Source organism: Psychrobacter sp., from assembly GCF_049295055.1.
GTDB lineage: Bacteria > Pseudomonadota > Gammaproteobacteria > Pseudomonadales > Moraxellaceae > Psychrobacter.
In genome coordinates, this window is sequence record NZ_JBAQQF010000076.1 from 1 (window position 1) to 57,671 (window position 57,671).

46 protein-coding genes and 1 pseudogene are annotated in these 57,671 nt (G+C 41.4%); 24 read left to right on the forward strand and 23 right to left on the reverse strand.

Annotation, left to right across the window (positions count from 1 at the left end; genetic code table 11):
• The 3 genes and pseudogenes from WAZ74_RS11070 to WAZ74_RS11080 all read left to right on the forward strand — a co-directional run.
• Positions 1 to 100: pseudogene (locus tag WAZ74_RS11070) on the forward strand (IS1 family transposase); the annotation flags it as partial.
• 265 nt (positions 101 to 365) lie between these two features.
• The gene (locus WAZ74_RS11075) at positions 366 to 2,063 is read left to right on the forward strand and encodes an AMP-binding protein (RefSeq protein ID WP_422308358.1); all 1,698 of its coding nucleotides are present in this window, start codon (positions 366 to 368) and stop codon (positions 2,061 to 2,063) included.
• Positions 2,064 to 2,715: 652 nt separating this feature from the next.
• Positions 2,716 to 4,416, forward strand: coding sequence for an AMP-binding protein (locus WAZ74_RS11080; RefSeq protein ID WP_422308359.1), 1,701 nt, complete (start codon positions 2,716 to 2,718; stop codon positions 4,414 to 4,416).
• A gap of 159 nt (positions 4,417 to 4,575) precedes the next feature.
• On the opposite strand, the gene WAZ74_RS11085 is transcribed toward WAZ74_RS11080, so the two are convergent.
• The 5 genes from WAZ74_RS11085 to sohB all read right to left on the reverse strand — a co-directional run bounded on the left by WAZ74_RS11085 (position 4,576) and on the right by sohB (position 10,436).
• Positions 4,576 to 5,445, reverse strand: a complete 870-nt coding sequence (locus WAZ74_RS11085) for an SDR family oxidoreductase (protein ID WP_422308360.1) — start codon at positions 5,443 to 5,445, stop codon at positions 4,576 to 4,578.
• Positions 5,446 to 5,636: 191 nt separating this feature from the next.
• A complete protein-coding gene (locus WAZ74_RS11090; RefSeq protein ID WP_422308361.1) occupies positions 5,637 to 6,401 on the reverse strand; it encodes a histidine phosphatase family protein in 765 nt (254 codons plus the stop codon).
• A gap of 72 nt (positions 6,402 to 6,473) precedes the next feature.
• Complete coding sequence (locus WAZ74_RS11095; RefSeq protein WP_422308362.1) at positions 6,474 to 7,769, reverse strand: phosphotransferase family protein; 1,296 nt, start codon at positions 7,767 to 7,769, stop codon at positions 6,474 to 6,476.
• A 183-nt stretch (positions 7,770 to 7,952) separates the two neighbouring features.
• Entirely contained in the window at positions 7,953 to 9,203 is a 1,251-nt protein-coding gene (locus WAZ74_RS11100; protein ID WP_422308513.1) for an acyl-CoA dehydrogenase family protein, read from the reverse strand.
• 252 nt (positions 9,204 to 9,455) lie between these two features.
• Complete coding sequence (sohB, locus tag WAZ74_RS11105) at positions 9,456 to 10,436, reverse strand: protease SohB (protein WP_422308363.1); 981 nt, start codon at positions 10,434 to 10,436, stop codon at positions 9,456 to 9,458.
• A 409-nt stretch (positions 10,437 to 10,845) separates the two neighbouring features.
• Here sohB and aspS point away from each other — a divergent pair, with 409 nt between their 5' ends.
• The 4 genes from aspS to WAZ74_RS11125 all read left to right on the forward strand — a co-directional run bounded on the left by aspS (position 10,846) and on the right by WAZ74_RS11125 (position 15,472).
• The gene (gene aspS / locus WAZ74_RS11110; protein WP_422308514.1) at positions 10,846 to 12,672 is read left to right on the forward strand and encodes an aspartate--tRNA ligase; all 1,827 of its coding nucleotides are present in this window, start codon (positions 10,846 to 10,848) and stop codon (positions 12,670 to 12,672) included.
• A gap of 67 nt (positions 12,673 to 12,739) precedes the next feature.
• Positions 12,740 to 13,666 (forward strand): lysophospholipid acyltransferase family protein, encoded by a 927-nt coding sequence (locus WAZ74_RS11115; RefSeq protein ID WP_422308364.1) that lies wholly within the window; start codon positions 12,740 to 12,742, stop codon positions 13,664 to 13,666.
• Between the two features lie 122 nt (positions 13,667 to 13,788).
• A complete protein-coding gene (locus tag WAZ74_RS11120) occupies positions 13,789 to 14,589 on the forward strand; it encodes a glycosyltransferase (RefSeq protein ID WP_422308365.1) in 801 nt (266 codons plus the stop codon).
• 37 nt (positions 14,590 to 14,626) lie between these two features.
• Positions 14,627 to 15,472: a hypothetical protein gene (locus tag WAZ74_RS11125; protein ID WP_422308366.1), complete on the forward strand. Its 846-nt coding sequence runs from the start codon at positions 14,627 to 14,629 to the stop codon at positions 15,470 to 15,472.
• Here the strand turns inward: WAZ74_RS11125 and WAZ74_RS11130 are convergent.
• Positions 15,465 to 16,586, reverse strand: a complete 1,122-nt coding sequence (locus WAZ74_RS11130; RefSeq protein ID WP_422308367.1) for a glycosyltransferase — start codon at positions 16,584 to 16,586, stop codon at positions 15,465 to 15,467. The genes WAZ74_RS11125 and WAZ74_RS11130 overlap by 8 nt on opposite strands.
• Before the next feature lie 426 nt (positions 16,587 to 17,012).
• On the opposite strand from WAZ74_RS11130, the gene WAZ74_RS11135 reads away from it, so the two are divergent.
• Together WAZ74_RS11135 and WAZ74_RS11140 are read left to right on the forward strand one after the other, a co-directional pair.
• Entirely contained in the window at positions 17,013 to 18,617 is a 1,605-nt protein-coding gene (locus WAZ74_RS11135; RefSeq protein WP_422308515.1) for a glycosyltransferase family 2 protein, read from the forward strand.
• Entirely contained in the window at positions 18,614 to 19,387 is a 774-nt protein-coding gene (locus WAZ74_RS11140) for a glycosyltransferase family 25 protein (RefSeq protein ID WP_422308368.1), read from the forward strand. Before WAZ74_RS11135 ends, WAZ74_RS11140 begins: the two co-directional genes overlap by 4 nt.
• 8 nt (positions 19,388 to 19,395) lie before the next feature.
• On the opposite strand, the gene WAZ74_RS11145 is transcribed toward WAZ74_RS11140, so the two are convergent.
• The 4 genes from WAZ74_RS11145 to glnE form a co-directional block, all read right to left on the reverse strand.
• Positions 19,396 to 20,376 (reverse strand): glycosyltransferase family 4 protein, encoded by a 981-nt coding sequence (locus WAZ74_RS11145; RefSeq protein ID WP_422308369.1) that lies wholly within the window; start codon positions 20,374 to 20,376, stop codon positions 19,396 to 19,398.
• Between the two features lie 3 nt (positions 20,377 to 20,379).
• Positions 20,380 to 21,378 carry a glycosyltransferase family 4 protein gene (locus WAZ74_RS11150; protein ID WP_422308370.1) on the reverse strand — a complete coding sequence of 333 codons (999 nt, stop codon included), beginning with the start codon at positions 21,376 to 21,378 and terminating at the stop codon, positions 20,380 to 20,382.
• A gap of 176 nt (positions 21,379 to 21,554) precedes the next feature.
• On the reverse strand, positions 21,555 to 22,484 hold the full coding sequence (locus WAZ74_RS11155) for a branched-chain amino acid transaminase (protein WP_422308371.1): 930 nt from the start codon (positions 22,482 to 22,484) through the stop codon (positions 21,555 to 21,557).
• 240 nt (positions 22,485 to 22,724) lie between these two features.
• Positions 22,725 to 25,574 (reverse strand): bifunctional [glutamate--ammonia ligase]-adenylyl-L-tyrosine phosphorylase/[glutamate--ammonia-ligase] adenylyltransferase, encoded by a 2,850-nt coding sequence (gene glnE, locus WAZ74_RS11160; protein WP_422308372.1) that lies wholly within the window; start codon positions 25,572 to 25,574, stop codon positions 22,725 to 22,727.
• 349 nt (positions 25,575 to 25,923) lie between these two features.
• On the opposite strand from glnE, the gene WAZ74_RS11165 reads away from it, so the two are divergent.
• From WAZ74_RS11165 to WAZ74_RS11185, 5 genes are all read left to right on the forward strand, one after another.
• Complete coding sequence (locus WAZ74_RS11165; RefSeq protein ID WP_422308373.1) at positions 25,924 to 26,973, forward strand: NADP-dependent oxidoreductase; 1,050 nt, start codon at positions 25,924 to 25,926, stop codon at positions 26,971 to 26,973.
• Between the two features lie 153 nt (positions 26,974 to 27,126).
• Positions 27,127 to 27,564, forward strand: a complete 438-nt coding sequence (gene tusD / locus WAZ74_RS11170) for a sulfurtransferase complex subunit TusD (RefSeq protein ID WP_422308374.1) — start codon at positions 27,127 to 27,129, stop codon at positions 27,562 to 27,564.
• 102 nt (positions 27,565 to 27,666) lie between these two features.
• Positions 27,667 to 27,990 carry a hypothetical protein gene (locus WAZ74_RS11175; protein WP_422308375.1) on the forward strand — a complete coding sequence of 108 codons (324 nt, stop codon included), beginning with the start codon at positions 27,667 to 27,669 and terminating at the stop codon, positions 27,988 to 27,990.
• A gap of 84 nt (positions 27,991 to 28,074) precedes the next feature.
• On the forward strand, positions 28,075 to 28,488 hold the full coding sequence (locus WAZ74_RS11180; RefSeq protein WP_422308376.1) for a hypothetical protein: 414 nt from the start codon (positions 28,075 to 28,077) through the stop codon (positions 28,486 to 28,488).
• Positions 28,485 to 28,841, forward strand: coding sequence for a TusE/DsrC/DsvC family sulfur relay protein (locus WAZ74_RS11185; RefSeq protein WP_422308377.1), 357 nt, complete (start codon positions 28,485 to 28,487; stop codon positions 28,839 to 28,841). Before WAZ74_RS11180 ends, WAZ74_RS11185 begins: the two co-directional genes overlap by 4 nt.
• Before the next feature lie 100 nt (positions 28,842 to 28,941).
• Here the strand turns inward: WAZ74_RS11185 and WAZ74_RS11190 are convergent, their stop codons facing one another.
• Positions 28,942 to 29,502 (reverse strand): tRNA (cytidine(34)-2'-O)-methyltransferase, encoded by a 561-nt coding sequence (locus WAZ74_RS11190; protein WP_422308378.1) that lies wholly within the window; start codon positions 29,500 to 29,502, stop codon positions 28,942 to 28,944.
• Between the two features lie 286 nt (positions 29,503 to 29,788).
• Between WAZ74_RS11190 and WAZ74_RS11195 the strand changes: the two genes are divergently transcribed.
• Positions 29,789 to 29,929: an entericidin A/B family lipoprotein gene (locus tag WAZ74_RS11195; protein WP_011280495.1), complete on the forward strand. Its 141-nt coding sequence runs from the start codon at positions 29,789 to 29,791 to the stop codon at positions 29,927 to 29,929.
• Positions 29,930 to 30,043: 114 nt separating this feature from the next.
• On the opposite strand, the gene hemW is transcribed toward WAZ74_RS11195, so the two are convergent.
• Positions 30,044 to 31,519 carry a radical SAM family heme chaperone HemW gene (gene hemW / locus WAZ74_RS11200; protein ID WP_422308379.1) on the reverse strand — a complete coding sequence of 492 codons (1,476 nt, stop codon included), beginning with the start codon at positions 31,517 to 31,519 and terminating at the stop codon, positions 30,044 to 30,046.
• Between the two features lie 252 nt (positions 31,520 to 31,771).
• Between hemW and WAZ74_RS11205 the strand changes: the two genes are divergently transcribed.
• From WAZ74_RS11205 to accC, 4 genes are all read left to right on the forward strand, one after another.
• Positions 31,772 to 32,266: an EVE domain-containing protein gene (locus tag WAZ74_RS11205; RefSeq protein ID WP_422308380.1), complete on the forward strand. Its 495-nt coding sequence runs from the start codon at positions 31,772 to 31,774 to the stop codon at positions 32,264 to 32,266.
• Between the two features lie 500 nt (positions 32,267 to 32,766).
• A complete protein-coding gene (locus WAZ74_RS11210) occupies positions 32,767 to 34,134 on the forward strand; it encodes an MATE family efflux transporter (protein WP_422308381.1) in 1,368 nt (455 codons plus the stop codon).
• Positions 34,135 to 34,417: 283 nt separating this feature from the next.
• Complete coding sequence (gene accB / locus WAZ74_RS11215; RefSeq protein WP_422308382.1) at positions 34,418 to 34,846, forward strand: acetyl-CoA carboxylase biotin carboxyl carrier protein; 429 nt, start codon at positions 34,418 to 34,420, stop codon at positions 34,844 to 34,846.
• 153 nt (positions 34,847 to 34,999) lie between these two features.
• Complete coding sequence (gene accC / locus WAZ74_RS11220) at positions 35,000 to 36,361, forward strand: acetyl-CoA carboxylase biotin carboxylase subunit (RefSeq protein ID WP_422308383.1); 1,362 nt, start codon at positions 35,000 to 35,002, stop codon at positions 36,359 to 36,361.
• 112 nt (positions 36,362 to 36,473) lie between these two features.
• Here accC and WAZ74_RS11225 read toward each other — a convergent pair whose 3' ends face one another.
• Both WAZ74_RS11225 and leuA read right to left on the reverse strand, forming a co-directional pair.
• Positions 36,474 to 37,088, reverse strand: coding sequence for a hypothetical protein (locus tag WAZ74_RS11225; protein ID WP_422308384.1), 615 nt, complete (start codon positions 37,086 to 37,088; stop codon positions 36,474 to 36,476).
• Positions 37,089 to 37,805: 717 nt separating this feature from the next.
• Positions 37,806 to 39,584 carry a 2-isopropylmalate synthase gene (gene leuA / locus WAZ74_RS11230; RefSeq protein ID WP_422308385.1) on the reverse strand — a complete coding sequence of 593 codons (1,779 nt, stop codon included), beginning with the start codon at positions 39,582 to 39,584 and terminating at the stop codon, positions 37,806 to 37,808.
• A 217-nt stretch (positions 39,585 to 39,801) separates the two neighbouring features.
• Here leuA and WAZ74_RS11235 point away from each other — a divergent pair, with 217 nt between their 5' ends.
• Complete coding sequence (locus WAZ74_RS11235) at positions 39,802 to 40,290, forward strand: Lrp/AsnC family transcriptional regulator (RefSeq protein WP_422308386.1); 489 nt, start codon at positions 39,802 to 39,804, stop codon at positions 40,288 to 40,290.
• A 5-nt stretch (positions 40,291 to 40,295) separates the two neighbouring features.
• On the opposite strand, the gene WAZ74_RS11240 is transcribed toward WAZ74_RS11235, so the two are convergent.
• The 5 genes from WAZ74_RS11240 to WAZ74_RS11260 form a co-directional block, all read right to left on the reverse strand.
• On the reverse strand, positions 40,296 to 41,552 hold the full coding sequence (locus WAZ74_RS11240) for a YbfB/YjiJ family MFS transporter (protein ID WP_422308387.1): 1,257 nt from the start codon (positions 41,550 to 41,552) through the stop codon (positions 40,296 to 40,298).
• Positions 41,553 to 41,686: 134 nt separating this feature from the next.
• A complete protein-coding gene (locus tag WAZ74_RS11245) occupies positions 41,687 to 43,042 on the reverse strand; it encodes an ABC1 kinase family protein (protein WP_422308388.1) in 1,356 nt (451 codons plus the stop codon).
• A 75-nt stretch (positions 43,043 to 43,117) separates the two neighbouring features.
• Positions 43,118 to 43,930, reverse strand: coding sequence for a HesA/MoeB/ThiF family protein (locus WAZ74_RS11250; protein ID WP_422308389.1), 813 nt, complete (start codon positions 43,928 to 43,930; stop codon positions 43,118 to 43,120).
• Positions 43,931 to 43,951: 21 nt separating this feature from the next.
• Entirely contained in the window at positions 43,952 to 44,878 is a 927-nt protein-coding gene (gene prmC / locus WAZ74_RS11255; protein WP_422308390.1) for a peptide chain release factor N(5)-glutamine methyltransferase, read from the reverse strand.
• Between the two features lie 48 nt (positions 44,879 to 44,926).
• Positions 44,927 to 46,615: an AmpG family muropeptide MFS transporter gene (locus tag WAZ74_RS11260; protein WP_422308391.1), complete on the reverse strand. Its 1,689-nt coding sequence runs from the start codon at positions 46,613 to 46,615 to the stop codon at positions 44,927 to 44,929.
• An 884-nt stretch (positions 46,616 to 47,499) separates the two neighbouring features.
• Between WAZ74_RS11260 and katG the strand changes: the two genes are divergently transcribed.
• The 4 genes from katG to WAZ74_RS11280 all read left to right on the forward strand — a co-directional run bounded on the left by katG (position 47,500) and on the right by WAZ74_RS11280 (position 52,585).
• Positions 47,500 to 49,683 carry a catalase/peroxidase HPI gene (gene katG / locus WAZ74_RS11265; protein ID WP_422308516.1) on the forward strand — a complete coding sequence of 728 codons (2,184 nt, stop codon included), beginning with the start codon at positions 47,500 to 47,502 and terminating at the stop codon, positions 49,681 to 49,683.
• A 292-nt stretch (positions 49,684 to 49,975) separates the two neighbouring features.
• Entirely contained in the window at positions 49,976 to 50,905 is a 930-nt protein-coding gene (locus WAZ74_RS11270) for a LysR substrate-binding domain-containing protein (RefSeq protein ID WP_201562611.1), read from the forward strand.
• A 483-nt stretch (positions 50,906 to 51,388) separates the two neighbouring features.
• The gene (locus tag WAZ74_RS11275; protein ID WP_422308392.1) at positions 51,389 to 52,390 is read left to right on the forward strand and encodes an LLM class flavin-dependent oxidoreductase; all 1,002 of its coding nucleotides are present in this window, start codon (positions 51,389 to 51,391) and stop codon (positions 52,388 to 52,390) included.
• Between the two features lie 48 nt (positions 52,391 to 52,438).
• Positions 52,439 to 52,585 (forward strand): hypothetical protein, encoded by a 147-nt coding sequence (locus tag WAZ74_RS11280; RefSeq protein ID WP_422308393.1) that lies wholly within the window; start codon positions 52,439 to 52,441, stop codon positions 52,583 to 52,585.
• 170 nt (positions 52,586 to 52,755) lie between these two features.
• Here WAZ74_RS11280 and WAZ74_RS11285 read toward each other — a convergent pair whose 3' ends face one another.
• From WAZ74_RS11285 to WAZ74_RS11300, 4 genes are all read right to left on the reverse strand, one after another.
• The gene (locus WAZ74_RS11285) at positions 52,756 to 53,784 is read right to left on the reverse strand and encodes an ornithine cyclodeaminase family protein (RefSeq protein ID WP_422308394.1); all 1,029 of its coding nucleotides are present in this window, start codon (positions 53,782 to 53,784) and stop codon (positions 52,756 to 52,758) included.
• Positions 53,785 to 53,857: 73 nt separating this feature from the next.
• Entirely contained in the window at positions 53,858 to 54,817 is a 960-nt protein-coding gene (locus WAZ74_RS11290) for an AEC family transporter (RefSeq protein ID WP_422308395.1), read from the reverse strand.
• Between the two features lie 60 nt (positions 54,818 to 54,877).
• On the reverse strand, positions 54,878 to 56,773 hold the full coding sequence (gene mnmG, locus WAZ74_RS11295) for a tRNA uridine-5-carboxymethylaminomethyl(34) synthesis enzyme MnmG (RefSeq protein WP_422308396.1): 1,896 nt from the start codon (positions 56,771 to 56,773) through the stop codon (positions 54,878 to 54,880).
• A gap of 285 nt (positions 56,774 to 57,058) precedes the next feature.
• Positions 57,059 to 57,610, reverse strand: a complete 552-nt coding sequence (locus WAZ74_RS11300) for a hypothetical protein (RefSeq protein ID WP_422308397.1) — start codon at positions 57,608 to 57,610, stop codon at positions 57,059 to 57,061.
• Positions 57,611 to 57,671 lie beyond the last annotated feature (61 nt).

The window sequence follows — 57,671 nt, forward strand, 5'->3', positions numbered from 1 at the left end:
ACGATCGGTTAGAAAGACTTGTTGCTTCTCAAAAAAGCTTGATAATCACTTTAAAGTATTCGATCTGGTGTTCTTTTATATCAATTATGGCTATGTCTGATGTCAGCATACTTTTTAGAACACCACCAAATGCTTTAATTCAATGTGCTGTTCTAAGATTAGTTTATTGATTCATTAGACTCTCAGCTTTTTACTATTCATCAACGCCGAATAACTGCACCGAAACTTAGTAGTCCGTCAATAGATAAGGATATTGTCAAAATCAGCGGTAATTGCTTTATGTCAGCGCTGTTTTTCTTATTGACACGGATCTGGCTACTTCACTACAAAAACCTAACTTATATTAAATTTCAAGGACGCTGACTATGACGCCAAACAAACCTTGGCTTGCAAATTATCCTAATAGTGTACCTAAAACTATTAACCCAGATAAATATAGCAGCGTAATGGAGCTGTATGAAGAGTGCTTTGATCGCTTTCGTCTGCATCCAATGAGTATTTGTATGGGCGTTAGCCATACCTATGATGACGTGGATAAAGCCTCTATTGCTATTGCTGCTTGGCTACAAGCGCAAGGACTGCCTCAAGGTAGTGTGGTTGCACTCATGATGCCAAACATTCCGCAATACTTGCCGACGATGATTGGTATTTTGCGCGCAGGCTATGTCTGTACCCCTGTTAACCCACTATATACTGGTCGCGAGCTGCGTCATCAACTAAATGATTCAGGCGCTCAGGTTATTTTTGTGGTCGACAACTTTGCCCAAGCACTTGAGCAGGTCATTGAAGAAACTAATATCAAACGTGTTGTCCTATCAAAAATGGGCGACATGATGGGTCTAAAAGGCATCTTGGTAAACACTATTATCCGTCAGGTGAAACGCTTAGTACCTAAGTATAATCTGAATGATCCTAAGTACGACGTTACCAAATTCCCTGATGTGCTTAAAAAAGGCAGAAACCTGCCATTCCAAAAGCCAAAATTATCTTTGAATCAAACCGCCTTTTTACAGTATACCGGTGGTACAACAGGGCTATCAAAAGGAACTATTTTAACTCAGCGTAATATCGCAGCTGCTGCCATGCAGTCTGAAGCGTGGTTCCGCCCTATCACCTCAGAGATTAATGAGGTGTACATCAATATGGTTATGGCATTACCGCTGTATCATATTTTTGCCTCTATGCTCAGTATGTTAGGCATGCGCTCAGGCCATACTTTTATCTTGATACCTAACCCGCGAGATATACCAGGTTTTATCAAAACTTTATCAAAACAACCGTTCAATATATTCCCTGCCGTTAATACCTTGTTTAAAGGATTGCTTGATAACCCAAACTTTAAAAACTTAGATTTTAGCTCATTACACCTCTCACAGGCAGGTGGTATGGCAGCGACTCCACAAACAGCGGCACGCTGGTTGGAAGTCACTGGTTGTCCCATGATTGAAGGTTGGGGTATGACTGAAGGTGTGGCAGTAGGTACTAATAACTTAGTAACTGACCGCCAGTTTAACGGTACTATTGGCCTACCACTTCCTAGTGTCGATGTTGTTATCATTGATGATGATGGCAATCCTGTGGGTATCGGCCAAGCTGGCGAAATGTGCGTGAATGGCCCTAACATCACTCCAGGTTATCTTAATAGAGACAGTAGTGATGAATTTACTAAAGATGGTTATTTCCGCACGGGCGATATCGTCAGCATGGATGAAAGAGGTTACATTACCTTGTTAGATCGTAAGAAAGACATGGTTTTGGTCTCAGGATTTAACGTATATCCAAATGAGATTGAGTCAGTGATGCTTGAGTGTGAGGGTGTTATTGATTGTGCAGTGATTGGTATCCCTGATGAAAATCAAGGGGAAGCCGTTAAAATTTATATCATACCTGCCGATAATAATGTCACCAAAAGTTCTATTAAAGAATTTGCGTTAGATAATATGACTGGCTATAAATGCCCGCGTCATATTGAGTTTGTTAGTGAGCTACCAAAGAGTAACGTCGGTAAAGTACTGCGTCAAAAACTCCGCGAAAAGCATATGGCAGACAACCCACAACTGTAATTAAATCAAAGCCTTGCTTAAAAAGCGCCTTACATTAGTGTAAGGCGTTTCTTTATCTCAAATACATACTTTTATTGAAAAACCACTACATTTAATTATTTAATAAATTGGTAATGACTAAGTTGAGGTCATAGCTTTACTTATATTAGATGCTGCTGATTATACAATTGATATTTTCTAGCCTTGAAAGTAGCTCATCTATTATTCTCGACCACTTATATTTTTTCTCTTGCAACATATATTTTTCAACTTATCAAGCTTAACTATAAACTATCAAGTTCTTGTATAGCAATAACGAAATCAATGGTAGTTATGTTAATGTGTTGCCACAATATGTTACGCTATTTTTTATTAATTTATATTGATAGTACGTTTAACCAAGGTTAACTTACTCAATTTTTTTAAAGAATATTTCGAAGGACCAAAAGCAATGACTAGCCATTTAAGTTACTTAGGTGTTTATTCTTTGTAGTTATATAAATTTGTAGTTGAATAAAATTTTATACAGGCAACCGTATTTTAGCAGTTTGTGAATAGATGGAATAGCACTCGACAATCCATCGCTTACCTTGCGATGAATCATATTGTTGACATGGATGTGACTACTTTTTTATAACGCCTTAACTGATCGCAAAATTTAAGGACACTAAGTATGACCACAGATAAGCCTTGGCTCGCTCAATACCCAGACAACGTACCTAAGACTATCAATCCCGATCAATATGAAAGTCTCATAGAGCTATATGAAGAGTGTTTTGACCGCTTTCGTATGCATCCTATGACTATTTGTATGGGCGTCACTCATACTTATGGTGATGTGGATAAAGCATCCCTTGCCGTTGCCGCTTGGTTACAAGCGCAAGGTATCCCTAAAGGTAGCGTAGTGGCGGTCATGATGCCAAACGTTCCGCAATACTTGCCGACGATGATTGGTATTTTGCGCGCCGGCTATGTGTGCACCCCTATCAATCCTCTCTATACTGGTCGCGAGCTGCGTCATCAATTAAATGATTCAGGCGCTCAGGTTATTTTTGTGGTCGATAACTTCGCCCAAGCACTTGAGCAAGTGATCGAAGAGACAGATATCAAACGTATTGTCCTATCAAAAATGGGCGATATGATGGGTCTAAAAGGTATTTTAGTAAACACTATTATCCGTCAGGTCAAACGCTTAGTACCTAAATATAATTTAAATGATCCTAAATACAATGTCACTAAATTTCCTGACGTGCTTAAAAAAGGTAAAAGTTTGCCTTTCCAAGCGCCAAAAACCTCACTGCAACAAAAAGCCATCTTGCAATATACGGGTGGTACGACGGGATTATCTAAAGGCGCTGTCTTAACTCAGCGTAATGTCGTAGCCGCCGCTATGCAGTCAGAAGCATGGTATCGCCCTGTCACCTCGGATATTAACGAGGTATATATCAATATGGTTATGGCGTTACCGCTATATCATATTTTCGCCTTTATGCTTAGCCTTCTCGGTATGCGCTCAGGTTATACTTTTATACTAGTACCTAACCCACGTGATATGCCTGGGTTTATCAAGACTTTATCAAAACAGCCGTTCCATATTTTCCCTGCGGTTAACACCTTATTTAAAGGATTACTTGATCAACCAACCTTTAAAAACTTAGATTTTAGCGCATTACGCATCTCGCAAGCAGGCGGCATGGCAGCAACTGAACAGACAGCGGCTCGCTGGTTAGAAGTGACTGGTTGTCCGATGGTTGAAGGTTGGGGTATGACTGAAGGCGTTGCGGCCGGTACTGCTAACGTTATTACTGATCGTAAGTTCAATGGCACCATTGGTATTCCTGTACCGAGTGTCGATGTCATCGTGGTCGATGACAATGGTGAGCATGTCGGTTTTAATCAGTCTGGCGAGATGTGCATCAAAGGACCAAATATTACTGCTGGGTACTTTAATAAAGATAATACCGATGACTTTACTAAAGATGGTTATTTCCGTACGGGCGATATTATCAGCATGGATGACAGAGGTTATATCACCTTACTTGATCGTAAAAAAGATATGATTTTGGTATCGGGATTTAACGTTTTCCCGAACGAAATAGAATCTGTTATGCTTGATTACAAAGGTATTATTGATTGCGCGGTCATTGGTATTCCTGATGATCATCAAGGTGAAGCCGTTAAAATTTATATCGTCCCTGCTGATAATAATGTCACCAAGAGCGATATTAAAGAGTTCGCTATAGAGAATTTGACCGGCTATAAATGTCCGCGTCATATTGAGTTTGTCAGTGAGCTACCAAAGAGCAATGTGGGCAAAGTATTACGCCAAAAACTGCGTGAAAAACACATGTCAGACAATCCTCAAACCCTGTAATTTCCAATGGTTTTAATTTTCAAAATTTATAATCTTTAAAAATGATAATCTACAAAAATGATTAAGAAAGCCCTCCACATTATGATGTGGAGGGCTTTTTGTTGCTTTGCTTTTGTCTTGCTTTTATCTTTATTAATACCCATCTCAAAGCAAGTGCTACTAACTTACTTTATTAACTATTTGTAATGGTAGATGCTTCATTGCCTGACCCACGATTGACCATGGTAGGCTTGGTACACAAGCTTCTTCTACTCCCGCTTCAATGGCTGCAACGATGGCTTTCGTACCCGTATCTGCATCAACCTCAAACGGTAATGGTTTAGCATTGGTATTGATTTCAGTACGGATATAACCTGGATAAATAGTAGAGACTTGAATCGGCAATTTGGTCAATAGCATATCGGCACGAATACCTTCTGCAAGATGAGCCAAGCCAGCTTTACTCGCACCGTAAGCAGTCAGGTGTTTAGGTAGTCCGCGCATCGCTGACATACTAGATATCACCACCAAATGACCACTGTTTTGTGCACGAAAGATAGCCATCGCAGCTTCACACTGCGCTAGCGCTGATATAAAGTTGATCTCAACCGTACGGCGGTTGGTGTCAAAACGCCCTTTACCAATGCGGCGACTATCACCAATACCCGCATTGACCACAACACGATCAATATGACCAAAATCAGCGGCGAAAGCATCAAATACTGCAAAAATCGAGTCATAATCGCTGACATCTAACACACGATACTCAATACGAATATCAGGATATTGTGTCATCAGCTCTGTTTGTAGACTCTCTAGACGCTCAGTACGTCGCGCACAAATCGCCAAATTATAACCAAGCTTTGCGAACAATCTTGCCATGCCCTCGCCTAATCCTGAGCTGGCACCTGTGATTAAAATCGTCTTACCGCGACCAACCTGCTGTTTATTTAACCTTTTTAAGTAATGCGCTGGCTGTATGGCACTAAATAATTGATTTTTACTTTTAGTAACCGTTTTTGCTACTAGGCTCAGTAATTTATTTTGCATGAATAGTCCCTTATCTATCAATAACGATATCAATATAGCGTGAATACTTTATTAACTGTCTAGCTAGCTGTATTTATCTTCCACAGCTAATCAGTCATTCGCCATAAATTATGATGCTTTTAAAGCCAGTCAACTATACCTTATTACAGAAGCTTTACCATTAAAAATACTTATGAGCTCTACTTACCAGCTTATCGCCATGTCACAAAGCGTTTGCCTTCAGCAAATAAGTGACTATATTCATTTAAAGACAATAGACGTGCGCCCTGATCTTTTAAAGTAATAGAAGTCACGCCGGTATTGACCAAGCTTTTATTCAACTGATAAGCGGTTTGGCTACCCTGTTGTAATAATTGCGCAGCAATTGCTGCAATCACACCACCTGAAGTAAATACCAGCACCGTACTATCACTATCTAAATTTAGGTTTGTCACTTGTAGGCGTACTTGCTCAAGTGCTTGCTTTGCCCGTTCATTAAACTGTGACCAGCTTTCGATATAATCATGATCATTATCACCCGCATGCCAGCGCTGCATGGCTTGGTCAAACAGCACAGCCAAACGCATCATCGGTACGTCTGCCTTAGCAATCTCAGCAGCAATTGCGCCTTGACTGCCAAAAGCAGGATCAGCTTTAATAAACACATCCTTATGATTGAATTCGTCAAACTGCGGCAGCACGTAGCTTTGTGGAGCATTAAGGTCAATAGCAGGTGTCACAGCCATATCATTATCATTGCTACTACCTATAGACGATTGATAGCGCTCCCAAAAATGACGAGCAGAATCTTGCTGCCTGACCAAGCTACCCGTAAAAATAGCATCAATTCGGCGCTGCGTCGTTGCATAATGCTGACCTAGCATTTGTGCCTGCACCTCACCAAGCTCTGAGAGCTGGTCGTAATTCTCTTGTCCAAATGACGCTTGACCATGGCGCGCTAACAGTATGGTTGTCATAAAATGCTGCCTTATTATTGCTTTATTAACGATACTTTTTAAAATTTTCTGCTTTAGTATACTTTTAGCTGTTTATTTTTCAGCTTTATAAGCAGTCTGACCAAAATAACTTTTTGGTAAAATGCCTTTGATAACGGATTGTATAGGACTTGGTAGTTGCTCAATCATGGCAGCATCGACACCCATATCTTGCAGATGCGGCTGTACATGGCTGGTAAATAGTGCCTCGCCTTCGTACTGAGCAATCAGTTTAAGACACTTGGCATGTAGTACATGCACGATAATCCAAAAGTTCTTAAAGGCTGGATTGGTCGTTTGTTTATGATAATAGCGGTAGTAAATCTGCTGGACGATGCCCGCCAAACGGAATAGACCAAATACTTCATAAAAAGTCCAGTTGTCTATCTCTAAACCGGTCTGTTTAAGATAATAAGCAACCACTTCATCACGCGTCATCATACCTTTTAAATGCGTAGGCTGACGACGTGACTGCTGCATAATAATATTATCATCTTCTTCAATCCAGTAAGCCAAGGCGCTGCCCAAATCCATCAAAGGATCACCAAGTGTCGCCATTTCCCAATCAAGTACGCCGATAACTTTGGTTGGATCCGCTGCATCCAAAATGACGTTGTCAAAACGCCAATCATTATGAATCACGCAGGTTTTGCTGTCAGCTGGTGTGTGCTTACCGAGCCACTGTCGAACTAAGGCAAAACTTGGTACGTTAGGCGTTTTGGCTTTGACGTAGCGTTTATCCCAGCCACTGACTTGGCGTTCGCAATAGCCATCACCGCGCCCAAGATTCACCAAATCAGGATGTTCTTTATAATCCACTTGATGCAATTCAACCAAAGCATCGATGACATTGGTACATAGCGCGCGTGTTTGCTCTGGATCTAAATCAACACCTTTTGGTAAATTAGCACGAGGAATGATACCTTCCATCCGCTCCATGACATAAAAATCAGCACCAATAACGTCTTCATCGGTACATAATGCAACCATTTTTGGCACATACGGGTAAGCGTCTTTTAAAGCTTTTTGCACGGTATATTCGCGTACCATATCGTGCGCTGACTTGGCCTTGGTGCCTTTTGGCGGACGGCGTAAAATTAAATCTTGGCTTTTACTTTCAGCGTTATCTTCACTCTCATATTGCAAGCGATAGGTCCAGTTTGAAGCACCACCTGAAAACTGAGTAACGGTAGGCTCGCCTGCTATATCAACACCTTGATCGCGCAGCCATGTGCTGACAGCGTTGGCATCTAGCTCTTCTCCTTCTCGGACAGCGCCGCCTTTATCTAGTACTTTACTAGGTGTTTGTTTATCGGTATCAGTATTTTTGGCATGATGAACAGTTGCCATGAGATAGTCCTTATCGTGTGGTCAGTTATTTTTATCAATGTTTTCAGTGATGAAAAATTCACTATTAAATCATTAATAGTGAATTTTTAGTTAGCATCATTATTAACCTAATTCTGAATACTTCTAAGCGATCATATTGTGAGTAGTCAAAGCCAGTTATAATAAAGTCAATAACAATTAAAACTATGCTTTGGTAGGTTTAGACGAACGGCTAAAACCCTGACGCTTTAACTCTAACTTAGCGATCATCGTTTTATGTACTTCATCAGGACCATCAGCTAAACGTAGCGCTCGAGCTTGGGCAAAGAAGCTTGGTAACAGCGTATCTTGGCACACACCCATACCACCATGAATCTGAATCGCCATATCGACCACTTCTTGCAGGACTGTCGGTGCGACAACTTTAATGGCAGAGATTTCAGTCAATGCTGCTTTCGTTCCTTGGGCATCCATTTTTTGCGCCGCATATAAAGTCAGCAAACGTGCTTGGTCAATCTTAATGCGCGCTTCAGCGATACGCTCAAAGTTGCCGCCTAACTGTAGCAATGGCTTACCAAAAGCGGTACGCTCCATACCACGTTTAACCGCTAGCTCTAACGACTTTTCAGCAGCACCAATACAGCGCATACAGTGATGAATACGACCTGGCCCTAAGCGACCTTGCGCAATCTCAAAGCCCATGCCCGGTCCACCAATAAAGTGACTGACTGGCACGCGTACATTATCAAAGCTAACTTCGCCATGACCGTGCGGTGCATCATAGTCACCGAATACTTTCAGCATACGCTCGATGTTTACACCCGCTGTTTTTGCTGGTACTAACACCATCGAATGCTGATGATGACGGTCTTTATTTTCATCAGGGGTGTATGCCATTACAATCAATACATCGACCGCTGGATCACCAAGACCAGACGACCACCATTTGCTACCATTGATGATAATCTCATCACCATCGACGACCGCAGTCGCCTGCATATTGGTCGCGTCACTTGATGCCACATCAGGCTCAGTCATACAAAATACCGAACGCGTCTTACCTTCTAAGATTGGCGTTAGCCATTGGTCTTGCTGCTCTTGCGAGCCGTAGCGCCATAACAACTCCATATTGCCGCTATCTGGCGCATTACAGTTGAATACATAAGGCGCCAGTAAGCTGCGACCAGTCAATTCTGCAATCGGCGCATAATCCGTAACCGAAAGTCCTGCACCCAATTCATCATCAGGTAAAAATAGATTCCATAAACCTGCTTCGCGTGCTTGCTTACGTAAGCTCTCATATTTTTCTGGCCATTGCCAGTTTTTCCAATTGCCATCAGGGTTCTGCTCATGACAATCTTGCCAAAACTGTGCTTCTATCGGCTCAATTTGCGTCTCGATAAATGCTTTGACTTTAGCATGCATGGCTTGACCATGTTCTGTCGCCGTAAACATGAGGGTATTCGACATAGATGACTTCCTTTTCAATGTTGTTTGTTGCTTATTTTTAATCAAGCTTTAAATAAATACTTGTAGTGTACGTACGTATACTATTTGACAGACACACTATTTATAACATAGCACCTATTAATAAACAGCAAAAAGGCGCGACCCGTTAGGACACTCCTTTTACAAAATACAAACAATGCATCATTTAAGGGTGGAAATCTAAAGCGCATCTAAGTATCAAAGTTTTAATACTTAAGACTATTTTAGGATATTTAAGCGATTATTTAAATCAAAGCGCGCTAGTGCGTCTGGGAGTTTATCAATCGCCATACTCAATGTTGCTTCTGCGGCTTGCGACAACCCGAGTTTTTCGGCGAGCGTTGGCTTTTGGCGTGAATGCAACGCGTATACTTCACTATCTTCCATGCGCTCCAACAGATAACTGTCTGATGTCTGTAATTTATCCACCAAGTTCAAATGTAACGCATCTTCACCGTACCAATGCTCACCTGTCGCGACTTTATCTACATCAAGCATGCCGCGATAACGATTGACGAATTGCTTAAACAACTCGTGTGTTTGCTCAAGCTCTTCTTGGTATTTGGCGCGATCTTCAGCGTCATTTTCACCAAACATAGTGACGGTACGTTTATAATCACCTGCGGTAAACATCTCAAAATCAACGTCGTGGTTTTTCAGCCATTTATGGAAATTAGGTAACTGTGATACCACGCCGATAGAACCGATAACCGCAAACGGTGCCGCCACGATATTATCTGCAACACAGGCCATCATATAGCCGCCACTAGCAGCAACCTTGTCGACGCATACAGTGAGCTTTAAACCAGCATCTTTTAGACGTGCCAATTGTGCAGCTGCCAGTCCATAGCTATGTACCAAACCACCACCTGATTCTAAGCGTACGACGACTTCATCGCCTTTATTAGCCGTACTAATCAGCGTACTAATTTCTTCACGTAAATGCTTGACCGCTGTCGCTTTGATATCGCCATCGAAATCTAATACAAAGACTTGTGGTTTATGAGCGCTTTCTTTCTTCTTATTTTTACTTTTAGCTTTTAGCGCTTGCTTGGTTTTTTTAGCCATGTTTTTTTTGAATTGCTTAAGAGCTGTTTTACCTTGGGTTGCTTCCATCAGGTCTTCGCGGCGGTGCTCTTGGCTTTTATTCAAATGTATAACACGTAACTCAACAGGGTTTTTAGAGGGATGAAAAAGCATAAGTAGAATTCCTTGAGCAAGTAAGATAAATTTAATAGCGTTTTATAAGTTAGGCTGATATGTGCATAGTGATCGATATTTTCAAGCGAGATGACAATATTTAACCCAATGCAAATGTTCTGGCATAAATACATCCGGCAGCGCAGCATGCTTATCATTAATTTGACGCCACTGATTCCTAGGCTTAAATCCTTAAGCGTTGATTAGACGCCGCTGGTTGTATAACAAAGGCAGATTAGGCATAATATGCGTCTATATCAAATTTTCTGCAGTCAACGTGATGACCATTTGTCTTAATCGCGTTGTTTGTGCTTTTTTAGCAAATAGCTTGAATCGCACAACGATGGCTGCATGATTGTATTTCGAATTGGGCTGACAACTGGATAACTATATTATGACGCAAAGCACTATGACGCATAGCGAATACCGAGACGAATATTGCGGAGCCGTAACCGAAAGCTTAATTGAGCAAACCATCAGTGTCGTAGGCTGGGTACATCGTCGTCGCGATCACGGTGGCGTGATTTTCTTAGATATGCGCGACCGCGCTGGTATCTTGCAGGTCGTTGTCGATCCTGATACCCCAGAAGCCTTTGCGACTGCTGATGCGGTACGTCCTGAATATGTGCTAAAAATTACGGGGCGTGTACGTCGCCGTTATGAAGGTACTGAAAACGCTAATATGACCAGTGGTCACATTGAACTGTTGGCTAAAGAAATTGAAATACTGGCAAAGTCTGAAACCCCGCCATTCCCATTGAATGACGAAAAAACCACCGTATCAGAAGATTTGCGTTTGAAGTATCGCTATCTTGATATGCGTCGTCCGCAAATGCAAGATCGCATGGTATTCCGCGCCAAAGCCACTTCAGCGATTCGTCGTTATCTAGACGATCATGGTTTCTTAGACGTTGAAACACCTATCTTGACTCGTGCAACGCCAGAAGGTGCGCGTGATTATCTCGTGCCGTCACGTACGCGTCCAGGTAACTTTTTTGCTTTACCGCAGTCGCCACAGCTATTTAAACAATTATTGATGGTGGCAGGCTTTGACCGTTATTATCAAATCGCTAAATGCTTCCGTGATGAAGATTTACGTGCCGATCGTCAGCCTGAATTTACCCAAGTAGATATCGAGACTTCTTTTTTAAATGAAGAAGAAATCATGAATATCAACGAAGGTCTGATCAAGCATGTATTTAAGACCATGATGGATGTTGAATTTGAGCAATTCCCACGTATGACTTACGCGGAAGCGATGCGTGACTATGCCTCAGATAAGCCTGATTTACGTATCCCATTAAAATTGGTCGATGTTGCTGATTTGATGAAAGATGTAGATTTTAAAGTATTTGCTGGTCCTGCTAACGATCCTAAAGGTCGTGTTGCTGCTCTACGCATTCCTGGTGGCGCCTCATTAAGCCGTAAGCAAATCGATGCTTATACCAAGTTCGTTGGTATCTATGGTGCACGCGGTTTGGCTTATATTAAAGTCAATGACGCAGCTAACATCAATAACGGTGTTGACAAAGAATCTGGCCTACAGTCTCCAATCATCAAAAATATGACGGATGATGTATTGGTAAGCTTAATCGAGCGTACTGGTGCGGAAAGCAACGATATTATCTTCTTTGGTGCGGATAAAGCCAGTGTGGTGAATGATGCCATCGGTGCGCTACGTCAGAAGATTGGTCTAGACTTACAGATGACAACTTGTGAATGGGCACCACTTTGGGTGACTGATTTCCCAATGTTTGAAGAGACTGACGATGGCAAATGGACGTCGATGCATCATCCATTTACTAAGCCTAAAGGTTCAGTTGAAGAGCTGAAAACCAACCCAGAAAATGCGTTATCTATCGCTTATGATATGGTATTAAACGGTACTGAAGTGGGTGGCGGTAGCTTACGTATTAATACGCTTGAAATGCAAACAGCTGTATTTGAAGCATTAGGTATTGATGATCAGGAAGCAGAAGACAAATTTGGCTTCTTGCTTGACGCGCTAAAATTTGGTGCACCGCCACATGGTGGTTTGGCCTTTGGTTTAGATCGCTTAATCATGCTAATGGTAGGCGCAAGCTCTATCCGTGACGTGATTGCCTTCCCAAAAACCAAAACTGCTGAGTGTCCATTGACGCAAGCACCTGCTGAAGTCGATAGCAAGCAGTTACGTGAGCTGGGTATCCGTGTACGTGAAAAGGTACAAGCTGATACCAATAAACCTGCTGAATAAATGGTCTGATAATGTGCAGATATTATTTACAGTGCTGGTTACGTGATTCGTCACCATGTGAATGGTTATGAATCCGTATCATATCTTTAAAATCGTGCCACTATCTGTCTTGCAAATGCTGGCACGTTTTGCTGCTTGGGTCATTTTAAGAATGCCAAGCGCTAGTATCATGCGCACGGTTAAAATCAATCTAGCGCTGATTGCACCTAAGTTATCTGATTTACAAAAGCAAGCATTAACCAAAGATATTATTTATCATCAGTGTTTAACCAGTATTGAATCTATCAAAAGCTGGGCGATGCCACCTGAGTGGAGTATCGCTCAAATTCGTAACGTCCATAATAAAGACATTTTACTTGACGGACTTGCCAGCCCTAACGGCATGCTCGCGATCGTACCACATTTGGGTACGTGGGAGATGATGAATGCTTGGCTCAATCAGTTTGGCTCGCCAACCATCATGTATAAGCCTGTTAAAGGTGATATGACCAATGATTTTGTTCTGCAAGGTCGTGCAAGGCTTAATGCCACATTAGTACCGACAGATGGTAGCGGTGTCAAGGCAGTCTTTAAAACCCTCAAGCAAGGTGGCTTTAGTATTGTATTGCCCGACCACGTACCTGACCAATCGGGTGGTGTCATCGTGCCTTTCTTCGGTATTGAGACGTTAACCAGTACCCTTGCCTCTAAGCTTGCTAGTAAAACCAAATGTGCCCTAGTCGGATTGGCATGTATACGCCGTGATGATAGACGCGGCTTTGATATTTATTGCTATCAATTGGACGATCCAGCATTATATGATCGCAATACTGAAACGGCCGCTTATGCGCTCAATCTAGCAATGCAACGTATGATTGAAGACAATTACAGTCATTATATGTGGGGCTATCGACGTTTTAAGCATATACCTACGATAGATAATCCCTATAATGCTGATGAAGCTGATTTAGCAGAATTTATACGCACTTATCACGCTAGAGTCGATAATAATTAACATCGCTACAATGAGGCTACAGTGAGACTCTTAGGCTACTAACTACTGGTATTAGCTGAATTTTATACTGTTCATCGATTTCTTAAGAATTAGTCCTTTATTTACATCAACATGAGTGCATTATGGCAACTGACGTGAATCAAAATTCATCGACAAACCAAGCGCAAACAGACAGCAAAAAGTCTGAACAGCGTTACATCATTTGTATGAAATGGGGTGATAAATACGGTGCTGAATATGTCAATCGTCTCTATAATATGGTTCGTCGCAATCTAACCTTAGATTTTCAGATGGTCTGCTTAACGGATGATAGTACTGGTATTAATCCTGCAGTCATCTGCCACCCTATTCCTGAAATGAATCTGCCAGCAGGACCTGAGCGTGGCTGGAAAAAACTCACTACTTTTAAGCCCAATCTATATGATCTCAAAGGGGTCGCGCTATTCTTAGATATCGACATCGTGATCGTTGATAATATTGATAGCTTCTTTACTTATAAAGCCAAACACAATGACAGCGTTGTTATCATTCGTGATTGGAAAAAACCGTGGCGAATGATTGGTAATAGCTCGGTATATCGCTTCAATATCGGTATGGGCACGTATCCTGATTTGCTCGCAAATTTTGAGCGTAACTTTGATACGATTCGGCAGCAAGTTCGTCATGAGCAAGCGTACCTGTCCAACTATTTACGCGAGCATCATCATCTTGAGTACTGGGATAAAGAGTGGTGTGTCAGCTTTAAATACCAGTGTATCGCGCCCATTCCTTTTAATTTCATACGCGCGCCTACTTTACCTGATGGTGCAAAAATCGTTATCTTTCATGGTGAGATTAATCCACCCGACGCCATCAATGGTGGCGGTGGTAAATGGTATCGTCACGTAAAACCGAGTCCTTGGCTAAAGAAATATTGGGTATAAATCCCAATATAGACAGCAAAAACATCCGGAGCTAAACTTGGATCTACCTCCTATCGTTGAATTTAAAATTGGCAACGAAACCATTGCTATTCATGCTTTTGATGCGCAAGAAGCCCAACAAAATCTTTACCAACAAGCGGTCAATATTATTGCCTCTGGTCCTTCTATTGCCGATTTAAAATTCACAGATTTAGTAGATGCTGCTACTATTTTTGTAAATGGCAGTATCAGCTTAACCGCTCAGCACAACTTTACCAATATAGTTGGTTATGTCATTAGTGATGCGCGTTTTATTAAGCATCAGCCCGATATGTTAAGAAAACACTACACAGGTCAGCCTTTATACGCCACTTTAGCAGTGCTTGAAGCATTAGCAGTTTCCCATCCTAGTATAATCAGCAATTATCATAACGCTATACGCATTATTTATCCTGTCGATAGACCTTGGGGTGTCAAGACAAATAAGTCTAGGTTTGGTGGACTACTATTTAAACAACGATTACTCAATAGAAAAACACCGCTATCAAACTTTGCCAATCAACCCGAATTCGTTATTGATACGCATCATAAGCCTTCCCCTATTGGATTGTCTTTAGACGTGACTCACGGATTTGTAGAGGCCGGCACAGTGGCTTATGTAGCCACGCAACTGGCTTTCTCCCGTGGTGCAGGCTCGCTGCATTTATATGGTATTGATTTGCTCAATAATGACAAGCCGCGCTTTTATGAAAACAATGAACGCAGTGCGCCCACGACTCTCAATAACGTCATGAGCAATACTATTGTGCCCTCATTTAATTTATTAGCTAAAACCTATCAGCAGCTTGGCGTGAATATTGTTAATCACTCTCCTATCTCTAAATCGCTTTTTGACTTTAATTAATATCATTTTTCATTTCTGCAGAAAAATCTAAATACTGCTTGGCTATATGGCTTGGTAATAGCGTTTGTTTCAATGGAGATTTATAGTCATTCAAATTATCTATTGCCTTATTCATTAGTACGGCTAATGCGTCGATATCACCGACAGGCACTAAGTTTTTCTTTGGCAGTAGCTCTCTTGGACCAAAGGGACAATCCGTACTGATGACAGGCACATTTAATGCTTGCGCCTCGACGATCACATAGCCAAAGCCCTCAAACTTAGAAGTCATTACCAGCAATGCTGCCGCCGCAATCAACGGATAGGGATTGGATTGAAACCCTAAAAAATGTACACAGTCATCAATACCCAGCTCAATAGCCAAATTTTTCATCTCATTTTCAAGTCTGCCCTTACCGACCAATACCAATGGTAGCTTTCGTTGGGTTTTAGCATAGGCTTGTAATAATTCTCGATGCCCTTTCATCGTATCGAATGAGGCCACATGAATAATGTACATTTTATCAATCAAGCCAAACTGCTTGATAGCTAACGATTGATCAGCGGCTTTTTTTATCTCGTTAACATCACATGGATTATAAATCGTTGTCGCTCTATTCAAGTTATCTATTAACGCCAGTAAGTCTTGGCGTGCACCTTCGCTGACACAACTGCAAGGATGAGCGCCATAGACCATTTTTAAATGAGCAATCGTTTGAGCAGGGATGGTCGCTAGCTGCTCTTGAAACTGTCTGGACAATGCGGTATGTAATACATTGACAATGTTTGGTAGTTGGCTATACGCCATTATCCAATTGACTTTGTATATGTTAGCCAAAACCAAATTAGGCGTTCCTATTTTCTTAAAGACATAGTCATCAATGCGCTCTGCAACCTTCTTATAAGCGGCGGCTTGCTTACGTTCTGTCTCAAATAGCGGTTCATTGTAGGGAACAACATGGTATTCAATGCGAGGGTCTAGTCGCATGTCATGCGACTCTTCTAAGCACAGAACATGAACATGATAGTTCATCTCAATGTAAGCACGCGCTAATGTCGTGACCATACGTTCAGCGCCGCGCCCTTCTAATGCTTTTAATATCAATAAGATAATGGGTTGATTGTTAGACGTCATAGTAAGGTATCTTTCTTATTTGTGAGACATATCTTGTTATAATCAGCGTAAATCATAGTGGTAAACCGCTTGTTTGATATTGCGGTGCTCTACCTTTGTGTGCTAGTCTCCTCTATTTTTAGATTACAATTTAGGGTGGTGTTCTAAAAAGTATGCTGGCGATAAAAGTCAATAAGAAATCTATACTAAGTTCTCTGGTTCTATAGGGTTTTCAAAGCTTCAAAAATTGTTAAAATTTTAATTAGCATACTTTTTGATACACCACCCAATTTAGCATCTATTAAAACACTTTCTTATCCATTCGCTAATACAGTCATCATTTTCTTTTTGTTTAATTAAGCTGTAGGCTTCTATCTTTTAAGATATTAGCCCTTATTTTGATGCAAATTCAAATCGTTATCAACAGGAGCCTAAGGTGTGAGTCATATAAAAAACATTAGGTCATACCGCCTATCAATAGTAATGATAGTCAAGAACGAAGCCAAAAATCTCGCTGTCACTTTGCCTTCTTTACAAGGTTTAGCAGATGAGATCATAGTACTTGATTCTGGCAGTACTGATAATAGCCGCGAACTTGTAGAGCAATATGGTGGCAAATGGTACATCAATACCGATTGGCAAGGGTTTGGCAAACAACGTCAATTGGCACAATCCTATGCGACAGGTGATTGGATTTTTGCCTTAGATGCCGATGAAGAAGTAACACCTCAGCTTAAAGAAAGCATACTAAAAACTATCTCGCAAAAACCAGAGAATAAAGTATACGGCATCAAACGTATTGATTGTATCTTTGGACATGAAATTGATCCCAGCTATTGGAGAATAAAAGCGCATTGGCGCTTATATCCAAGTCACTTTTCATATAATGATAATCTCGTTCATGAATCCGTCGTATTAAATAATACCAAAGTTGAAACTTTAGATGGTTTTCTACGTCATCATACTGCAGATAGGCCACTATTTTGGCTACAAAAACGCTTAGATTATGCCAAGGCTTGGGCTGAGGATCGTCATGCAAAAGGTAAGAAGGTTAAGTTTTATAAAGTTATCTTCAATCCAATCTGGGCATTTATTAAACAATATTTAATTGATGGTCGGTTCTTAAAAGGTAAGTATGGCTTAATATATTCGTTATTATTTACCCAATACACGTTTAATAAATACGCCATTTTATATGATCTAACACACAATCAAGCAGAGCAAGCATTTATAAATTCTCTAGAAGTAGCAAGAAACTTACAACCAATAAACTTATCAAAAAAGCAGAGCACTTTATCTTTGGTGATGATCGTAAAAAATGAAGCCAAACATTTAAAAGCATGCTTAAAAACAGTACAAGATATTGTCGATGAAATCATCATTTTGGATTCTGGTAGCACAGATAACACTGAAGCGATTGCCCAGCAGTATGGTGCTAAATGGTATGTTAATGAAGAATGGCAAGGATTTGGGAAACAGCGACAGTTGGCTCAATCTTATGCTACTTGTGATTACGTATTAGTGCTAGATGCAGATGAACGTTTAGAAGATGATTTACGTCAATCTATTGTTGATTTATTAAATAAGCCATTACAGACGGATAAAGTATTCAGTGTGGCGCGAGTCAATCAATTTTGTGGTGTTGAAGTTCAAAATCGTACTTGGTATACAGATAAACTGGCGCGATTATATGCTAATCAACAATTCAAATATTCTGATTTAGACGTTCATGAATCTTTAAATCAGAAAGGTGTACCAAGCGAAGTAGTAAAAGGTTATTTACTACATATCACCAATGATAACTTACATCATTTTTTAGTAAAAAACATTCGTTATAGTCATGATTGGGCAAGAGAAAAACATCAACACGGCAAAAAAATTGGTTTAATAGGGCTGTTATCACGCTCTTGGTTTTCTTTTATCCGAGAGTACATTATTCGTGCAGATCTATTAGGCGGTGCTTACGGCTATATTTTGGCTTTTGCCTCACTCGGCTATACGATGGATAAATATATAATGCTCTGGCAAATGAACCAGGAAAAAAGTAAATGAAAAACTATGTAATTAGTCTAAATACAGCTATTGAACGCCGCAAGCATATCACCCATGAATTTGGTAAGCAGGATATTACATTTGAATTTTTTGATGCAATAACAACCCATCAATTAGACGAAGTTTCTAAACAATTAGGTTTACTGTTATTTGAAAGCCGGCGTTTATCAGCGATAGAAAAAGCTTGTTTCTTAAGTCATATCTCCTTATGGCAAAAGATGATAGATAACAATCTCGAATATATAGCCATTTTTGAAGACGACATTTACTTAGGCAAAAATGCCAAAAGCTTCTTAACAGACTATCAATGGTTATCAAATAATCTAAACGACACAGATATCGTAAAATTAGAAACGGCATTTGAAGAAACTCATCTGAATAAAGAAGTAACTGGTTACGAAAACCGGTATTTCTCTCGCCTACAAAGCTCCCATACTGGAGCGGCTGCTTATATTATTTCGAATAAAGCAGCATCTACCCTTCTTCAATATATTCGAGCACTAAATGTAGATGATTATATTGCTATCGATCATATAATCTTTGGTAAATTACTAAGCGAGCTACACGTATACCAAATGACACCCGCTTTAAGCATACAATCAACTGTTTTGGAAGGAGATAACCCTACTTTAAAAAGCGATCTAGAAATAGAGCGTTCGAAACACAAAAAAATCGCACCTAAAGGAAGTAGAGATTTAAATCATTTTTTCAAAAAGATAAAACGTAGTATAAGCAAACGTATTTTTTATACTACCGTTCTTTTTGAATAAAAAAAATATTAGTTTTTCATTTGTAGTCTTGCCTTAATATTTGCTTTAGCTCGCGGTTTCATCATATTAAGCGCCTCACCTGCAAGCACTTTTTCATAACATTGTATATAACCTCTTGCCATCGCAAGATGACTAAAATACATTCGTGCATGGTCATGGCATGCACGTCTATCAAATTTATCAATATTTTTAGTCGCTTCAGTAAGCTCAGTATAACTATCAGATAGAACACCTATATTCTCTTGCGTAATGATGTCTGGCAAAGCACCAAACGGTGTCGCAAGTACAGGACACCCCAAATACAAGCTTTCAATGACGGCCAAACCAAAAGGCTCATGCCATAATACTGGGAAAATCAATCCTTTCGAATGACTTACCAATTGATTTTTTTGTGTGCCGCCTATCATTCCATGAAATGTTAGTTTTGAAGACATATAAAAATAAGGGTTGCGGCGAATATTAAAACGTTCACCCCCCAAAACATGCAGTGGGATATCTACTTTTCGAGCAATTTTAACTGCTCCTTGTATATTCTTAATTCGCCAAGAAGCTTTAGCTAAAAAATGGATATAATTTTTAGGATTGAAATTTGGCTCGCCATAATCACCCCAATACAAACCATTGTGCACATAACAGGTAGCATTATAGTTTTCAGCATGTTTTTTTGACAAATAAATAGTATTGACAGGATACTCCTGTTCAACTTCGCTATTACTATGTTCGGTACAAACAAACGGAGTTTCAATATCTCCTTCATAGCGAAAATGAAAATGGATAATATCTGCCCAACCTTCGACCTGACTTTCTAAAGAGAGTTGCTCATCAAAATATAAAGCATCGTCCTGTGAGCTTTTATACTTTGTTAAAAATCTGACATCATGTCCTAATTCTTTTTGTCCTTGGTACAATCCCCATAAAACTCGTTCAGTACCACCATAATCTTTTGGCGGAATACTTAATTGGGTAAGAAGAACATGCAATATTTTCATCATTTAACCTTTTAAGACAAAGTCATATGGAATGTGCTGAGTAACCTCAGGGGCTCTATCATGTAAAGCATAGCCATTTAAGACTTTTTCGTAATAATATAAATAGTTTCGACTCATCACAAGATGATTAAATGTCTCTCTTGCGTAGTCATGACAGCGTTGACGGCTAAATTGCCCAATATTTTTTAACACTTCTACCATTTCACTTTTACTATCAGTACTAATCCCAACATCTGGATTAATTAACTCTGGTAAAGAACCACATTGACTACCAATAACAGGACAGCCTAAATATAGACTCTCAATCATCGCTAAACCGAAAGCTTCATAATTTAATACGGGAAAAATCAACGCTTGCGAGTTACGAATTACCTGATTCTTTTTATCGCCGCCAAGCATACCGTAGAACGTTAAGTCATTACCTCGATAAAGATAAGGTTGGTATTTTCCATCTTTACGCCATTTTAAGCAATAACGCTTACTACCAATAATATGTAAATTTTTATTCGCTTGCCGTGCAATCTCTACACTATCTTTCAAGTTTTTATCTTTATATTTTGCATTTGCTAAAAAATGAATATAATTACTGGGCTGATTCACATTAGGCTTACCGTAGTCATCCCAATATAAGCCGTTGTAAACATACGCTTCTCCCCCACTACGCTCAGCATGAAGCCTCCCTAAAAAAATAGTGTTTTTAGGAAATACTGCAGGCGTGATTTGTTGATTATGTGTAGTACAGACAAAAGGAGTGCTTAACTCACCCCGAAATAGAAAATGGAAATGAACAACATCAGCCCATCCTTCTACTTGCGATTCAAGAGAGTGAGAGGGGTTATATAAAAGAGAATCAGGATGCTGGTTCTGATGTTTGGTTAGGAACTTAACATCATGCCCTAACTCCTTTTGCCCTTTATATAACGCCCAAACAACGCGTTCAGTACCGCCATACTTTAAGGGCGGTATAGGCATTCTAGTTAGTAGAACATGAAGGATTTTCACAGCTACCTCAACATATTATGAGTTAAAATCAGGATAATGAGTTTATTAAAAAAGGCATCATAATAGATTCTTTATACAAAGACCATTCTATATATCTACTTTAAAGGAAACTATTTACTCATAAAAAAGCTGAACGATGACGTCCAGCTTTTTAAAAATACATAACAACTCTACGACTAATCAATAAAACTTAACCAATCCATATACTGCTCGTTGCGACCATGCACCACATCAAAATACAGGGTTTGCAATTTCTTAGTCAATGGTCCACGACCACCATTGCCAATAGTACGGTCATCATATTCACGAATAGGTGTCACTTCAGCAGCGGTACCCGTCATAAATATCTCGTCCGCCAAATAAAACTCATCACGAGTGATACGACGCTCAACGACCTTGATGCCTAGATCATCGGCAAATTGAATGATGGTACGACGCGTGATGCCATCAAGTGCGCCGCCTGCTAAATCTGGCGTATGAAGCACGCCATCTTTCACTAAGAATAAGTTTTCGCCAGCGCCCTGGCAGACATAACCTTGTGGATCCATCAAGATAGCTTCGTCATAGCCATTACGAGTCACCTCTTGATTGGCCATGATGGATACTGGATAGTTGCTTGATGCCTTTGCTTTACACATGGTTGCATTGGTCATGTGATGAGTAAATGAAGAGGTCTTTACACGAATACCATTTTTGATGCCATCTTCACCAAGGTATGCGCCCCAATGCCAAGCCGCAACCATCGCATTGATACTGTTATCACGTGATGATAGACCTAGCTTTTCAGCACCCACCCAAATAAGCGGACGAATATAGGCTTCTGCTAGCTTGTTTTGCTTGACCACATCTTTGTGCGCTTGCTCAAGTGTTGCGGCATCAAAAGGCACATTCATCTGAAAAATCTTTGCGGAACCCAAGAGACGTTCTGTATGTTCTTTTAGGCGAAAGATTGCAGTACGGTTGTCAGCGGTTTGGTAAGCACGTACGCCTTCAAACACGGCCATACCATAGTGCAGGCTATGCGTAAGCACATGAACCTTGGCATCTGGCTGTTCAATCATCGTGCCATTCATCCAAAGCTTGCCTTCGTCTGTTGCCATATTCATCTAATAATCCTTATGTTAGCGCTGATGTCTAACTTTTTTGTTGAGTGTTAAGTAAATGTTTTAATTAAAATTTTATGCTGACACTAAGTGTATATTTTCAGGTGCCTATTTTAATATGAAATTTTAAAACGCAAATGATTATATCACTGGCACGCCAAGCAAATACAACATTTTAGTTTATCATTGCATGGCTTTTATTTATACACTGAGGAAGAAAACCTACATCATTTTTTAATAATATTATTCTGTCGATTCAACGCCCATCAGATGCTGCCACTGCGCTTGTACCAGTGCTCGCGTTTCTTTCCAAAGAGACTCGTCAACCAGCAACGACTGCTCGGACAATGCCAATTGATGGGTCGCAGCGCGTATCCGTAGATAAGCATCGGTTAAATCCTGACAGACCTCTGCCTCCCAAATACCCAGTGTAGCCACTTCCTCAAAGATACGTACGTTATCACTCCACTTGGTCAAAGTAGGATGTTCATGTGAATAGGCCAATACCGCAAATTGTGCCAAAAACTCAATATCCACGATGCCGCCTGCATCTTGTTTAAGATGAAACTTGCCCGCTTGTTGTTGCCATTGACTGGTTCCTAGATGCTTTTGCATTTTAATACGCATACTTGTGACTTCGATACGTACTTCTTCAATCGTGCGTGGTAATGCCAAAACAGTTCGGCGAATATCACAAAAACGTGCGGTTACGCGTTTATCACCGCAGATTGCTCTTGCTCGTACTAGAGCTTGATGTTCCCATGACCACGCTTTATCCAGCTGATACGTTTCAAAAGCATGGCAAGAAACCACCATCATACCGGCATTACCAGATGGGCGCAGACGCATATCTACTTCATAGGCACGGCCGTCACGAGTTTGGGTATTGAGATAGGTCATGAGCTTTTGCGCTAGCCGTGCCGCAAACTTCATGCCACTGACGGATACTTCTCCCGTGGTCATGCCCTGCTCTTTTATTTTATGCAGAAACACTAAGTCTAAATCGGATGAGTAGGACAATTCAAGACCGCCAAGCTTGCCATAGCCGATAATCGCAAAGCCGCAATCCGCTTCAGTAACCGGATCACCATCTTGGCCGATAGGATAACCATAGCGTTTCACAATTTCGGCAAAAGCACGCTCTAGCGCCGCTTCTAATACCACAGCTGCAATATAAGTCAGTGAGTCTGAAACCTTCATGATCGGACGCTCAGCCAACACATCACTGGCAGCGACCGCTAGTACTTGGTTCTTTTTAAACAACCGTAATACGCTAAGCAGCTCTTCTTCATCATTGGGTTCTACTCGCAATAACTGCTGACGTAATATATCCCGCAGCTCAGGCTTGTCTGGCAAATGCCGATAACGCTGCTGTAAAAAGGTATCTAACAACACCGGATAACGTGCCAATTCTTTTGCAATCCAAGGACTAGCCGACAGCATCGGAATCAGCTCAACCGTTGCGTTGGGATTTTCTGCAATCATGACCAAGTAGATAGAGCGACGGCAGATAGCTTCTAGTAATGTTATCAAGCGCGGTAACGCAACATTGGCAAGTTGCTGCTGCTCTTGATGAGCAAGTAAGGCATGCACTATCACTGGATAAGCCTCATCCAAGCGTTCGCGAGCCTCATCGCTTAAATTAGCAACCATTTTTGACTGCCAAAAATCTTGCAATTGAGCACGATTCTCTTCCGTCAATATCTGATTTAAATGGGTAACTTGTTCGTCAATATTAACAGGTTCAAGCTCGTTATCATCTTGCGCAGGTACTTGACGCTCAGTAACCATACGCTCAAACGGTACATTGACGTTATATCGATGATGATTAAGCGTATTTAGCAAGCCTTCCCAATTTTCAAACCCAAGCGTGATAGCCAGATTGTGTTGCCAATGTGCATCATGAGGTAGGCGCTGGGTTTGTTGATCATTAATTGCTTGAATACCGTGCTCAAGCCGACGTAAAAAGCGATAAGCGGCTTGTAGCTCCTGATAAGTCGTTTGCTCTAAATACTCAAGCTCACACAGTGCCTGCATAGCATCCAAGCAAGACTTAACCTGTAGCTGTGGATGCCGTCCACCATAAATTAATTGAAAAGCTTGTACGATAAACTCAATATCCCGAATACCGCCCGCGCCAAGCTTTATATTATCTAAGTCTTCGCGCTGTGCAACTTGATTTTGAATAAGAGACTTCATCTCTCTGAGTGCCGAAAAAGCACTGTAATCAACATAATAGCGAAAGACAAATGGTTTGATAAGCGCTTGGATTTCATCATAAAACGGCGGCGCTATTTGCCCAACCACGCGCGCTTTTAGCCAAGCAAATCGCTCCCATGCACGTCCATGCTGAGCAAAGTACTTTTGTAATGCCGATAAATGAATCGCCAAATCACTGCCATCGCCCCATGGCCGTAGACGCATATCAACCCGAAACACAAAACCATCGGCGGTATTATTATCGAGCAGCTTAATAATACCTTGTCCAAGTCGCGTCATAAAACGCTTATTATCGATACTGCGGGTGCCTTTTTCTTTGTCACCATCAGTTTCGCCGCGTGCCTGATGGATAAAAATAAGATCAATATCACTCGATAAATTCAGCTCATGCGCGCCAAGCTTACCCATCGCCATAATCGCCATATCATCAATTTGTACATTACCTTTTTCATTAATAAAGGTTGGTTGCCCATATTGAGTAATCAGCTGCTGATAGGTATATTCCTTAGCAAATAAAATACAGCCATCGGCAAATTCAGACAGCTCATCCGTCAATTGCTCAAGCTCAATGACTGCCAACGCATCTTGCCAAACCCAGCGCATCATCAATAGCATACGCAGATGGCGCAATCCGCTCATTACTTTGACTTCATTAGCAAGTTGATAGTTTTCGTCTAAGGTATAATCTTGAATAAGATCATCGATTTGCTGGCGCGTTAAGGTACTATTTAAAGGATAGCTACGCAGAAAGGTCTGACACGCGCCCGTTCGACTCCGCCAAACTTGATAAGCAAACTCACTTGCTGTTTGTAGCGCTTCTAGCTGCTCTGATGTAGGCTGGTAACCTTTATCATTGAATACGGTAGATAGCATAACGATGACAACTCCTTGCAGCAGGCAATTATGAAACTACATGAAATTAGGACTTAGGACTTAGCATGAATCTAAAGCCTAACTTTAAGGTTTTTCTGACTAAACACCTATAACAAATAATGATAATGCTGAGCATAAAATGACTATTAACAATGTCGATAGCATTTGATTTGAGCGGTTTTATGGTAGCATAAATAACTTAAGTATAAATGATGACTGAATTTGTACGCAGCAAGATGCGGTAAGTTATTGTAGACAGGTTCATTAATAATAAAATGTGTTCATGATAGTATGTTCCGTCCACCTTAAAGCCTTGAAAGATTCCAAGGTGTAAAATAGGTAATTCAAAATGAAAACTATAAATTCAAAAGAACAAAACCAAGAAATTATACTCGCCAATCATCCCTCAGGCGTGCCAACGACAGATACGTTTAAAATTAATGATATCGACATGCCTGCAATCAAAGAAGGCGAAGTACTGCTTAAAAGTATTTACGTATCCGTTGACCCTGGAATGCGTGGCTTTATGAATAAAGGCGATGACGATGCCGCTGGTAATAAATTTGAGCTAAACAAACCTATTACCAGTCGAACGGTTGCTCAGGTCATCGATAGCAATAATGATGATTTTATGATCGGCGATATCGTTCATGGTCGCTTTGCATGGCAGAAATATCAAAGTGTCAGCGTCGATGATATGGAAAAGGTAGATCCTACTCTTGCGCCTATTTCTACCGCCGTTAGTATGCTTGGTGTGCCCGGACTTGCCGCTTACTTTGGCATACTAAATATCGGTCAAGCAAAAAAGGGAGAGACTGTCGTTGTCTCCGGTGCAGCTGGCTCGGTGGGTAGTATTGCTGCGCAAATCGCTAGGATAAAAGGCTGTAGAGTGATCGGAATCGCAGGCTCTGCCCAAAAGATTGCTTACTTGGAAAACGACTTAGGAATAGACAAAGCTATTAATTACAAGCAAGTCAATGATATGGAAGCGGCGATAAAAGCCGCTTGCCCCAACGGCGTAGACATATTTTTTGATAATGTGGGTGGGGAGATGTTCGATGCCGTCTTTGCTAATATCAACAGACATGCCCGAATCGCTATCTGTGGTCAAATTGCGGATTATAATGAAGCTAATCCACCACAGGGGCCAAGACCGATGCATGCGCTAATTAAACAAAGTGCACGCATGGAAGGTTTTGTGGTCTACGACTTTAAAGATGAATTTGACGATGCTAAGCAACAGATAGCGGAATGGTATAATAATGGCGATATAGTATATAAAGAAAACCTCATTGAAGGTTTTGAAAATATTCCTGACGCCTTTATTGGTCTATTTTCAGGAGAAAACATTGGCAAGCAGATGATCAAGGTTGGAGAGGTAGCAGAGAATCAAAAATAAAGCATGAGTAATTTTTGAATACTCATAATCAATCATAATTACTACCTATTACTATAATGATAGCTACTAACTATCCATATTAATAATACCCATACTAACTATTTCTATTAACAAGTATCGTTAACTGAAGATACGAAGCTGATGAGCATGCTTATGACAACCACTACCCCACTTCTTCTGATTACTGCTGATCCTAGTCATCCGCTTGCGCATATAGCTCTACGCTATGCTCGTACTTATCTGCAAAGCTTATCGATGAATGATAAGGTTGATGATGATAGTCTCTCAAAAAATCAGCATATTCCATTGAATATTTTTTTCTATGCAGATGCGGCAAATACTGCCAATCGTCTACGCTGGCAGTCAGCTGATCAAATGAATATAACCCAACAATGGCAAAATCTCGCTGAGCACTATCAATTATACCTTCCTGTCTGCGTCAGCACCGCGCTCAGTCGTGGTATTTCGGATAACGACAACAGTGCACGCCACCAGTTAAATAGCGAAAATCTGGCGACAGGTTTTAGTTTAGTAGGACTAAGTGAGCTTGCCATGATGATGCAAGGCGACTGCCGTCTGATACAGTTTTAATCACTAGCTTGAAAGACATATAAGTTTAACAGTAGCTAGGTCTAACGATAAGCAGCCAGTTCAATAATAGCGGTTATAGATTAATAAGATTAGGAATAAATAATGAAACTACTCATTCGGTTGCAGACACCTACTGAAATGGCAAGTTATGAAGGCTGCGCACTCGCTTTGACGTTAGCTACCTTTGAGCATGACGTGCAGCTGTATTTAGATGCGCCCGTATTTGGGTTTTTGATGCAGTCTGACTCACGCTTGCATGGCATGATTCAATCGCTTGAGCTATATGATATGCCGCCAGCTTGGCTACCTGATGATGTATTTAGTGGTTGGATTACTGGCATGCTACCGACCGACGTCGCAACGCAATTGATCTTGATTCCAGAATTTATTAACCTACAAGATTTTGATCAGATTCTTAACTTTTAAGATGAAGGCTTTAGATAGTAGATAGTAGATAACAACCCAAACTTTTATTATGAAAACACATACAGTAAGCAATCGGACACGACTATGGCAACTTTATACCAACTACATAGCACCATGGATACACTCAGGCGCAGCACAGAGCAAATGGCGTTGACATGGCGCGCTGGCGACAGCATTCTCTTACTAGGCACGACTGTCGCTTTTATTGATTGGCTTAATGCTTATTTAGGTGATATTGAGGAAATCGAAATAGAAGATATAGCCGGTATCTACGCCCTCGCTGAGGACGTGGCTCAGCTCAATCAAAATACAACGGCAAAGCTCAATCTTAGCGCCAAATTAACTGCCATTTTGAGCGATAGTGAATGGGTCGCGATGACTCAAGACACTAATATCAATCAAGCTAACATTGATGATGCCGACATTAATGATACTAATCTTAATGATGCCAACATCAATAATATTAAGTTTGATAAAGTGATAACGATTGCCTTATGAGTATTTCTAACACCTCTACTATTTCTTCTAACATAGCAATCAACGTAGCATTAGACCCAGATGGTCATTTATGCGATCATACTATATGGACGCCTGCTATTGCACAGCAGCTAGCCAATACGTTGGATGTAGATTTAGATACTGAACATTTAGCAGTATTGCAGCAAGTACGCGCATTTTTTGCTAAATTCAATCATGCTCCCGCTACTCGTCCATTGATTAAATGGCTACAGCAGACCTTGCCTGAAGATGATATTAGCAATCAAAAACTACAGCAGCTATTTAATACTGGCTTGGTCGCCCGCCATGTTAATCGCCTTGCTGGACTACCTAAACCACCTAATTGTTTATAAAACGTTATTTTTTATAAAATGCGATTGCTTGTAAAATACGATTGATAAAACAGCATTCATTCGAACTTGCCTCTAGCAAGATCTAATATAAAAACCATTCTTACTTGGGGTCGTAGACGGTCAGCGTCTCATAGCCAATACTACGACCTTCATCACCCTTAAACCCTTGTTGTCGCCATACTTCATATAAGCATATAGCGACGCTATTGGACAGGTTTAAACTACGCGAATCAGCTAACATCGGCAGTCGCAACCAGTTATCAACGCCAATATCTGCACGAATATCGTCCGCCAGTCCTGCCGTCTCAGATCCAAAAACCAGTGCCATATGGTTTGATGCCATATGATTGTCTGATTGTTCAGTCACTTGCCCGCTAAAATCGTACTCATAGAAAGGCTTGCTCAGTTTGGTTGTTAGCGCGGTAATGATATGACAACCAGCGGCTTGCAATGCCTGCTTGGCCGTCGTCCAATCTTCATGAACCTGCAAATGAGCGTATTCATGATAATCCAATCCTGCACGGCGCAGTTTCTTATCCTCTAACTCAAACCCTAAAGGTTTGACTAAATGAAGTTGCGCTCCACTATTGGCGCATAGACGAATAATATTACCGGTATTACTGGGCATTTTTGGCGCTACCAGCACGATGTGAATGGTCATACTCTCTCCGTAAGTGCTACAAACTTTATTGTGTATGCTTATATATCAGGCGTAATCAAAAGTTACAGTTTAATGCCAATAATTACATTTTGATACTTTGCACTGATTTTAACTTTGACTATGATGGCTGTAACAGATAACAAGATAATTTAAATGTATTATCATCTTATCCTGTAACCCTTCAGTGAAACCTATGTAAAGTGCTAATTATTACTTATCTAGTTGCAAGTTATATGGCTATCACTGCTACTACTTATGACGACCTGTCTTTTTTGAGGAAAACATTATGAAAAAATTAGTTATCGCATCTTTGGCTGCTATGTTTGTACTAACTGGTTGTAACACTTTTAAAGGTCTAGGCCAAGACGTATCAAGTGCTGGTAGCGCTGTAAGTGGTACTGCACAAGAAGTACAAAACAAAATCTAAGTTTTAAACGCTTAGTTTAAACGCTTAGATTGTTTAAAAGGGCTTATCATTTATTTGGTAAGCCTTTTTTATGCCGCTACTTTTTAACGATAAATAACTAATAAAAATTTAACGTTATAAAAACTCTCTTAGTATCTGGTTAAGATATCTTTTACCTAATACTGTTGGTTGTAACTTCTCAACATTGTCCATTAGCAAGCCTTGCTGGATTAACTTATTCACTTGTGTCGCAATGCTGCCATAGCTCAGGCCTGTACGAGCCTCAAATAAAGACCAAGCCACCCCATCATGCAAGCGTAACGCATTGAGCATAAACTCACTGACCAACTCATCACTGGCAATCGCTTGCCAGCCAACCATTTTTGGTACTTCTGTCAATGCCTCTATTGGCGCCTCGTTTTGTTGGCTTATTTCGTTTTTCTGAAAGGCTGTATTCTGATTAGCGTTGTTCTGACCGGTATTGTTCTGACCGGCATTTCCCTGAATGATATCTTGGTATCCCATATAGTCTTTTGGCATACGCGATTTACTAAAGCGATAAATACCTGCTTCTTTCAGTTCTTCATTGTTAGTCAATTCATTCTTAGTCAATTCATTGGTACTAGACTTACTGACAATTTCTTTATTATCAAGCACTTCATCAGTAACTACGTCATTAGTAACGGCTTCATCAGAAAACGATTCACCAACAGTTACTTTACCGTGAGCACCCGCACCAATCGCTAAGTAATCGCCAAACTGCCAATAGTTGACGTTATGACGACAAGGCTTATCTAAAGCGCCAGACCATGCTGACACCTCATAATTGTGGTAGCCTAAATTCTGTAGTAATGTCTGACCTGATTCTTCGATATCAGCTAAGCGATCTTCGTCAGGTAATATAGGCTGACTACGATAAAAAACGGTATTAGGCTCAATGGTCAGCTGATACCAAGAGATATGGGTCGCACCAGCATCATGCGCCATTTGAATATCGTTAAGCGCCTCACTCATTGTTTGTCCTGGTAACCCATGCATCAAATCGACATTTACGCGCTCAAACCCAGCCGTACGAGCTGCTTTAATCGCAGATAACGCTTGTTTAGGATCATGAATACGCCCTAGCGTTATTAGCTGCTCAGCAGAAAAGCTCTGTACACCAATCGACAGACGATTGATGCCTACGTCTAAGTATTCAGCAAATGGCGCATGCTCAAGGGTGCCTGGGTTGGCTTCCATAGTGACTTCGATATCATTTGCAAATTTAAAAATCTCGCGTAAACGATTAAATAATCGCTGATATTGTAAAATAGGAAGTAGCGACGGTGTACCGCCACCTATAAATATTGAGCTAATTTCTCGCCCTTGGGTCAATACTAGCTGCATCGCTGCATCGCGTAATAGCGCGTCTACATACTCCTCATACATAGACAACTGACTGTCAATCGGCAGCTCATGCGAATTGAAATCACAGTAAGGACACTTTTTAACGCACCACGGAATATGGATATACAGCGCCAATGGAATGTCGCTCACCTCTATCGCATGCGCAGTAGAACGATTAGAAGTGCTCAGATTATTGGAACAGCTAACAGATTTAATATTTGGCATAATCGGTCTATCTATAAATGAAATGAGTAACAGCTATCATTAGCAGAAATTATCGCTAGGATAACGGCTAAACGCCTTAAAAAAAAGGATATCTTAAAAAAGAGTATCTTAAATAAAAATATATCAATAACAAAACCAGTAACAAACGCTCATGTTAACGGCGTTCTATTACAGGCAAAATATTGAACAACTATTACTAACGCATAAAACGATAATGAATCATTCGCCACTATTATTAAAAGGATAAAGACAATGGCCTATTGGCTTATAAAATCCAATCCAAGCTGTTTTAATATAAAGGACTTACAACGTGCGGGGATAGAGATGTGGGATGGCGTACGTAACTACCGCGCCCGTAACTTTATGCGTGATGATATGAAAGTGGGCGATAAAGCGTTTTTTTATCACTCAAGCGCCAGACCTTCTGGCGTCGCTGGTATCGTGACTATCAGTAAAGCAGGCTATCCTGACACAACCCAGTTTCATCCTGAGCATCGCCACTATGATCCCAAGGCGACTGAAGAAGAGCCGCGCTGGTATATGGTAGACGTGACTTTTGAGCAAGCGTTTACCAATATACTACCACTATCAGAACTTAAATTTTTGCCTGCGCTGGAGGATTCGTTATTACTCAGAAAAGGCTGTGAGCAATTAACTATTATTCCACTTGAACCCAAGCACTGGCACACGATTATGGATATGGCAGAAACGCTCGATTTGATACCGGATGAAACTGATTCTATTTAACTGCCAACAGGTTGTTTATATAGTCAGTTCAAGATAAAACCGATACATTAATTAATAGCTATTTGCGACTGGGATAAATTTTCCTTGCTTGCTGCTATTACAGAGGCTACGAAAAATTCATCCCAGTCGCGCTGCATCGATTTCAAAGCGAATCTACTATACATGTTAAAAACTTAGGAAAAGCTTTGAATGAAATTTATCAAATGCCTCTAAAATATTGATATCATACTCTCGCTTCTTTACCATTATCTCTACTTATGGCCTGTCAATTCATTATTTGGATTGACGGGTTATTTTTATTTTAGCGTCATTGATTTTATTTTCATATTTTGCCTGCATATTCTTCCTAAAAAGAGGCTTGCTCATAATAAACTTGCTCATATTATTTATCGGAGTATTATCGTCGCACGCCTCCCATCTTAATGTCTCGCTATTGATTTATTGATGGCAGTATTTGCTCATCAATAATAATTACCGCCAAGAATAAAAAGTTGCTTATTATGGTTTTCCCATTATCTTTTAGAGATTTTAAAAGCTATAGCCTACGCTTAGGCGTACTCGCGCTTCCTATCTTAATTACCCAGTTTTGCCAAGCGGCGCTTGGTGTCGTCGATGCCATTATGGCCGGTCAAGTCTCAGCGCTCGACTTGGCGGCAGTTGCCGTTGGCTCTGGTATTTGGCTGCCGCTGTTTTTACTAGCTACTGGTATTTTAATTGCGACCACTCCTCTTATTGGTGAGGCAATTGGTCAAAATAAACACCACCAAGTACCCCATATTACCCAACAGTCTTTATGGACGGCTGGCGTCATTGGTATTATTGGTTTTATTATTGTTAATTTAGCGCCAAATATCCTTGGTGTAATGGGTGTTCCTGAAAATATCCAACCAATAGCGACGCAGTATTTACATGGCGTGTCCTTTGGTTTCCCTGCTATGGCCGTATATGCCGTGCTACGCAGTTATTGTGAAGCGCTTGGACGTCCTGAACCTGTGACTGTGATTAGTATTATTGGTCTGCTCGCAGATATTCCGCTTAACTATATCTTTATACATGGCTTGTTTGGAATGCCTGAAATGGGCGGTGCCGGTTGCGGGGTTGCAACTGCAATTGTATTATGGATAACAGTATTACTACTAGCTGCTTATACTGCATTTACCAAACGTCAGCAATTTGCCAGTACCCGTTTTTTCTATAACTTTACCAAACCCAATCGTTTGCAAATCACTAAGCTACTCACACTTGGCATCCCTATTGGCATCTCTATCTTTTTTGAAGCCAGCTTATTTAGCTTAGGCGCGTTGGTTATTAGTCCGTTGGGAGAGTTAGCAACAGCCTCGCACCAAGTGGCGCTATCAGTGACCTCTCAGCTGTTTATGATACCGATATCGGTCGCTATGGCACTGACGATCATGATATCCAATCGCTTTGGTGAAAAAAACCTCTTAGCATTACGTCAAGTACAAGCCACGGGTCTGATATGGACAGTGATGATTGCCTTCGCTTGTATGCTCGGAGTCTGGCTATTTAGACCACAATTGGCAGCAGCTTTTACCGATAACCCAATCGTAAGAGCACAAGCCATGCACTTACTCATCTTTGCCCTAGCTTATCAGCTATTTGATGGCTGGCAAGTCAATGTGGCTGGTATATTGCGTGGTATGCAGGACACCACTGTACCGATGTGGGTGACGCTATTTTGTTATTGGATAGTCGCTCTGCCACTTGGTGTTTACTTAGTCCGCTTCACTGACCTTGGCCCGCAGGGTTTTTGGATGGCATTAATTACCGGGCTATTTTTATCTTCTATCTTGCTTACATTGCGTCTGCTCTATCAGCAGAAGCGTTTAACGGCAATGTGGGGCTAATTATTGGGAAACATTCATCTAAACCTACTATACAAACATAGTATCAGCTAAACAAACATAGTATCTGCTAATCATGACTAGCGCTACTAAGCCACATAGACTATGATAAATTATTGAGCATTTCTTACTCGAAAGAGTGCTTACGTCATAATATGTAAAAAAACTCAGTTAACAACTGTACATCGATTGCTCATTGCCGTGAATATAGGTATCATGAGCAATTATCTACATATTATTTAGTTACACTATTTTCTCGAATTTGGCACAAGGCAAAATTAAAACTATGGATATTGAAAAAATACGCACCCTAATCGCACTCATGGAAGAAAGTGAACTGGTTAATTTAGAAATCAGCTCAGAAGACGAACACATCAGTTTAACTCGTCACTATGATGCACCTGCACCAACGATGATGGCGGCTCCTACTGTTGGTGCTGCACCTATTGCAGCTGAAGCAAAAGCAGCTGTCAAAGCTGGTAGTGTTGAGACGTCGCCGATGGTTGGTGTTTATTATTCAGCCCCTAGCCCTAACGATCCGCCATTTATCAAGGTTGGGCAAAAAGTGCAAGCTGGTGATACGCTTGGGATTATTGAAGCGATGAAAATTATGAATCCGCTAGAAGCGACTCAAAGTGGTGTCATTGACGAAATATTAGTCAATAACTCTGACGTTGTGCAGTTTGGCCAGCCTATCGTACGCTATAAAGCGTAACGATATTTGCCACACTTTACTTCGTTATGATTGAGATTCGTTATCACTCATATGGCAGCGTAAATTGCGTTAGCTAAGTTTATGACAGCTTAAACTTATGATGCCAGAGATAGCGACTCTATCAACAAACGCCGCTTCGACAAGGATGACCCCATGATAAAAAAACTGCTCATCGCCAATAGAGGTGAGATTGCCTTACGTATCGTTCGAGCTTGCAAAGCCCTCGGTATTGAAACTGTAGGCGTCTACTCTACCGCTGATGCAAACTTGATGCATTTACGTTTCGTTGATGAAGCCATCTGTATTGGTAAACCTAATGCTAATCAAAGCTATCTTGATATCAGTACTATCTTAACGGCAGCTGAGATATCCGGTGCGGACGCTATTCACCCCGGTTATGGGTTTTTGGCTGAAAATGCTGAATTCGCTGAGCGCGTCGAAGAAGCAGGCTTAACCTTCGTTGGACCTAACGCTGACCATATTCGTTTAATGGGTAATAAAGTCTCTGCTATTAATGCGATGAAAAAAGCAGGAGTACCGACCGTACCCGGCTCTGTTGGTGCGGTAAATCTACACAACGCTGAAGAACAAGCGCGTAATATTGGCTTCCCATTATTAATCAAAGCAGCTTCTGGCGGTGGTGGCCGTGGTATGCGTGTGGTTGAACGCTTCGAAGAAGTCTTAGGTCAAGTACAAGCGGCAAAACAAGAAGCTGAGCTGTGGTTTGGCGATGATACTGTTTACATGGAACGTTACTTACAAAACCCGCGCCACGTTGAGGTGCAAGTACTTGGCGACGGTAACGGTAATGCTATTCATCTTTATGACCGCGATTGTTCACTACAACGTCGCCACCAAAAGGTATTAGAAGAGGCACCAGCGCCTGACATCCCTGATGATGTACGTCAGCCAATTCTGGAAGCTTGTGTGAAAGCCTGTGAATTGGTTAAGTATCGCGGTGTTGGAACCTTTGAGTTTTTATTTGAGAATAATGAATACTTCTTTATTGAAATGAACACGCGTGTGCAAGTTGAGCATCCAGTAACTGAGATGATTACAGGTATCGACGTCGTAGTTGAACAATTAAAGATTGCGGCAGGTTACGGTCTGTCCTATCGTCAAAGTGAGATTGAAATTCAGGGTCACGCTATCGAATGTCGTATCAATGCTGAAGATCCAACCACATTTATGCCATCCCCTGGTACGGTCACGCAATTATTTGCCCCAAGCGGTGCCGGCGTTCGCTTTGACTCGCATCTCTATCCTGGTTATGAGATTCCAAGCTATTATGACTCGCTGATTGGTAAGCTTATCTGTCATGGTCAAACACGCCAGCAAGCAATATCTAAAACACTACATGCCCTTGATGAATTGGTTATTGAAGGTATTAAAACCAATATCCCTATGCACCGTGATGTGATTTTAGCAGATGAAAACTTTATCGAAGAAGCACAAAATATTCATTATCTTGAAAGAGAAATGTTAACTGCTAACAAGGAAAAAGCAGACTCATAATCTGCTTAAATATCTTTATTAACACAAAAACCGCTATCTATTCGGATAGCGGTTTTTTTATGCAGACTAGTTCAGATTGTTATAAACAATACAACTTAAACAAAGCAATTTGTTAAGGTAAAATTCTCTTAAAATTCATAAAGCATTCTTTACCATCAGGGTCAGCACACCACTGCATCTGATTACCATCATGGTTTAAAAACGCTATCAAAGCCTCATCAGTCTGATCTACCTGATTGCCTGAACAATCCACCTCATTGTTATCATAAACCGTCTTGATAGCAATAATGGGCAACCCTTCTTCACGATGCGTGACTAAGTAACGACCGTAAGTCCATTCTTTTCCACTGACCGACCACATCTCATTATCCGCAGCAAAATTATAAAGCTCACGGCATTGATTAGATTTCGCTGCAGAGGCCATCAGTTTTTTATTCGTACTAGGTTGGATATTAATGATGCGCTTTTCATTTTGTGTGAGTAGACCCTCACCTGCACTACTTTTAGGCTCGTCACTTTTTATATTCTTTGTCTCTTTTGATGCTGCTTGCTTAGCTTCAGCTTCTTTGGTCATCGTAATACTACTATTTAAATCAACCTCCCACTGCCCAGCGATCGCAGGACTAATATGCGTAGTGATAGTCGGTTTACTAGAAACTTCGCCATTGACGGGCAATGATGCTAAAATAGCGGCTAATGAAAATGAAGCAAATGAGAGAGGTTCCATAATTGACCTTTTTATCGATATTAATAAACAATATGCACATTAGCGTAAGTCTTAGACACTAAAAACACAAGTAACATTATGCTATAAGTATCGAAATACAAGTGAACAAGTCATTTTATGACGTTAGCATAATAATTTAATAATGATTAATTAGTATAACAATGTTGCTTAATTATTTTTGATTGGCTATGTTACTAGGGCGTGTCCTCATTTTGAAAATGGTGATAAAAATGAGATAAATTGCAGCCAAACAAGGAAAATAGTGCAGTTAATATCGAGATATGAACCAGCTATTTGACGCAGTTTGGCAAATATTTAGCCATTTTTAGCCCATTTAAAGTTTCATGATCAGATTGAGGACACGCCCTAGTTAAACAATATTCGGGTAGGTAGTAACGTGTCTAAATTAGATAACTGTCAACACTGTGGACACCAAGTAAGTAGAAAAGCTAAAAAACGTCCTAATTGCGGTTCGAAAAAAACAACCCCGCTTATATTAAAAATTATTATAGCTATGTCCGCTGTGGTTTTTCTCATCAAGATATACGCGTACATACCTTTTAGTTCTACAGCAACAGTCGAAACACCACCGACACCCACTAAAACCTCATCAGAAAATACCAAAAAATAACGCCATGGCTCTATTTGCTAATCGCAACGAGTCATGACGTTAGAGTTATTAACTTCTATAGTTAGCGTTTATCAAGCTATCTTACTTTAAGCAGCTGTAGTCGTTGGTGCTTGAGCAAAAGCTGATAATGCGCCTTTAAGCATCGCTGACACTGTGCTGCTACAAGTACCGATGCCAGAGTAAACCTCACCATCGACATTTAACTGAATGTAGGCCGCGGCATAAGCATTGGTTTTATTGTCGCTATTGGTATCATCGTCGATGCCGTCAATGCTATTGTGCTGCGGATTAATCGCATGCTCAGCGTAGTTAATGACATGTATTGACTTACCGGTATGCTGAGCAAGTCCATCAATAAATGAAGACAACGGTCCATTACCCGTGCCGTCAATGGTGATGGTATCGCCATTCATCTGTACTTGACCATTAAAGTAGACTTCTCCACCTTTATTATTGACACTATAATCTAGGAGCTCAAAGCTACCTTGCTGCAAATAGGTGCTCTCAAAAGTTTGTAATATTTCATCATTTTGTAGTTCACGGGCAGCCGTTTCAGCTTGATGCTGTACCACACGGCTAAAGTCAATTTGCATCCAACGTGGTAAATTAAAGCCATAGTTACGCTGCAAGATATAAGCAACACCGCCCTTACCTGACTGGCTATTGATACGTACTACGTCTTGATAGCTGCGACCAATATGCGCCGGATCAATCGGTAAATAAGCGACATCCCACACATTTTCAGTCTGCTCGACATGCTTTTCATTATAGTCGAGGCATTTTTTGATAGCATCTTGATGCGAGCCACTAAAGGCGGTAAATACTAGCTCACCAATATACGGATGGCGTGGATGTACGGGTAAGTTATTACACTCGCTAACTACCTGCACAATCTCACTCATATTACTAAAATCAAGCTCTGGATCGATACCTTGACTAAATAAGTTCATGGCCATGACCATAATATCCATGTTACCGGTACGCTCGCCATTGCCTAACAGCGTCCCTTCGATACGATCAGCGCCCGCAAGTACACCAAGCTCAGCAGCAGCCACTGCACAGCCACGATCATTATGTGTATGCAAGCTAATCGTCACATGCTCACGCTTGGCAAGGTTACGACAAAAATACTCGACTTGGTCAGCAAATACGTTAGGCGTTGACGCTTCAACGGTCGCTGGCAAGTTCAAAATGACTTCTTGACCGTTCTCAGGCTTCCAAATATCACAGACAGCATCACAGACTTCGACCGCATATTCAGTCTCGGTTTGGCTAAAGCTCTCTGGTGAATACTGAAAGACCCACTCTGTTTCTGGATATTTTGCCGCATATTCCACTAATAATTTTGCACCAGTAATGGCAATCTCTTTGATCTCAGCTTTATCTTTTCCATATACTTTTTCACGTTGGATACGACACGTTGAGTTATAAACGTGAACGATGGCACGCTTCGCTCCTTTTAATGACTCAAACGTACGCGCAATCAAATGCTCACGAGCCTGCACTAAGACTTGCAAGGTCACATCATCTGGTACATGGTTTTCTTCAATCAATTGTCGGGCGAAATCAAATTCCACTTGCGCGGCTGATGGAAAACCAATCTCAATTTCTTTAAACCCTACGCCAACTAGCGTCTTAAAAAAGCGCATTTTTTGTTCAATGGTCATCGGGTCAATTAAGGCTTGGTTACCATCACGCAGATCTACACTTGCCCAGATTGGCGACTTTTCAAGCGTTTTGCTCGGCCATGTGCGATCTGGTAATGAAGGTGCAAACGCAAATGGGCGATACTTAATAAAATCGAAAGCGGCATTTTTGGGTGTAATCTTTGCAGGAACTACATTGCGTGTTGTTTGATTAGACATAATCAATCCTTAGATAAGATAAAGTTTGTATTTGTAGTGAGGCAACTAATGCCTAAATCATTCTTTATCATACGAGATAATAAAAACTTATACCATTATAATAACAAAGTTTATAAAGTGAAAAGCAGCTTTATTTTGTATAATTCACCATTATTTTAGTGATAAACGCTATAATTATAGATATAATTACTTTAATCCACTAATTAGTGAGGTTATTATGCCAAATAGCCATTCTGAGAATTTATCAACGGTTGACATTGATGAGACCGATAAGCACTTACTACGCTTATTGCAAACCCAAGCGCGCATGAGTATTACGGAGCTTGCTGAACAGGTCAATCTCTCAGCGACCCCTTGCGCCCGTCGCATTAAGCGCTTAGAAGATAGTGGCATTATCACAGGCTACCATATACAAACCAATGCACAAAAACTCGGCTATCCTTTAGCAGTATTTATCGCTATTAGCATGGATCGTCATACTGCTGATCGCTTTGAGCAGTTCGAGCGTAAAGTTCAAAGCTTTGATGAAGTGATTAGCTGTAGTATCGTCACTGGTCGCACAGAAGACTACTTAATTAAGGTACGCGTACGCGATATGGCGCATTATGAGGAATTTTTATTACATCGGTTGAATCGTATCGAAGGCGTAGCCCAAGTACATACCAGTTTTGAGCTACGTGAAGTGTTTAATCGCAGCGTCATTTGATTTATTTAAACTAATATTTTTTGTGATGCTTGCGTCTGACGCCAAAAAAGGAAGATTAAAATCAGACTTATTATTAGTCCCATAGCGGCAACCAATAATCCAGCATTAAAATTATCATTTTTCCCCGCTAGCGCTACCGTAACTAATGGACCTATGAACTGCCCTAGCGCATACGCCAACGTTGCAAGCCCCATCAATAGATTAGAATAAATCGGATTAATATTCTTCATCAAGGTAAGCGTCATCGACACCATACCAACAAAGGTTAAGCCTAAAATAATGGCATTGCCGTATAGACCAACTGCTCCATCGAACCATATAGGCAAATACATCCCAAGCGCTTGTAGCAACGTTAAGCCCATTAAAGTCTTAGTCTCACCAATTCGCTTGGCAAGTGCGCCCCAGATAGGGTTTGATAACATAGCAAAAACACCAACGACTAGCCAAATCAGTAGTCCAGCATGCGTTTGCATCGTTAAGCGCTGAGCGGCCATCACTGGTAAAAAAGTAGCGGAGGTAATATAACCAAAGCCAGCGAGCAAATAACTTGCCGACAGTAAGACAATCGGCTTGATATGACCAGCGGCTGCTTCGTATAAAGAGCGCTTAAAATTAAGATAAGTTTGGCGCATTGAGGATATTTGATTATTATTTGGCTGAGAAGCGCTAAAGTTTGTTGGACGTATGGCATAGAGCAACCATAATAGCGGTAGACTGATGATCCCTGCTACCAGCCAAATCACATCGAAATGATAGCCAAGCGTCAATAACCACCACGTCAGTATGGCAGACGCGCTAATGCCAACACCAATACCGGCGTAATGCAATGCTGAAAGTACGGAACGGCGCTCAAGACTAAAGCTTTGAATCACTAGTGATGAGCTTAAAATCATCGCCACACCGCTTGCGATACCAGAAAACAGCCGAATGGCATACCATAGATTTAATGGCATATTTGGCACAACCAATAGCATGGTCGTAACGACACTGACTATCGTCCACACCATCAACATTTGCCATGTCAAACGATGCGGCACAAACATCGCAATGAGTGCGCCAATGAAATAACCACTGTAATTGACCGATGCCATCCAGCCCGCAATGGTCGTCGATAGCGATAATTGCATCATAATATCAGGTAAGGTAGCGGTAAATAAAAACCGTCCAAATCCCATGACTACCGCCAGACAATACAGACCTATGCAAGCGATGGCCGTTTCATTGGTGATAATAAAAGCACGACTTTTGAGAGCAGTCATCATGACGGAGCCATTTTGTGGTAGTGAGCACACAATCCTTTGTGTTAAAAACAGTCAAAAGCACTAACAATCAAGTACCGTAATTACTAAATAACATACTTTCTAAATACCGTACTTGCTAGATACCGTACTTAATACTACGAGACATTCAGCGTTGGACGATTAGTTTGGTTATCTGTCTCTGCTTGTCCTAGCATCTGCACGCGCTGATCGCTAAACATATCCATATCAGGCGCAAGTGTACGCATAAAACGATCAAAATATAGCATTTGCTTAGTCAATAAAGCAAAGTCACGCGGGAAATGAATGCCATGACGTTTGCCGACATCAACAATCTCAAGCATCATTTTATTGAGCTCATCCGCCTGCTCTTTCGTGTTAAAAGGTACACCACTGGTAAAGGCTCTATCTTCTGCCATGATAGTCTTCATCATACGCTGTAAATCATTACCCAATGCCGCCACATCGACCTGATTGCCACCATGGGTCATTTCCATATCAATCATATGGCGCGCCATCGCTTGGTAGTCATTATCCTGCATTGCTTGCATCATACCCATGCAGGCACGCCAGCTCTCAGCTTTTAGTTTACCGACAATACCAAAGTCCAAAAAGCCAATACGACCATCGGTTAGCAGCATTAAATTGCCCGCATGCAAATCAGCGTGAAAACTATTGCACAGAATCAGACTGGCAAACCAAGTATTCAACGTATCTGCCATCACTTGCGCAGGATCGGCACAATACTGACGCATCAAGGTTTCATCTACCATTGAGACACCGTATAGGCGACTCATGGTCAGTACTCGTTTGGTGGTATACGCTTCATATACTTTTGGCGCCACCACGCGTGTGTTGCCTGATACCGCTAAAAACTGCTGAAAGTCGCGAATATTTTGCGCTTCAGCGATAAAGTCGGTCTCAGCAAGCATACGAAGACGAATCTCATCAATAATCGGCGCAATACTGGCAAACCTCATCGAAGGCATCAACAGCTCAACTAACTTAGTTACGCCATGTAATACGCCTAAATCTGTCTGCATGATGGTTTCAACATCAGGCTTCTGCACCTTTACTACCACCTCATCACCATTATGCAACCGTGCTGCATGGACTTGGGCAATAGAGGCTGACGCTAGCGGTTTTGTATCGATATGCGCAAATATCTCTGCAAGCGTTAACCCATCAACGGCCAATTCTTCTTTTAGCACCTGCTCAATATAAGCATAGGATAGCGGCGTGGTTTGATCCAAACAGCTCTGGAACGCTTCTACATATTCACGGGGAAACAATGACGGCGTGCTGGCAATAAACTGACCTATCTTGATATAAGTCGTACCCAATTGCTCAAAGGTTTCTTTTAGCAGCATGGCATCAGGTTTTTCGCCTTTTGCTACTCTGAGCGCTGACAAACCGGCAACGCTTGCCGTTTGGCGAACACGGTTGACGACATTAAAGGTATGCTTTAATAAATGTGGACGATGAATTTTCATAAAAGACAACTATGGTAATAAAGAAATATTTAAGAATGGACACTGATAAATGATAAACAGCTAAACAATCATAAATCAATAACTGGCGCTACAGATGGGACACTCTGTATCTTTCCGATAGCCCATCAGCCGTTGCTGCATCTGGCTACCATCCCATATTAACAGCTTATTTGTCAGTGGATTTTTGGTCAATCCTAAATATTGCAAAGCAGCATTGGCTTGTAAATTGCCCATGATAGCTGTGGTACTGGCAAGCACCCCTGAATTGGCACAAGTACGCTCATCAGCTACTGTATCGTCAGCCTCTGCATCAACTGTCACCGATCCAAACACGCAATGGTAGCACCCCGTATTCAAATGCGGCTCAAATAATGCCAATTGCCCTTGCATCGCAATCGCTGAAGCAGATAATAGCGGAATCTGATAGCGTACACTAATACGATTAATGATATCGCGAGTCGCAAAATTATCAGTACAATCCAATAGTAGATTTGGCTTACCAGAAGCCATATCTAACAACTCATAAGCGTTGTCTTCACTCAATCTCGCCACCGTACCACGCGCAATTATCAAAGGGTTAATGCGCTCTAACATTTGCGCAGCTGTCAGCGCCTTAGGCTTACCGATGTCTTCAGGTAAAAACAGCGTTTGGCGCTGTAGGTTACTGGCCTCAATCACATCATCATCAATCAGATGAACGTATCCAAGTCCTGCACGTACTAAAGTCTCAGAAGCAGGACAGCCAAGTCCGCCTGCTCCAATCATAACGATACGCGATGATTTTAAACGTAGCTGGGCATCAATATCCCAACCATCGAGTAGTATCTGCCGTGCATAACGCAGCAGCTCAGCATCTAATAACATCTCTGTGTCTATAATCTTACTCATATTTATAACCATTACTTAAGATTAAAGCGAATCTTTATTAAGCTGCCCAAGCGTCACTCTATCATTACCACCGAAATCTTGAATGGTTTGTATATGATGAAAGCCATTGTTAATAAACAACTGTCGTACCGCAGACCCTTGATCAAAACCATGCTCAATCGCTAATAAGCCGTCTACTCGTAGATATTGCGGTGCATACTTAATAATATGCTCAATATCAGCCAAGCCATGATTGGGCGCACTTAACGCACTGATGGGCTCTGCGAGCAAACCTGCTAAATGCTCATCTGCCTCATCAATATAAGGCGGATTGGAAACAATAACATCGAATAACTGTGTGTTATCAGTGGATAATTCGCTATACCAGCTGCTTTGAACAAATTCAATATTATGTACTTTATTCGCAGTAGCATTATATTTTGCAACTTCAAGAGCTTTTGCTGAGAAGTCAACAGCAACCACTTGCCAGCTTAGTAGTTTTAACTTATCAGCCAGTTTTAACTCATGCGCAATACTAATGGCAATACAGCCTGAGCCTGTGCCCAAATCTAGTAGACGCTTATTGCTAGCAGTAGCATTAGGCGCAGACTCTTTATCCTGTGCACTTATCCACTGTAGTACTTGCTCAACCAACACTTCAGTATCTGGTCTCGGTATCAAAGTATGCTTATTAACGATAAAATCAAGCGACCAGAATTCCTGCTTGCCCGTTAAATAAGCAAGTGGTGTGCCCTGCTGCATTTTAGTCACACCAGTATTAAATCGCTCATATTCTGTATCTGTAAGCTGATAATCTTCATCCGTCATTAAAAACACTGCTGGCTTATCAATGACATACAAGAGCCAATCCGTTATCCAAAATGCTGGAACGGCTAAATCTTTAGCCATTTGCACTGCTTGATTTTTAATTTCCTGTACTGTTATATCCGCTACTTTTGGCGCTGTCATAAACGACTCTTGATAGTTATATAGACTTTATCCTTTATACTCCACACATTATTCTGACGCACGCGGTGGCTCATTCGTATTTGATAAGTTAGGGTTAGCTTTAGTTAATTCAACACCTTTGTTATCTCCACTATTATCATTATCGTCATCACTATAGATATCATCGTTATCACCAATGACGATATACTTATCAACGTAATAAATCAGCGCTAAAATAGGAATACCAATTAAAAAGGTGAAAATAAAGAAGAATTGATAGTTGGTATTATCAACGATAGTGCCGGAATAACCACCTAAAACCTTAGGCAATAAAGTCATCAATGAAGAAAAAATGGCATATTGTACGGCAGTAAAACGAATTGAGGTCAATGCTGATAAAAATGCAATAAATACAGCACTAGCAAGCCCGGCTGCCAAATTATCAAGACTCACCGCCAAATACATATAAGGCAAACTACCTGGATGATAAGTCAATAGCACGAATAATAGGTTGGTCGCGCAGGCGAGGATTGCCCCAACCATCATGGCATGCATGATGCGCATTCTTTGTGCTAATAACCCGCCTAAAAAGCCACCGGCAATGGCCATAATGACCCCAAATAACTTCACCGCATTGGCAATCTCAATCTTAGTAAAGCCCATATCTAAGTAAAAAACGTTGGATATGACGCCAGCGACAATGTCAGAAACACGGTAGAGTCCAACTAATGCCAGTAATAGCAGTGCTTTTTTTCCATAACGCCGGAAGAAGTCAGCAATGGGCTCAATCCACATCTGCATCGCCATTTGTTTTTTTACCACACCCGCTTTTACCAAACCATAACCAATAATTAAAGCAACGGCTAAGCTCAATGCCAGATGTACTATCTCTAATAAGAATCCAACCACCGCACTGTCAGTTTCTGGCAGGAGCGAACCAGCGGTAATAAATGCCCAGACAAAACCAGAAACAGATAAGACAAATACTAAAAATAAACGCGCATAGTCTGACGTTTTGCGAGGGATCTGAAGCTGAGCGCCGTCTGATGAAGTAGTGAGCACCTGACTAATGGCAGGCTCACGGATAATCAAGGTAGTTATCACCCCAGCCCCCATGACCGCTGCCATGACCCAATAGGTGTTACGCCATGCCTCATAGCTATACAAAGCTTCGGTAGAGCCAAAATAGTCAGCCAAATACAATGCACCAGCGCCCGCGACAATCATACCGATACGATAGCCTGCGACATACATGGCAGACAGCACCGCCTGTAGACTTGGCGGTGCCAGCTCAATACGATACGCATCAACCACGATATCTTGAGTCGCTGATGAGAACCCAAGCAGTACTGCACCGACTGCCATCAGCGTTAAGCTATCCTCAGTAATCGGGTTGACACTCGCCATAATACAAATCGCCAGAATAATCAATAACTGTGCGACCAATATCCAAGCACGCCTGCGACCCAGCAATTTGGTCAATATCGGCAAAGGCACCGCATCAACCAAAGGTGCCCAAATAAACTTAAACGAGTAGCCGAGCGCTGCCCAACTAAACATCGTCACTACGCCACGGTCAATCCCTGCTTCACGCAGCCACAATGACAGACTAGAGAAGATCAGCATAATAGGAATGCCGGCGAAAAACCCCAAGAACAGCATGATCATCGCGCGGCGGTCAAGATAAGCTTTAGCCGCCTCACCCCATGGTTTTTTGGCAACTGGAGGATTAGGCGGTATAGATTGGACAGCAGACATAACAACTCACCGAAAATTTAGACAAAAATACGACAGCGCGCTATCTTTCATCCAAAAACCTTATCCACTGGCAGTTATGCTATCGATACTATATAACGTAGAAGCCGTCAGGATAAAAAGGGACAAAAAATTGCCTAGCTCTGTACAAAGAAAATGACATTTGCTGCAAAATTGAATTATGGTACTTGAGAACGTCTAAATTGCCTAGGCATTATGCTGATATTTTTGCATTAAATAGCTTGTAACGCGCGTTATAACCTTCTTATGTATCACAGCGGTAACGCAGCGTATTGTAAAATGTGTCATAAGCTTACTTAACTGTTAGGTTAAGCCTAATTTCATTTATCTTCGTAAGTTTTAACATTGTTATTATGCATCATCTTAATTACGCGTTACTATTAATAGCTATCGGTTAATAGCTATCAATCCTAATTTATAGTCGTCAAAAAAAATCTTAAAATATAGTGTAATCAGAATTAGAAAATAACACTTGAAGTCAGAGGCTTATAAAAAACTAATCGTTATTTATATAGCGATTAATTATTTAAAACGCATCATTCTTATTTAATAGTTTTTTAAATCACTAATAACACTATATGCTAGGTACATAAACAATAGCACTTACCAATGTTATTGACTGCTTTTTGTCCTCATTTATATTAGCAATACTTAGGAGTTATTTAATGTCCAACTCGACCCCCAATGATTCAACGCCCAGCAATTCAGGATCACAGTCTAATGGCTGCCCTGTAGACCACAACAATCCTGATAACCGTGACGATAATGTTGCTAACAGCAACACTACTTATGATCAAGGTGATGGCCAAGGTCCGACAATACATAGCGAAAACGTCGATGAGTCGCATACCCCGCAGCGTCCTAGTATGGGCGGCTGTCCAGTCATGCATCAAGCACATACTACCACTGCATCTGCTGCAACGGATTGGTGGCCAAACGCTTTAAATCTAGATATTTTGCATCAACAAGATAATAAAACCAATCCGATGGGCCCGGACTTTGATTATGCTGAAGCCTTTAAGCAATTAGATTTAGAAGCGGTCAAGCAAGATTTAAAAGACCTAATGACTGAATCACAAGAGTGGTGGCCAGCAGATTGGGGTCATTATGGCGGCCTTATGATTCGGATGGCTTGGCATTCCGCAGGCACGTATCGTAGCTCTGATGGTCGTGGCGGCTCTAACACTGGTAACCAGCGCTTTGCGCCATTAAACAGCTGGCCGGATAACGTTAACTTAGATAAAGCGCGTCGCCTACTATGGCCAATGAAGAAAAAGTACGGCAATAAGCTATCTTGGGCAGATCTGATGATTCTAGCTGGTAATATGGCCTATGAATCTATGGGCTTTAAAACTCTAGGTTTCGCTGGCGGTCGCGCTGATATTTGGCATCCAGAAAAAGACATCTACTGGGGCTCTGAGCGCGAATGGCTAGCGGCAACCAAAAATCGTTATGATAATGACGAAGAACGTGAATCATTAGAAAACCCACTAGCAGCCGTACAAATGGGCTTAATTTATGTCAACCCTGAAGGTGTTGATGGTAATCCTGATCCGATAAAAACAGCACAAGATATACGCACTACCTTTGCTCGTATGTCGATGAATGACGAAGAAACGGTTGCCTTAACTGCTGGCGGCCATACTGTTGGTAAATGTCATGGTAACGGCGATGCGACTGTTTTAGAAGATGAGCCAGAAGCCGCTGGCATTCAAGAGCAAGGTTTAGGCTGGCGCAACCCTAACGGCAGCGGCAATGCTGGCGATACCGTTTCCAGTGGTATTGAAGGCGCATGGACCACTCACCCGACCCAATGGGATTATGAGTATTTTGAGCTGCTATTAGGTCACAACTGGGAACTAACCAAAAGCCCAGCCGGTGCATGGCAGTGGGAGCCGACTGATATTGCTGAGGAAGATAAGCCAGTAGATGCGCACGATCCTAGTATCCGCCGCAATCCTATGATGACCGATGCCGATATGGCAATGATTAAAGATCCGGCTTATCGTAAAATTTCAGAAAACTTTCATAAAAATCCACAATACTTCGATGAAGTGTTTGCTAAAGCTTGGTTTAAGCTCACCCATCGTGACTTAGGACCAAAAGCGCGTTATTTAGGTGCTGATGTACCGGCAGAAGATTTTGTCTGGCAAGATATTGTTCCTGAAGGCAATGCTGACTTAACAGCTGATGATATTGCCACGCTAAAAGCGCAAATATTAGACAGTGGTCTCAGCCGTCGTGAATTAATCATCACCGCATGGGACAGCGCCCGTACTTTCCGCGCCTCTGATTATCGCGGCGGAGCTAATGGCGCACGTATTCGTCTCGCCCCGCAAAAAGACTGGGTAGGTAATGAGCCTGAGCAACTACAACGTGTGCTTGAGACTTTGACCCGTATTCAAACAGAATTTGCTAAAACTATTAGCATAGCTGATTTGATCGTTCTTGCTGGTAATAGCGCTATTGAACAAGCAGCGGCTGAAGCTGGCGTCGAGGCTAGCGTACCTTTCAATGCAGGTCGCGGCGATGCAACAGATAAAATGACCGACGCTGAATCGTTTGACGATCTTGAGCCACGTCATGACGGCTATCGTAACTGGGTAAAAAACAACTATGCGGTATCGCCTGAAGAGATGTTGCTTGATCGCACTCAATTAATGGGTCTAAGTGCACCTGAGATGGTGGTACTAATCGGTGGTATGCGCGTTCTTGATACTAACTATGCTCATAAGCAACACGGCGTCTTGACCGACCGTGCTGGTGTGCTTAGCAATGACTTCTTCGTTAATTTGACCGATATGAATCTTACTTGGCATCCAATCAATGACAATGATGATTCAGAGCATACCTCCAATCTTTATGAAGTACGCGAGCGTGCGACCGGTAATGTGAAATGGCAGGCCACTCGTGTTGACTTGGTGTTTGGCTCAAACTCTATCTTACGTGCTTATTCTGAACTATACGCTCAGGATGATAACTTAGAGAAGTTTGTCCATGACTTTATTAATGCTTGGAGCAAAGTGATGAATGCAGATCGCTTTGGCTAATCGTTAGGTATAACTGCTAATCTTAGTTTTTACTGTTATTGAGTAATAAGTAAAACAGTCACCTTAAAAAAGGTGGCTGTTTTTTATGGCGTAACATAAATTCAATAGCTTATTTTAAATCACTAAAAGCGCTTCAATAATTATCTACTTATTCCAAAATAATATAAATACATGTATATTTAGTATATACGTGAATAATAGGTTTGATTTACACTAGCTACTTATTGAATATTTGTACGTTTTTATTTTACATACAGACGAGGTTTGTATGTTTATACAATAGGGTAAAGTGATGGCAATCGACGTAGTGGTCAATCAGCGGCATCTGCAAATCCAACTCAAACAGTTGGAAACAGTGTGGCATACAGTAATCAATGGCTATAACTTAAGTCAAGCAGCAACGGTACTGCATACCAGTCAATCAAGCCTATCAAAGCATATTGCGGCGCTTGAAAATCAGCTTAAAACCGAAGTATTTGTTCGACAAGGCAAACGCTTGACTGGACTTACGACGATGGGCACCGCGCTCATGCCGCATATTGAGTCTATTTTTGCCGAAATTCGTACGATTGAAAATTTAAGCCTCGATTTTAATAATCCAAATGTTGGTACATTGACCATTGCCACGACTCATACTCAGGCACGTTATGTATTACCGGAGGTGGTAAAAGCGTTTAAAGAACGTTTTCCTAAGGTTAATCTAATTTTACAACAGGCAGATCCTGAAACTATCGCACAGATGGTGATACGCGGACAAGCCGATATTGGGATTGCCACCGAGTCTTTATTACATAATAACTATTTACGCTGTTATCGTTATTACGACTGGACGCATCGCGTTATTGTACCAAGCGACCATGAACTTGCAGGCTTAGAATCTATTGACTTACCGACTCTTGCCAGTTATCCGATCGTCACTTATCATGGCGGCTTTACGGGGCGCGGCGCGATTGATAAAACCTTTAGTGATGCAGGACTTGAGCCGGATATCGTACTGGCCGCACTTGATGCCGATGTGATTAGCACTTATGTTGGCTTAGGTTTAGGTATTGGTATTATCGCGGAGATGGCTTTTGAGCCGAGTCATTATCAAAACCTCACTGCTATACCAGTCGACCATTTCGGCCGCTTTACCAGTTGGATGGCGGTACGTGATGATGCAGAAATTCGTCAGTATGGGCGTGCATTTATGGAGCTATGTCAAAAACAGTTCAGTCAGTAAGGTTTTTAAACCTAACCGATAATGTTTACATATAGTCAGTTCAATGTAAAAACGATACAGTGGGACTAGGATGAGTTTTTTGTAGCCTCTGTCGGCGTAGGCACAGCAAGCCAGAAAAACTCATCCTAGTCTCGCGTGATAAAATAACGTATCTGTTTTATTGGGTATCAACTATAGTAAAAAATAATTAACGACGGCCTCATTATTACTAGATAGTGAGGCCGTTTTTTATCTTTTGCCTTGGAATTTATATTTATCGTTTTAGCTCTATTTTTTCTATCCTATTAAGATTTGTTATCACTTTTTATGTCGACCTTTTTATATGGATTAATTGCCCCATTATATAAGGTGTTGAGCATTTAGTATTTGCACATTTATAAGTAATTTAACAATAAAGATGCAAGCGAATGCTTTTATAACACTATGATTTTATAACAAATAATACTGTCATATCTGATATGACATCATAATAACAGGTGATTTATGAGCAATACCATTCCCTTATCCTTTCTAGATTTAGCGCCCGTTCCTACTGGCAAAACCATCGCTGAAGGCATTGCCCAAACCGTTGAGATAGCACAGCAAGCAGAAAAATCTGGCTTAAATCGCTATTGGATGGCTGAGCATCATAATATGCCGGGTATCGCTAGCGCAGCAACATCGGTACTACTATCGCACATTGGCAGTCAAACCAAGCGTATTCGTATCGGTGCAGGTGGCGTCATGCTACCCAATCATGCGCCCCTTGTCATCGCTGAACAATTTGGCACTTTGCAGGCGCTATACGGCGACCGCGTAGATTTAGGTTTAGGCCGCGCCCCTGGTACTGATGGCGCAACCTTTCAGGCGCTACGTCGGCAGATGCAAGATGCCGATCGTTTTCCACAAGATGTCCAAGAATTGATGTACTTTTTGGGGAATGGCACAGATAATAGCCCAGTACAGGCGTTTCCGGGTGCAAAATCTAATATCCCTATCTGGATATTGGGTTCTTCATTATTTGGTGCGACCTTAGCGGCGCATTTGGGATTACCGTATGTGTTTGCTTCGCACTTTGCGCCGCAAATGCTTGGACAAGCCGTCACAGCTTATCGCGAACAATTTAGACCATCCGCTTATTTAGATAAACCTTATGTGATGCTGGCAGCTAACTTGTTACTAGCGGACGATGATAAAACCGCAAACTATCACTTTACCTCAGCACAGCAGAGTTTTGTGCGCTTGCGCCGTGGTGAAATGGGTCAAATGCCAAAACCTACCCATGATATGGATAGTATTTGGAGTTCAAGCGAGAAAATGATGGTTGATAGTGCTTTATCCGTGTCGTTTATCGGTTCTGTTGAAACGGTTAAGCCAAAGCTTGCTGCTTTTCTTGCAACCTATCAACCAGATGAGCTGATTGTCACAGCAAACGTCTATGATCAAGCAGCACGTCTACGTTCACTTGAACTTACATCTGAGCTAAACTTGTTTACTTTACAATAGGCCATCGTGCTTGCATAATTGATACATAACTTTAATGAGATTACGGTCATGGAACCCTCTGCTGCTATCGGTTCATCAATATTTTTATATATTTTGGCTTTTATCGCAGTTATGATTGTTGCCGGTTATTTTACTTACAGTATTAGTCCTCGCGGAAAAAAACGTCGCGAAGATAAACGTAACAACCGCCGTTAGCCAAACTATTATCGTTAATTCAATTCTTCATATAGTTTTTTATATAATAGTAAACGCCTCCTATTCTTATATGAATAGGAGGCTTTTTTATATTTAGTTTTTGCTAATCAAAATCAGTGCGATGGCTGCTTGTTATTAGCGGATATTAAAAATTCAGGAAAGCCACACCTTTAAGACAGTACGACACCAAGATTTTCCTGCTGAGCCAGTTGCGTGATATGTATAGCCACTGCCGCATCAAAGCTTGCTGCGCCAACCGATTTGAATAAGGTAATGCCTTTATCAGACCTCGTCGTTGCTTCATTTAACCTGCCTGTCACCAGCGCTTGTAAATCACCGCTCAGATCATCCCATGTCCATATACAATCAGCGGCATCATGCGCTTGAATTAAATCTCCAGCTTCATGACGACAGCCGACTAAATCATCAACGATGACCATACTGCTATTTTCGATAACTTTATTACTAACTTCTTTCATCGATGGTAGATACGCCCCTACTGCATTGATATGGACATCGGGCTTAACTTGCTCGGCGCTAAATAAACCTTTATCAGAACGTGTAGCAAGATTAATAATATCCGCATCTTTTATAGCATCTTCAAGCTGTTCGCAAACCTTTAGCTTAACATCCCATTGAGGATAATCACGAGCAAATTTGGCTCTAAAATTCTCTGCCCCTTGCACATTTCTATTCCAAAGATAAACCGTTTTAATCTCAGGGCGCACAGTAAGCACAGCGTGTAGTTGCTCGTAAGCCATGCCGCCGCAACCGACAACGGCTACACTTTGACAATCCGCCTTTACCATATATTTGGTTGCGATACCGGATAGTGCTGCCGTACGCACTTGCGTGATATAAATACCATCCATTATCGCTAAAATCTCGCCATTGGTATTATCCGACACCGTAATAATCGCCGTCGTGGTTGGCAAATCACGACTAGGATTATCAGGACAAATAGTGACCAGTTTCACCGCTGTATATTCCTGCTGTCCATCATAAATAGTCGATGGCATCGATAAATGCGAGCCTGAGCGTTGCTTATCATCCTCACTAAAAGTCTCAATAACCAAGCGCTCAGGTGCTTTGACCCAATTAGGATACTCAGCTTGCAAATGTAACAGCTTTTCAATCGTATCAATCGTCGCTTGCATCGTTAAGTGTTTAGTAACGGTTTCTTTATTTAACCATTGCATAATAATGACTCCGTTTATTTATTCATTAATTTATTTATTGTTATAATCTTTACTTGTTGCTCAAATTATCCTACTACATCAGCCCCATTCCGCGTAAGATCCCTGCTCCGATTGCCATACCAAACATTCCTACCACCGTAGTGAAGCCTAAAATATTGGCCGCTAAAATATCATTACCGCCCATGGCCTTCGCCATGACATAGCTTGCAGCAGCTGTCGGTGCGGCTGCCATTAAAAACAGCACACCCATATGTACACCAGTCAGTCCAAAACTAAGCCCTACTGTGATGGCGACTAATGGCGCGATAACGATACGGCCTATACTCGCCTGCATCGATATGCCTGAAAGACTGAGCATCGATTTTAAGTCAAGACTGGCACCCGCACAGATCAGCGCTAAGGGTAAGGCAACTGCCGCGAGCAAATCACCCGTCGTATGAATAACACCAGTAATCGGTGATAATGATAGTGCTTTGTAAGCAAAAGCGGCGACCAGTGCCACCATAAGTGGATTAGTCGCCAGCTTTTTGACAATTAATATAGTACGGTTAATGCAAGTATCGTGTACATTTTTGGACACACGACTAAGGGTAATAACCGCTAATATATTAAATAATATCGTTACTATGCCCATGTATACCGCGCCAATACCTAACCCTTGCTCTCCATAAGCGTTGGCAACGGTTGCAAGGCCAATAATGGCCATGTTACTACGGAATACCCCTTGTACAAAGACCCCTTGATCAGCAGGCTTACTGATAAAGCGTCCGGCGTACAGCTCAGAACCTACAAATAGAATGAATGTGACGACAACACCAGCCGCTATTAATATTAACTGCTTAGCATAATCCACCTCACTATCGACCACACTAAAAAATAACAAGCACGGTAAACAGTAATTAAATACAAAGCTTGAGGCTTGATCGATAAACGCTTTACTCGCCTGTCCATTTTTTTGCATAAAAAAACCCAACCCCATTAAAGCAAGGTTGGGCAGAACAATGGTAATCGCAAAAAGAATAGCTTCGATCATGAATAGGCTCAAGTCAGCAAGATGCCCCAATAGATAGAGGCATCGTTACGGTAAGATAGATTATGACCCTAAAGCAGCCTTCGCTTTCTTCTGTTTTTTTACTGTCATCGCCAATAGCTGAATGGCGGCAGGTGTTACACCGCTAACGCGACCCGCTTGAGCTAAAGTTGCAGGACGTATTTGAGTCAGTTTTTGCACAATTTCATTTGATAATCCAGATACCACGCTATAATCAAAATCTACCGGTAGCGCTGTATTTTCTAGACGCTTCATCTGATCAATATCTTCTTGCTGACGATCAATATAGCCGGCATATTTAACGGAGATTTCAATCTGCTCGCCGACTAAGGCATCGACCTGTGAATCAGTAATCACAGCGATATCAGCAAAATGTATTTGTGGACGTTTTAGCAAATCATAAGCCGTCGATTCTTTCGAAAGCACTTCGCCCGTTTGCGCGGTTACCTGCGCGCCTAGTGCATTGGCAGGCGTTGCCCACATATCTTTTAAGCGAGACGTTTCTTTAGTAATAGCTTCCATTTTTTCTTCGTAGGCCTGCCAGCGCACATCATCTACCAAGCCAAGTTTTCGACCTGTCTCTGTTAAACGCTGATCAGCATTGTCTTCACGCAAGAGTAAACGATACTCGGCGCGACTGGTAAACATCCGATACGGCTCAGTAGTGCCATGCGTAATCAAATCATCGACGAGGACGCCAAGATAGGCTTCATCGCGGCGCGGTGTCCAAATATCAAACTCACTATTATTAGTGGTGACCAAGGCCGCATTAGTTCCTGCTAGCAAACCTTGTACGCCTGCTTCTTCATAACCCGTCGTACCATTAATTTGTCCGGCGAAATATAGACGGTCAATAGACTTAGTTTCAAGCGTCGGCTTTAAATTTTGTGGGTCAAAATAATCATATTCAATCGCATAGCCGGGGCGCGTGATATGCGCATTTTCTAGTCCTTTCATGCTATGGATAAATTCTAACTGCACATCAAATGGCAAACTGGTTGAGATGCCATTTGGATATAGCTCATGAGTGGTCAAACCTTCAGGTTCGATAAATATCTGATGACTGTCTTTATCAGCAAAGCGATGGATTTTATCTTCAATAGACGGACAATAACGCGGACCAACACCTTCTATTTTGCCCGAGAACATTGGCGAGCGATCTAAATTTTCACGGATGATATCGTGAGTGCGTGAGTTAGTATGAGTAATATAACAGTTGACCTGCTCAGGATGCATAGACACATCACCCATATAACTCATCACTGGTAATGGTGTGTCACCCGGCTGTATAGTCATCACACTAAAGTCTACACTACGCGCATCGATACGTGCTGGCGTGCCGGTTTTGAGGCGACCGACTGGAAGTTTTAGCTCACGCAAGCGATCAGCAAGCTTAATAGACGGCGGATCCCCTGCTCGTCCACCTTTTGAGTTTTCCAAGCCAATATGAATGACGCCACCTAAAAACGTACCTGAGGTTAAAATAACCGTCTCAGTCTTCAAGACAATACCGGTAGCAGTCACTACCGCAGTAGCGCGACCATTTTCAACCAAAATATCGTCAGCCGCTTGTTGAAATATATCAAGATTTGGCTGGTTTTCTAAAGTATGACGAATAGCCGCTTTATAAAGAATACGATCGGCTTGCGCACGTGTCGCACGAACAGCAGCGCCTTTACGACTGTTCAATACCCGAAACTGAATACCTGATTTGTCAGTAGCCAATGCCATTGCACCGCCCAGCGCATCAATCTCACGTACCAGATGCGACTTGCCGATACCACCAATCGCTGGATTACAACTCATCTGCCCAAGCGTCTCGATATTATGAGTCAACAACAAGGTTTGCGCGCCCATACGTGCAGCAGCTAAAGCCGCTTCTGTACCGGCATGACCACCACCGATCACTACCACGTCGTAATTTTTTGGGTATTGCATGTATGCCTCGCTTGACGGATTACGGCTGCCCTACTACAAGCAATTGATTTATTAGCAATAACTTGTAGTAGGATAAATCAGTATCGGTCGTATTTAGAAAATTAATAGCCGGTAATTATAGCAATTTTTGAGTACTTTTTTCAGATGCTTTTAAAATAATTGCATTAGAAACATTGCATTAGAAATATTGTATTAAAAACAATGCGACAAGACTTTAGTAATGAGTATCTCGTTTGGCTAAACTGTTATGGTTAGACTTAACTACTTTAACTTATCCACTTTAATTTAACTAAGAGGCACGATATGATCTGAATGACCACTGCTCAGCATATGATGGCTGCCATAACCTTCAGGATTGATTTGCAGATAAGCATTCATTTGTCCAATCGCATCACCGTCATTACTGGCCAAAATCTGCTCTTTAATCAACTCAACCGGCGGTAGTAGTAGGTTTTTTAGCAAGGCTAAACGCTGATCGTTATCGCCTTTATTGACCACCATCTCGATAAGCTGACGCGCATCAATCGGTAAATCTGGTGTGTTTTGTGCTAACAATGCTAAATGATAAGCACCAGCCGCATCTTGATCAGCGACAATACGCTGCTCAATAGCCACATACGTCGCTTCTGTGGCGCCACCTGCTACACTGAGCTGATGGATACATTTAAGTGCTGAATGTGGCTCGCTACCTGCCATATCAATTAAACGTGTCGATTCGTTTTTTAGATGCTCACGGCGTTTTTCAATAGCCGCTTGCTCGGCAGCTTCTGTTTCGGTTATTTCTGCTTCAGTTGCTTGTAGTTCAGCTACTTTTGATTCTACTGGTTGATTAGTCATCATAACCTCCTCTCATTAATATTTTTATAATACTTAATCTTGAAGCATATATGGGGTCAAA

Excerpts from the sequence above, each read along its gene's own strand:
- WAZ74_RS11300 (WP_422308397.1), bottom strand. The coding sequence starts at position 57,610 with ATGACTAATCAACCAGTAGAATCAAAAGTAGCTGAACTACAAGCAACT.
- aspS (WP_422308514.1), top strand. The coding sequence starts at position 10,846 with ATGACGCATAGCGAATACCGAGACGAATATTGCGGAGCCGTAACCGAA.
- prmC (WP_422308390.1), bottom strand. The coding sequence starts at position 44,878 with ATGACAGCGCCAAAAGTAGCGGATATAACAGTACAGGAAATTAAAAAT.
- WAZ74_RS11165 (WP_422308373.1), top strand. The coding sequence starts at position 25,924 with ATGAAAACTATAAATTCAAAAGAACAAAACCAAGAAATTATACTCGCC.
- WAZ74_RS11240 (WP_422308387.1), bottom strand. The coding sequence starts at position 41,552 with ATGATGACTGCTCTCAAAAGTCGTGCTTTTATTATCACCAATGAAACG.
- WAZ74_RS11155 (WP_422308371.1), bottom strand. The coding sequence starts at position 22,484 with ATGAATATGGCAACAGACGAAGGCAAGCTTTGGATGAATGGCACGATG.
- sohB (WP_422308363.1), bottom strand. The coding sequence starts at position 10,436 with ATGCTTTTTCATCCCTCTAAAAACCCTGTTGAGTTACGTGTTATACAT.
- hemW (WP_422308379.1), bottom strand. The coding sequence starts at position 31,519 with ATGCCAAATATTAAATCTGTTAGCTGTTCCAATAATCTGAGCACTTCT.
- WAZ74_RS11175 (WP_422308375.1), top strand. The coding sequence starts at position 27,667 with ATGAAACTACTCATTCGGTTGCAGACACCTACTGAAATGGCAAGTTAT.
- WAZ74_RS11120 (WP_422308365.1), top strand. The coding sequence starts at position 13,789 with ATGGCAACTGACGTGAATCAAAATTCATCGACAAACCAAGCGCAAACA.
- WAZ74_RS11205 (WP_422308380.1), top strand. The coding sequence starts at position 31,772 with ATGGCCTATTGGCTTATAAAATCCAATCCAAGCTGTTTTAATATAAAG.
- WAZ74_RS11225 (WP_422308384.1), bottom strand. The coding sequence starts at position 37,088 with ATGGAACCTCTCTCATTTGCTTCATTTTCATTAGCCGCTATTTTAGCA.
- WAZ74_RS11195 (WP_011280495.1), top strand. The coding sequence starts at position 29,789 with ATGAAAAAATTAGTTATCGCATCTTTGGCTGCTATGTTTGTACTAACT.
- accC (WP_422308383.1), top strand. The coding sequence starts at position 35,000 with ATGATAAAAAAACTGCTCATCGCCAATAGAGGTGAGATTGCCTTACGT.
- WAZ74_RS11280 (WP_422308393.1), top strand. The coding sequence starts at position 52,439 with ATGGAACCCTCTGCTGCTATCGGTTCATCAATATTTTTATATATTTTG.
- WAZ74_RS11100 (WP_422308513.1), bottom strand. The coding sequence starts at position 9,203 with ATGTTTACGGCGACAGAACATGGTCAAGCCATGCATGCTAAAGTCAAA.
- WAZ74_RS11145 (WP_422308369.1), bottom strand. The coding sequence starts at position 20,376 with ATGAAAATATTGCATGTTCTTCTTACCCAATTAAGTATTCCGCCAAAA.
- WAZ74_RS11185 (WP_422308377.1), top strand. The coding sequence starts at position 28,485 with ATGAGTATTTCTAACACCTCTACTATTTCTTCTAACATAGCAATCAAC.
- accB (WP_422308382.1), top strand. The coding sequence starts at position 34,418 with ATGGATATTGAAAAAATACGCACCCTAATCGCACTCATGGAAGAAAGT.
- leuA (WP_422308385.1), bottom strand. The coding sequence starts at position 39,584 with ATGTCTAATCAAACAACACGCAATGTAGTTCCTGCAAAGATTACACCC.
- WAZ74_RS11250 (WP_422308389.1), bottom strand. The coding sequence starts at position 43,930 with ATGAGTAAGATTATAGACACAGAGATGTTATTAGATGCTGAGCTGCTG.
- mnmG (WP_422308396.1), bottom strand. The coding sequence starts at position 56,773 with ATGCAATACCCAAAAAATTACGACGTGGTAGTGATCGGTGGTGGTCAT.
- WAZ74_RS11140 (WP_422308368.1), top strand. The coding sequence starts at position 18,614 with ATGAAAAACTATGTAATTAGTCTAAATACAGCTATTGAACGCCGCAAG.
- katG (WP_422308516.1), top strand. The coding sequence starts at position 47,500 with ATGGGCGGCTGTCCAGTCATGCATCAAGCACATACTACCACTGCATCT.
- WAZ74_RS11180 (WP_422308376.1), top strand. The coding sequence starts at position 28,075 with ATGGCAACTTTATACCAACTACATAGCACCATGGATACACTCAGGCGC.
- WAZ74_RS11285 (WP_422308394.1), bottom strand. The coding sequence starts at position 53,784 with ATGCAATGGTTAAATAAAGAAACCGTTACTAAACACTTAACGATGCAA.
- WAZ74_RS11130 (WP_422308367.1), bottom strand. The coding sequence starts at position 16,586 with ATGACGTCTAACAATCAACCCATTATCTTATTGATATTAAAAGCATTA.
- WAZ74_RS11245 (WP_422308388.1), bottom strand. The coding sequence starts at position 43,042 with ATGAAAATTCATCGTCCACATTTATTAAAGCATACCTTTAATGTCGTC.
- WAZ74_RS11085 (WP_422308360.1), bottom strand. The coding sequence starts at position 5,445 with ATGCAAAATAAATTACTGAGCCTAGTAGCAAAAACGGTTACTAAAAGT.
- WAZ74_RS11290 (WP_422308395.1), bottom strand. The coding sequence starts at position 54,817 with ATGATCGAAGCTATTCTTTTTGCGATTACCATTGTTCTGCCCAACCTT.
- WAZ74_RS11275 (WP_422308392.1), top strand. The coding sequence starts at position 51,389 with ATGAGCAATACCATTCCCTTATCCTTTCTAGATTTAGCGCCCGTTCCT.
- WAZ74_RS11235 (WP_422308386.1), top strand. The coding sequence starts at position 39,802 with ATGCCAAATAGCCATTCTGAGAATTTATCAACGGTTGACATTGATGAG.
- WAZ74_RS11210 (WP_422308381.1), top strand. The coding sequence starts at position 32,767 with ATGGTTTTCCCATTATCTTTTAGAGATTTTAAAAGCTATAGCCTACGC.
- WAZ74_RS11260 (WP_422308391.1), bottom strand. The coding sequence starts at position 46,615 with ATGTCTGCTGTCCAATCTATACCGCCTAATCCTCCAGTTGCCAAAAAA.
- WAZ74_RS11115 (WP_422308364.1), top strand. The coding sequence starts at position 12,740 with ATGAATCCGTATCATATCTTTAAAATCGTGCCACTATCTGTCTTGCAA.
- WAZ74_RS11270 (WP_201562611.1), top strand. The coding sequence starts at position 49,976 with ATGGCAATCGACGTAGTGGTCAATCAGCGGCATCTGCAAATCCAACTC.
- WAZ74_RS11190 (WP_422308378.1), bottom strand. The coding sequence starts at position 29,502 with ATGACCATTCACATCGTGCTGGTAGCGCCAAAAATGCCCAGTAATACC.
- WAZ74_RS11090 (WP_422308361.1), bottom strand. The coding sequence starts at position 6,401 with ATGACAACCATACTGTTAGCGCGCCATGGTCAAGCGTCATTTGGACAA.
- tusD (WP_422308374.1), top strand. The coding sequence starts at position 27,127 with ATGACAACCACTACCCCACTTCTTCTGATTACTGCTGATCCTAGTCAT.
- glnE (WP_422308372.1), bottom strand. The coding sequence starts at position 25,574 with ATGCTATCTACCGTATTCAATGATAAAGGTTACCAGCCTACATCAGAG.
- WAZ74_RS11080 (WP_422308359.1), top strand. The coding sequence starts at position 2,716 with ATGACCACAGATAAGCCTTGGCTCGCTCAATACCCAGACAACGTACCT.
- WAZ74_RS11075 (WP_422308358.1), top strand. The coding sequence starts at position 366 with ATGACGCCAAACAAACCTTGGCTTGCAAATTATCCTAATAGTGTACCT.
- WAZ74_RS11095 (WP_422308362.1), bottom strand. The coding sequence starts at position 7,769 with ATGGCAACTGTTCATCATGCCAAAAATACTGATACCGATAAACAAACA.